Annotated in this window: 52 protein-coding genes (2 of these 52 cut by a window edge); 40 read left to right on the forward strand and 12 right to left on the reverse strand. The window is 74.1% G+C overall.

The annotated features are described in order from the left end of the window. The 5 genes from Ae717Ps2_RS06785 to Ae717Ps2_RS06800 all read left to right on the forward strand — a co-directional run. Positions 1-458, forward strand: partial view of an ATP-dependent Clp protease proteolytic subunit gene (locus Ae717Ps2_RS06785; RefSeq protein WP_051050275.1) — the 3' portion only. 205 nt of this gene lie to the left of the window's left edge; the window shows 458 of its 663 coding nt (coding positions 206-663); its start codon lies off the left edge, out of view; the stop codon is at positions 456-458. A 171-nt stretch (positions 459-629) separates the two neighbouring features. Continuing rightward, positions 630-1,919 carry an ATP-dependent Clp protease ATP-binding subunit ClpX gene (gene clpX / locus Ae717Ps2_RS06790; RefSeq protein ID WP_075311281.1) on the forward strand — a complete coding sequence of 430 codons (1,290 nt, stop codon included), beginning with the start codon at positions 630-632 and terminating at the stop codon, positions 1,917-1,919. A 135-nt stretch (positions 1,920-2,054) separates the two neighbouring features. Next, a complete protein-coding gene (locus Ae717Ps2_RS06795) occupies positions 2,055-3,440 on the forward strand; it encodes an OFA family MFS transporter (RefSeq protein ID WP_075333143.1) in 1,386 nt (461 codons plus the stop codon). After that, positions 3,437-3,583, forward strand: a complete 147-nt coding sequence (locus Ae717Ps2_RS37235) for a hypothetical protein (RefSeq protein WP_020625699.1) — start codon at positions 3,437-3,439, stop codon at positions 3,581-3,583. The genes Ae717Ps2_RS06795 and Ae717Ps2_RS37235 overlap by 4 nt, the downstream gene beginning before the upstream one ends. A 66-nt stretch (positions 3,584-3,649) precedes the next feature. Next, entirely contained in the window at positions 3,650-5,194 is a 1,545-nt protein-coding gene (locus Ae717Ps2_RS06800; protein WP_075311285.1) for an alkaline phosphatase, read from the forward strand. Between the two features lie 577 nt (positions 5,195-5,771). On the opposite strand, the gene Ae717Ps2_RS06805 is transcribed toward Ae717Ps2_RS06800, so the two are convergent. Further along, complete coding sequence (locus Ae717Ps2_RS06805) at positions 5,772-7,286, reverse strand: MFS transporter (protein WP_075311287.1); 1,515 nt, start codon at positions 7,284-7,286, stop codon at positions 5,772-5,774. A gap of 95 nt (positions 7,287-7,381) precedes the next feature. Further along, entirely contained in the window at positions 7,382-7,804 is a 423-nt protein-coding gene (locus Ae717Ps2_RS06810) for a PPOX class F420-dependent oxidoreductase (protein WP_075311289.1), read from the reverse strand. Positions 7,805-7,867: 63 nt separating this feature from the next. Here Ae717Ps2_RS06810 and Ae717Ps2_RS06815 point away from each other — a divergent pair, with 63 nt between their 5' ends. From Ae717Ps2_RS06815 to dapA, 12 genes are all read left to right on the forward strand, one after another. Then, a complete protein-coding gene (locus Ae717Ps2_RS06815; protein WP_075333144.1) occupies positions 7,868-9,064 on the forward strand; it encodes an MFS transporter in 1,197 nt (398 codons plus the stop codon). After that, positions 9,064-9,636, forward strand: coding sequence for a hypothetical protein (locus Ae717Ps2_RS06820; protein ID WP_139318970.1), 573 nt, complete (start codon positions 9,064-9,066; stop codon positions 9,634-9,636). Before Ae717Ps2_RS06815 ends, Ae717Ps2_RS06820 begins: the two co-directional genes overlap by 1 nt. A 45-nt stretch (positions 9,637-9,681) precedes the next feature. Continuing rightward, a complete protein-coding gene (locus tag Ae717Ps2_RS06825) occupies positions 9,682-11,025 on the forward strand; it encodes an acetamidase/formamidase family protein (protein WP_051050458.1) in 1,344 nt (447 codons plus the stop codon). Between the two features lie 55 nt (positions 11,026-11,080). Then, positions 11,081-13,717 carry a valine--tRNA ligase gene (locus tag Ae717Ps2_RS06830; protein WP_075311293.1) on the forward strand — a complete coding sequence of 879 codons (2,637 nt, stop codon included), beginning with the start codon at positions 11,081-11,083 and terminating at the stop codon, positions 13,715-13,717. A gap of 259 nt (positions 13,718-13,976) precedes the next feature. Continuing rightward, positions 13,977-15,416, forward strand: coding sequence for a folylpolyglutamate synthase/dihydrofolate synthase family protein (locus tag Ae717Ps2_RS06835; RefSeq protein WP_369804869.1), 1,440 nt, complete (start codon positions 13,977-13,979; stop codon positions 15,414-15,416). After that, entirely contained in the window at positions 15,413-15,823 is a 411-nt protein-coding gene (locus Ae717Ps2_RS06840; RefSeq protein ID WP_020627666.1) for a DUF4233 domain-containing protein, read from the forward strand. Before Ae717Ps2_RS06835 ends, Ae717Ps2_RS06840 begins: the two co-directional genes overlap by 4 nt. A gap of 34 nt (positions 15,824-15,857) precedes the next feature. Continuing rightward, complete coding sequence (locus Ae717Ps2_RS06845) at positions 15,858-16,064, forward strand: ribbon-helix-helix protein, CopG family (protein WP_051050452.1); 207 nt, start codon at positions 15,858-15,860, stop codon at positions 16,062-16,064. Further along, positions 16,061-16,453 (forward strand): type II toxin-antitoxin system death-on-curing family toxin, encoded by a 393-nt coding sequence (locus Ae717Ps2_RS06850; protein ID WP_075311297.1) that lies wholly within the window; start codon positions 16,061-16,063, stop codon positions 16,451-16,453. The genes Ae717Ps2_RS06845 and Ae717Ps2_RS06850 overlap by 4 nt, the downstream gene beginning before the upstream one ends. A 45-nt stretch (positions 16,454-16,498) precedes the next feature. Then, a complete protein-coding gene (gene ndk / locus Ae717Ps2_RS06855; RefSeq protein WP_043281923.1) occupies positions 16,499-16,909 on the forward strand; it encodes a nucleoside-diphosphate kinase in 411 nt (136 codons plus the stop codon). After that, entirely contained in the window at positions 16,906-17,430 is a 525-nt protein-coding gene (locus tag Ae717Ps2_RS06860) for an N-acetyltransferase (protein ID WP_075333145.1), read from the forward strand. Before ndk ends, Ae717Ps2_RS06860 begins: the two co-directional genes overlap by 4 nt. 75 nt (positions 17,431-17,505) lie before the next feature. Continuing rightward, positions 17,506-18,282 carry a hypothetical protein gene (locus Ae717Ps2_RS06865; RefSeq protein ID WP_075329676.1) on the forward strand — a complete coding sequence of 259 codons (777 nt, stop codon included), beginning with the start codon at positions 17,506-17,508 and terminating at the stop codon, positions 18,280-18,282. A gap of 78 nt (positions 18,283-18,360) precedes the next feature. Further along, on the forward strand, positions 18,361-19,239 hold the full coding sequence (dapA, locus tag Ae717Ps2_RS06870; protein WP_020627660.1) for a 4-hydroxy-tetrahydrodipicolinate synthase: 879 nt from the start codon (positions 18,361-18,363) through the stop codon (positions 19,237-19,239). Positions 19,240-19,309: 70 nt separating this feature from the next. On the opposite strand, the gene Ae717Ps2_RS06875 is transcribed toward dapA, so the two are convergent. Continuing rightward, on the reverse strand, positions 19,310-20,110 hold the full coding sequence (locus tag Ae717Ps2_RS06875) for a MerR family transcriptional regulator (RefSeq protein ID WP_075311301.1): 801 nt from the start codon (positions 20,108-20,110) through the stop codon (positions 19,310-19,312). 87 nt (positions 20,111-20,197) lie between these two features. Here Ae717Ps2_RS06875 and Ae717Ps2_RS06880 point away from each other — a divergent pair, with 87 nt between their 5' ends. Both Ae717Ps2_RS06880 and Ae717Ps2_RS06885 read left to right on the forward strand, forming a co-directional pair. Then, positions 20,198-21,256 carry a ferredoxin reductase gene (locus Ae717Ps2_RS06880; RefSeq protein WP_083695107.1) on the forward strand — a complete coding sequence of 353 codons (1,059 nt, stop codon included), beginning with the start codon at positions 20,198-20,200 and terminating at the stop codon, positions 21,254-21,256. A 43-nt stretch (positions 21,257-21,299) separates the two neighbouring features. Further along, on the forward strand, positions 21,300-22,481 hold the full coding sequence (locus tag Ae717Ps2_RS06885; RefSeq protein WP_083702284.1) for an acyl-CoA desaturase: 1,182 nt from the start codon (positions 21,300-21,302) through the stop codon (positions 22,479-22,481). 74 nt (positions 22,482-22,555) lie between these two features. Here the strand turns inward: Ae717Ps2_RS06885 and Ae717Ps2_RS06890 are convergent, their stop codons facing one another. Continuing rightward, entirely contained in the window at positions 22,556-22,936 is a 381-nt protein-coding gene (locus Ae717Ps2_RS06890; protein ID WP_075333146.1) for a nuclear transport factor 2 family protein, read from the reverse strand. Between the two features lie 189 nt (positions 22,937-23,125). Here Ae717Ps2_RS06890 and Ae717Ps2_RS06895 point away from each other — a divergent pair, with 189 nt between their 5' ends. After that, positions 23,126-23,884: a helix-turn-helix domain-containing protein gene (locus tag Ae717Ps2_RS06895; protein WP_075313031.1), complete on the forward strand. Its 759-nt coding sequence runs from the start codon at positions 23,126-23,128 to the stop codon at positions 23,882-23,884. Between the two features lie 7 nt (positions 23,885-23,891). Here the strand turns inward: Ae717Ps2_RS06895 and Ae717Ps2_RS06900 are convergent, their stop codons facing one another. Then, positions 23,892-25,067 (reverse strand): acyl-CoA dehydrogenase, encoded by a 1,176-nt coding sequence (locus tag Ae717Ps2_RS06900; protein WP_233147473.1) that lies wholly within the window; start codon positions 25,065-25,067, stop codon positions 23,892-23,894. 186 nt (positions 25,068-25,253) lie between these two features. Between Ae717Ps2_RS06900 and Ae717Ps2_RS06905 the strand changes: the two genes are divergently transcribed. From Ae717Ps2_RS06905 to Ae717Ps2_RS06950, 10 genes are all read left to right on the forward strand, one after another. Further along, positions 25,254-27,227 carry a TIGR03960 family B12-binding radical SAM protein gene (locus Ae717Ps2_RS06905; protein WP_020627653.1) on the forward strand — a complete coding sequence of 658 codons (1,974 nt, stop codon included), beginning with the start codon at positions 25,254-25,256 and terminating at the stop codon, positions 27,225-27,227. Beyond that, positions 27,220-27,768 (forward strand): GNAT family N-acetyltransferase, encoded by a 549-nt coding sequence (locus Ae717Ps2_RS06910; protein ID WP_020627652.1) that lies wholly within the window; start codon positions 27,220-27,222, stop codon positions 27,766-27,768. Before Ae717Ps2_RS06905 ends, Ae717Ps2_RS06910 begins: the two co-directional genes overlap by 8 nt. A gap of 162 nt (positions 27,769-27,930) precedes the next feature. Next, complete coding sequence (locus tag Ae717Ps2_RS06915; RefSeq protein WP_020627651.1) at positions 27,931-29,418, forward strand: amino acid permease; 1,488 nt, start codon at positions 27,931-27,933, stop codon at positions 29,416-29,418. Positions 29,419-29,459: 41 nt separating this feature from the next. Beyond that, positions 29,460-30,269, forward strand: a complete 810-nt coding sequence (locus tag Ae717Ps2_RS06920) for a TIGR03936 family radical SAM-associated protein (RefSeq protein WP_170917159.1) — start codon at positions 29,460-29,462, stop codon at positions 30,267-30,269. A 172-nt stretch (positions 30,270-30,441) separates the two neighbouring features. After that, entirely contained in the window at positions 30,442-33,939 is a 3,498-nt protein-coding gene (locus tag Ae717Ps2_RS06925; protein ID WP_369804826.1) for a translation initiation factor IF-2 N-terminal domain-containing protein, read from the forward strand. A gap of 180 nt (positions 33,940-34,119) precedes the next feature. Beyond that, positions 34,120-34,425 carry a 50S ribosomal protein L21 gene (gene rplU, locus Ae717Ps2_RS06930; RefSeq protein ID WP_020624746.1) on the forward strand — a complete coding sequence of 102 codons (306 nt, stop codon included), beginning with the start codon at positions 34,120-34,122 and terminating at the stop codon, positions 34,423-34,425. Positions 34,426-34,437: 12 nt separating this feature from the next. Further along, complete coding sequence (gene rpmA, locus Ae717Ps2_RS06935) at positions 34,438-34,695, forward strand: 50S ribosomal protein L27 (protein ID WP_020624745.1); 258 nt, start codon at positions 34,438-34,440, stop codon at positions 34,693-34,695. Positions 34,696-34,814: 119 nt separating this feature from the next. Further along, a complete protein-coding gene (obgE, locus tag Ae717Ps2_RS06940) occupies positions 34,815-36,314 on the forward strand; it encodes a GTPase ObgE (RefSeq protein WP_075311309.1) in 1,500 nt (499 codons plus the stop codon). Positions 36,315-36,321: 7 nt separating this feature from the next. After that, positions 36,322-37,434 carry a glutamate 5-kinase gene (proB, locus tag Ae717Ps2_RS06945; RefSeq protein ID WP_075311311.1) on the forward strand — a complete coding sequence of 371 codons (1,113 nt, stop codon included), beginning with the start codon at positions 36,322-36,324 and terminating at the stop codon, positions 37,432-37,434. Between the two features lie 25 nt (positions 37,435-37,459). Beyond that, positions 37,460-38,713: a methyltransferase domain-containing protein gene (locus Ae717Ps2_RS06950; protein ID WP_075311313.1), complete on the forward strand. Its 1,254-nt coding sequence runs from the start codon at positions 37,460-37,462 to the stop codon at positions 38,711-38,713. 101 nt (positions 38,714-38,814) lie between these two features. Here the strand turns inward: Ae717Ps2_RS06950 and Ae717Ps2_RS06955 are convergent, their stop codons facing one another. After that, positions 38,815-39,249, reverse strand: a complete 435-nt coding sequence (locus Ae717Ps2_RS06955; protein WP_075311315.1) for a nitroreductase/quinone reductase family protein — start codon at positions 39,247-39,249, stop codon at positions 38,815-38,817. A 59-nt stretch (positions 39,250-39,308) separates the two neighbouring features. Beyond that, positions 39,309-41,411 carry an ATP-dependent DNA helicase RecQ gene (locus Ae717Ps2_RS06960; protein WP_233147474.1) on the reverse strand — a complete coding sequence of 701 codons (2,103 nt, stop codon included), beginning with the start codon at positions 41,409-41,411 and terminating at the stop codon, positions 39,309-39,311. 108 nt (positions 41,412-41,519) lie between these two features. Here Ae717Ps2_RS06960 and Ae717Ps2_RS06965 point away from each other — a divergent pair, with 108 nt between their 5' ends. Together Ae717Ps2_RS06965 and Ae717Ps2_RS06970 are read left to right on the forward strand one after the other, a co-directional pair. Then, the gene (locus Ae717Ps2_RS06965) at positions 41,520-42,413 is read left to right on the forward strand and encodes a MoxR family ATPase (protein ID WP_075333148.1); all 894 of its coding nucleotides are present in this window, start codon (positions 41,520-41,522) and stop codon (positions 42,411-42,413) included. A gap of 164 nt (positions 42,414-42,577) precedes the next feature. Continuing rightward, complete coding sequence (locus tag Ae717Ps2_RS06970; protein WP_083695105.1) at positions 42,578-43,447, forward strand: hypothetical protein; 870 nt, start codon at positions 42,578-42,580, stop codon at positions 43,445-43,447. An 18-nt stretch (positions 43,448-43,465) separates the two neighbouring features. Here Ae717Ps2_RS06970 and Ae717Ps2_RS38125 read toward each other — a convergent pair whose 3' ends face one another. Together Ae717Ps2_RS38125 and Ae717Ps2_RS06975 are read right to left on the reverse strand one after the other, a co-directional pair. Then, positions 43,466-43,633, reverse strand: a complete 168-nt coding sequence (locus Ae717Ps2_RS38125) for a hypothetical protein (RefSeq protein ID WP_170917006.1) — start codon at positions 43,631-43,633, stop codon at positions 43,466-43,468. Continuing rightward, entirely contained in the window at positions 43,630-44,829 is a 1,200-nt protein-coding gene (locus Ae717Ps2_RS06975; RefSeq protein WP_075332982.1) for an IS701 family transposase, read from the reverse strand. The genes Ae717Ps2_RS38125 and Ae717Ps2_RS06975 overlap by 4 nt, the downstream gene beginning before the upstream one ends. Positions 44,830-45,046: 217 nt before the next feature. On the opposite strand from Ae717Ps2_RS06975, the gene Ae717Ps2_RS06980 reads away from it, so the two are divergent. Beyond that, entirely contained in the window at positions 45,047-46,489 is a 1,443-nt protein-coding gene (locus Ae717Ps2_RS06980; protein ID WP_075311321.1) for a VWA domain-containing protein, read from the forward strand. A gap of 53 nt (positions 46,490-46,542) precedes the next feature. Further along, entirely contained in the window at positions 46,543-49,890 is a 3,348-nt protein-coding gene (locus tag Ae717Ps2_RS06985) for a BTAD domain-containing putative transcriptional regulator (protein WP_198932144.1), read from the forward strand. Here Ae717Ps2_RS06985 and Ae717Ps2_RS06990 read toward each other — a convergent pair. Next, the gene (locus Ae717Ps2_RS06990; protein ID WP_083702285.1) at positions 49,851-50,525 is read right to left on the reverse strand and encodes a hemerythrin domain-containing protein; all 675 of its coding nucleotides are present in this window, start codon (positions 50,523-50,525) and stop codon (positions 49,851-49,853) included. The genes Ae717Ps2_RS06985 and Ae717Ps2_RS06990 overlap by 40 nt on opposite strands. Positions 50,526-50,706: 181 nt before the next feature. Between Ae717Ps2_RS06990 and Ae717Ps2_RS06995 the strand changes: the two genes are divergently transcribed. Both Ae717Ps2_RS06995 and Ae717Ps2_RS07000 read left to right on the forward strand, forming a co-directional pair. Next, positions 50,707-51,075 (forward strand): SPW repeat protein, encoded by a 369-nt coding sequence (locus Ae717Ps2_RS06995; RefSeq protein WP_043281558.1) that lies wholly within the window; start codon positions 50,707-50,709, stop codon positions 51,073-51,075. Between the two features lie 137 nt (positions 51,076-51,212). Next, positions 51,213-51,764 carry a TetR/AcrR family transcriptional regulator gene (locus tag Ae717Ps2_RS07000; RefSeq protein ID WP_075333150.1) on the forward strand — a complete coding sequence of 184 codons (552 nt, stop codon included), beginning with the start codon at positions 51,213-51,215 and terminating at the stop codon, positions 51,762-51,764. An 18-nt stretch (positions 51,765-51,782) separates the two neighbouring features. Here Ae717Ps2_RS07000 and Ae717Ps2_RS07005 read toward each other — a convergent pair whose 3' ends face one another. Next, positions 51,783-52,673 (reverse strand): hypothetical protein, encoded by an 891-nt coding sequence (locus Ae717Ps2_RS07005; RefSeq protein WP_075311327.1) that lies wholly within the window; start codon positions 52,671-52,673, stop codon positions 51,783-51,785. A 254-nt stretch (positions 52,674-52,927) separates the two neighbouring features. On the opposite strand from Ae717Ps2_RS07005, the gene Ae717Ps2_RS07010 reads away from it, so the two are divergent. Beyond that, entirely contained in the window at positions 52,928-53,980 is a 1,053-nt protein-coding gene (locus Ae717Ps2_RS07010; protein WP_158071466.1) for an ABC transporter substrate-binding protein, read from the forward strand. Between the two features lie 154 nt (positions 53,981-54,134). Continuing rightward, positions 54,135-54,431 (forward strand): hypothetical protein, encoded by a 297-nt coding sequence (locus tag Ae717Ps2_RS07015; RefSeq protein WP_020627074.1) that lies wholly within the window; start codon positions 54,135-54,137, stop codon positions 54,429-54,431. Between the two features lie 79 nt (positions 54,432-54,510). Here Ae717Ps2_RS07015 and Ae717Ps2_RS07020 read toward each other — a convergent pair whose 3' ends face one another. Then, positions 54,511-55,164, reverse strand: coding sequence for a hypothetical protein (locus Ae717Ps2_RS07020; RefSeq protein ID WP_075311329.1), 654 nt, complete (start codon positions 55,162-55,164; stop codon positions 54,511-54,513). A gap of 62 nt (positions 55,165-55,226) precedes the next feature. Here Ae717Ps2_RS07020 and Ae717Ps2_RS07025 point away from each other — a divergent pair, with 62 nt between their 5' ends. Both Ae717Ps2_RS07025 and nadD read left to right on the forward strand, forming a co-directional pair. Further along, positions 55,227-55,841, forward strand: coding sequence for an alpha-ketoglutarate-dependent dioxygenase AlkB (locus tag Ae717Ps2_RS07025; RefSeq protein WP_075311331.1), 615 nt, complete (start codon positions 55,227-55,229; stop codon positions 55,839-55,841). 9 nt (positions 55,842-55,850) lie between these two features. Further along, positions 55,851-56,262: the 5' portion of a nicotinate-nucleotide adenylyltransferase gene (nadD, locus tag Ae717Ps2_RS07030; protein WP_075311333.1), read on the forward strand. 182 nt of this gene lie beyond the right edge of the window; only the first 412 of its 594 coding nucleotides appear in the window; it begins with the start codon at positions 55,851-55,853; the stop codon falls past the right edge of the window.

Below are 56,262 nucleotides of genomic sequence, written 5' to 3' on the forward strand. Positions count from 1 at the left end.
AGTCGCTCGACCCGGACCGCGAGATCTCGCTGTACATCAACTCGCCGGGCGGGTCGTTCACGTCGCTGATGGCGATCTACGACACGATGCAGTTCATCCGGCCCGACATCCAGACCGTCTGCCTCGGGCAGGCGGCGTCGGCGGCGGCCGTGCTGCTGTGCGCCGGTACCCCGGGCCGCCGCATGGCGGTCGAGAACGCCCGCATCCTGATCCACCAGCCGGCCACCCAGGGCGTGTACGGCCAGGTGTCGGACCTGGAGATCCAGGCGGCGGAGATCTCCCGCATCCGCAAGCGGATGGAGGAGGTCATCGCGCGGCACTCCAACCGGACCGCGGAGCAGGTGCGCGAGGACATCGACCGGGACAAGATCCTCACGGCCGAGGAGGCCAAGGACTACGGCCTGGTCGACGAGATCGTGCAGAGCCGCAAGCTGTCCGGTACCGCCGGCGGCAAGTGACACCCGGGTCACCGGCGGCCGGATCCGGCCGCCGGTGACCGCCCGGCGACCCGCCGGGGAACCGGACACCGCTTCCGGTCCCCGTACGGGCCGCGGGCAGGTACCGTCAACCCGGCACGGGGCGACGGGCGCGACGCGAGAACGCCGGACCAGGACTGGGGATCGACACCTATGGCACGCATCGGCGACGGCGGGGACCTGCTCAAGTGCTCGTTCTGCGGGAAGAGCCAGAAGCAGGTCAAGAAGCTCATCGCCGGCCCCGGCGTCTACATCTGCGACGAGTGCATCGATCTCTGCAACGAGATCATCGAGGAGGAGCTGGCCGAGGCCGGTGAGGTCAAGCTCGACGAGCTGCCCAAGCCCACCGAGATCCACGAGTTCCTCGACCAGTACGTCGTCGGTCAGGCCACCACCAAGCGCACGCTGTCGGTGGCGGTCTACAACCACTACAAGCGCATCCAGGCCGGCGAGCGCAGCCGTGCCGCGGGCGGCGACGCCTCCGACGGCATCGAGATCGCCAAGTCGAACATCCTGATGCTCGGCCCCACCGGCTGCGGCAAGACCTACCTGGCGCAGACGCTGGCCAAGATGCTCAACGTCCCGTTCGCCATCGCCGACGCGACCGCCCTCACCGAGGCCGGCTACGTGGGCGAGGACGTCGAGAACATCCTGCTCAAGCTCATCCAGGCCGCCGACTACGACGTGAAGCGCGCCGAGACCGGCATCATCTACATCGACGAGGTCGACAAGATCGCGCGGAAGTCGGAGAACCCGTCGATCACCCGTGACGTGTCCGGCGAGGGCGTGCAGCAGGCGCTGCTGAAGATCATCGAGGGCACCACCGCGAGCGTCCCGCCGCAGGGCGGTCGCAAGCACCCGCACCAGGAGTTCATCCAGATCGACACGACGAACGTCCTGTTCATCGTGGCCGGCGCCTTCGCCGGGCTGGAGCGGATCATCGGCGAGCGGGTCGGGCAGTCCGGCATCGGCTTCGGCGCCGACATCCGCTCGAAGAAGGACCTGGACTCCGCGGAGCGCTTCGCGGAGACCCTCCCCGAGGACCTGATCAAGTTCGGCCTGATCCCCGAGTTCATCGGCCGGCTCCCGATCGTCGCCTCGGTGACCTCGCTCGACAAGGACGCCCTGGTCAAGATCCTGACCGAGCCGCGGAACGCCCTGGTGAAGCAGTACCGCAAGCTGTTCGAGATGGACGGCGTGGAGCTGGAGTTCGCCGAGGACGCCCTCGACGCCGTGGCCGACCAGGCGATCCTGCGTGGTACCGGCGCCCGTGGCCTGCGGGCGATCATGGAGGAGGTCCTCCTCCCGGTGATGTACGACATCCCCAGCCGCGACGACGTGGCGAAGGTCGTCGTGACCGCCCAGACGGTGAAGGACAACGTCAACCCGACGATCGTCCCGCGCCAGCCGCAGCGCCGGGAGCGCCGCGACCGCTCGGCCTGAGCCGCCGCACGCACCGACCCGACGCCGGTCCCACCAGCAGGTGGGACCGGCGTTGTCGTATCGAGACCGGCTCGGGTTGCCGCACCCTTCCGCACTACTTAGCGTTGCTCCGTCAACAGTCGACGGAGGGGCGAGATGTCCGGATTTCTCACGCGTGAGCGCATCGTCGCTCCACCCGGATGGAGCCGTTGGCTCGTCCCACCGGCGGCGCTGTCCATCCACCTGGCGATCGGCCAGGTCTACGCCTGGAGCGTCTTCAAGACCCCGCTGGCGACCGCGCTCAACCTGTCGGGCGTCGCCACGGCGCTGCCCTTCACCCTCGGCATCATCATGCTGGGGCTGTCCTCGGCGCTGTTCGGCACGAAGGTCGACAGCAACGGCCCGCGCTGGGCGATGGTCGTCGCGTCGAGCTGCTTCGTCGCCGGGTTCCTCATCTCGGGTCTCGGCCTCTACGCCGAGCAGTACTGGCTGGTCGTGCTGGGCTACGGCTTCGTCGGCGGCATCGGCCTGGGCATCGGCTACATCTCGCCGGTCTCCACGCTGATCAAGTGGTTCCCGGACCGCCCCGGCCTGTCCACCGGCCTGGCGATCATGGGTTTCGGCGGTGGCGCGCTCATCGCGACCCCGCTCACCAACTCGCTGCTGTCGGCGTTCGGCGGCTCCGGTGACGACGCCACGTCCTCCGGCATCGGGTCCACGTTCCTCACGATGGGCCTGATCTACCTGGTCTTCATGTCGGTCGGCTGGATCCTCATCCGGGTGCCCGCCGAGGGCTGGACGCCGCCGGGCTGGGACCCGTCGACGGCCAGGAAGAGCGGGATGATCTCGACCGGGAACGTCTCGGCGAACAACGCGATCCGCACGCCGCAGTTCTGGCTGCTGTGGGTGGTGCTGTGCTTCAACGTCACCGCGGGCATCGGCATCCTGGAACGGGCCTCACCGATCTTCCAGGACTTCTTCGCCGAGAACGGCGCCACGGCCACCCTCGCCGCGGCGGCCGGCGGGTTCGTCGCGATCCTGTCGCTGGCGAACTCGGCCGGGCGCATCGCCTGGTCGTCGCTGTCGGACGTGCTGGGCCGCAAGAACATGTACCGCATCTACCTGGGCGTCGGCGCGCTGCTGTACCTGCTGATCACGCTGATCCCGAACCAGTCGCGGGCGCTGTTCATCGTCGCCGCGGTGCTGATCCTGTCGTTCTACGGCGCCGGGTTCGCCACCGTCCCGGCGTACCTGCGGGACCTGTTCGGCACCTACCAGGTCGGCGCGATCCACGGCCGGCTGCTGACGGCGTGGTCCACCGCGGGCGTCCTCGGGCCGCTGATCGTCAACGCGATCGCCGACGCGCGGATCGACGCCGGCGTCGAGGGCCCCGCCCGGTACACGACCGCGTTCGTCATCATGATCGTCCTGCTGGTCATCGCGTTCGTCTGCAACGAGCTGATCAAGCCGGTCGACGGGAAGTTCCACGAGCCCACGGCGGCGGCCGCCCAGGGCCCCACACAGCAGAAGGAGACCGCGTGAGCAGCGTTGCCGAGACCGGCGGGTCGTCGACCTGGGGGCCGGTGCAGTGGGTCGGCGCCGTCCTGGCCTGGTTGTGGGTCGGCGTGCCGTTCGCCTACGGGCTCTACGAGCTCGTGCTGAAGATCCCCGCGCTGTTCGGCTGAGACTTCGCTTCCCGTTCACCCGGACGGTCCGGATCGTCCTCACCCGTCCGGGTTAGAACGGCGGGCGTGGCTCTTTCCCGACGCTCCCTGTTCCGCACCGCGGCCGCCGGTGGTCTCGCCGGCGCCGCGGCCCTCGTCCTGCCGGGCACGGGTGCCGCCGCCCCCGCGCTGGTCCGCTCCGGCCGGCCGCTGCTGACCCACGGTGTCGCGGCCGGTGACGTCCGGCCCGGCTCCGGGCTCGTCTGGACGCGGGCCGACCGGCCGTCGCGGATGGTCGTCGAGGTCGCGGGCTCGCCGGACTTCCGGCGGGCACTGCGCATCCCCGGCCCGGTGCTGACCCCGGCCACCGACCTCACCGGCAAGCTGCGGGTCCCGGCGACGCGGGGGCGGGTGCACTACCGCGTCGTCGCCGAGCCGCTCGACGGCGGCCCCGCGAGCGCCCCGCTGGCCGGCTCCTTCCGGGCGGTCCCCGGCCGCGGCGAGCCGGTGCGCATCCAGTGGTCCGGCGACGTCGTCGGGCAGGGCTGGGGCATCGACCGCGCCACCGGCGGCATGCGGATCTTCTCCGCCATGGCCGACCGCGAGCCCGACCTGTTCCTGCACTCCGGCGACACCGTCTACGCCGACGGCCCGCTCACCGAGACCGTCACGCTCCCCGACGGCCGGGTGTGGCGCAACGAGATGACCGAGGCGAAGGCGAAGGTCGCCGAGACCCTCGCCGAGTTCCGCGGCCAGTTCGCCTACAACCTGCGCGACGACAACCTGCGCCGCTTCGCCGCCTCGGTCGGCCAGATCGTGCAGTGGGACGACCACGAGGTCACCAACAACTGGTACCCCGGCGAGATCCTCACCGGTGAGGTGGGGGAGCGCTACACCGAGAAGCGGGTGGACGTGCTCGCGGCCCGCGGGTTCCGCGCGTTCCACGAGTGGCAGCCGGTCGACCCGCGCACCGCCGTCGACGGACGGGTGTACCGGCGGATGCCGTTCGGCCCGCACGTCGAGGTGTTCGTGCTGGACATGCGCACCTACCGCAGCGCGAACTCCGCCAACACCGGCCGTGGCGAGCGGATCCTCGGGCAGGCCCAGGCCCGCTGGCTCGTCGACGCGCTCGCGTCGTCCCGGGCGACCTGGAAGATCGTCGCCTCGGACATGCCGATCGGGGTCCTGGTGCCCGACGGCGACACCGCCTGGGAGGCCGTCGCCAACGGCGTGCCCGGACCGCCGAGCGGGCGCGAGTCGGAGATCGCCGGGGTGCTCGCCGGGATCCGCCGGCGGCGGGTCCGCAACGTCGTGTGGGTGACCGCCGACGTGCACTACACCGCCGCCCACCACTACGCCCCCGAGCGCGCCGCGTTCACCGACTTCGACCCGTTCTGGGAGTTCGTGTCGGGCCCGCTGCACGCCGGGGCCTTCGGCCCGAACGAGCTCGACCCGACGTTCGGCCCGCGGGCGGAGTTCGTGCGCGGACCGTCCCGGCAGGGCGCGAGCCCGCTGGAGGGGTTCCAGCACTTCGGGGAGCTCGACGTCGCCCCGGACGGCGCGACCCTGGAGGTCCACCTGCGCGACCAGACCGGTGTCTCCCTCTGGACGACCACGCTCCGCCGGACCTGACGCTGTCGCCGGGGGACCGGTGACCGGTGGTCGGCCGGTGTCGGAGGGGTGGGCGGGACGGGCCGGGGCAGCCGGAGGGGCGGGACGGCCGGAGGGGCGAGAACGGGCCTGGGCGGTCGCCGTCGTGGCCCGGTCGCTGTGGTGCCCCGGGTCCCCGCCGTCCCCGGGGGCCTGCCGCGGCCTGATGACCGGCCGCCCACCGCTGGACGGCGCCGCACCCCGACCCGAGAGCCCCGCACCCCACCCGAGGTCGCCGCACCCCAGCCGAGGTCGCCGCACCCCACCCGAGGTCGCCGCACCCGTCGCGGGGGGTGCGTCAGCCACTCGCGGGGTGCGCGAGGCCCCTCCGGCCGCCTCGGCGGCGCCCGGCACCCCGGCGCGCCCGACGATGCTCGCCACCCCGGGGTGCCGTCGCGGTCCGGTACTCCGCCGCGCCCGGCGGCCTCCGGCCCTCGACCGGCAGCGACCGCCGCATCCCCGGCCGGTCGGCCGCGTTCACACCCCCTGGCCGGCGTCCACACCCGGTGCAACGGGTGTGGACGCCGGCCAGGGGGTGTGGTTGCGGGGCGGCGGCGGGTCACGCCGGAGGGGCGGCGTCCGGGTCCGTGGGCCGCCGGTCCGCGACGGCGGGTGCGGGGGCGGTGGACGTCGCGGCCAAGACGGCCGGGGGCGTCGGGACCGCGACGGGGGTGGCCGGGGCCCCGGCCGTGCGCGCACCGGTGTCGGAGGTGGTGTCCGGGTCCGTGGCGGGCGCGGCGGAGTAGGCGGCGGAGAGCCGCCGGTAGGGGCGGCTCGCCAGGGCGGCGAGGGTCAGGACCACGCCGAGGGCGCCGCAGACGACGAACACCAGGGCGATCGCACGCGCGGTGCCGGTGCCGAACCACGACCCGATCGCGGCCGCACCGGCGCCGTCGTCGCTCATGAACGGCACGACCACCAGCTCGGTGAACGGCGCCAGCAGGAATGCGGTCAGCGGCGACGCGGCCTGCTCCACGCTCTGCGCGAACCCGAAGACCCGGCCCTGCCACCCGTAGGGCACGACCCGCTGCAGCACGGTCTGCTCGGCGGCTTCGGCGAACGGCATGAGCAGCATGAACACCGCCATGCCCAGGGCCAGCAGGACGATCGAGGCGTGCAGCGGGAACAGCATCGTCGCGGCCCACAGCACGGTGTTGACCAGCAGCAGGGTCCGGACCGGGCGGCTGCCCAGCCCGATCCGGGCGACGAGCAGCCCGCCGACGATCACCCCGGCGGACAGCACGCCCCACAGCAGCCCCCAGGCCGCGACCGACATCATGGACAGGCCGTAGGGGTCCATCAGCGCCATGAACGCCCCGCCGAGCAGGTTGTTCACGCAGGAGAACGCGATCAATGCGGGCAGCCCCGGCACGCTCGCGACGAGCCGGACGGTGCCGCGCAGGTCGAGCCCGCCCCGCTCGTCGACGGTCACGGCGACGGCCGGACCGGCCGGTGCGGGCACGGCCGGGATCCGGACCCGGGCCAGGTGCAGCAGCGACGCGACGAGCACGACGAGCGCGGCGACGAGCACCGTGCGCATCCCGTCGACCGCGACGAGCAGCCCGGACGCGACCGAGGTGACCAGGAAGGACACCCCGGTCGCGGTGCCGACCAGCCCGTTGGCTCGGTCCCGGACCGGGGCCGGGACGAGCAGGGTGACCAGCGTCGGCAGCGCGATGGTGCGCAGGTTCCCGGCGATCACCCCCAGCATCAGCGCGACGACCAGCGTCCACAGCAGCGGGCTCGTGGGATCGCGGAAGGCGTCGGCGGGCGCGAGCAGGAGCAGCGCCAGGCACAGCGCGTAGACCACGGCCGACACCGCCGCCGAGACCTGCATGACCGCGCGCGTGCCGAACCGGTCGACGACCCCGCCGAACGGGATGCCGGTCAGCGCCGTCGCCACCAGGAAGATCCCGGCGATGATGCCGGTCGCCGCGACCGACCCCGTCTCCAGGAACACCCAGAACGTCACGGCGAACCACACCGTGAAGTTCACGACCGACACCACCAGGGTGCTCACCAGCAGGTGTGCGAAGACCCGTTGGGTGCCGTGCCGGAGGTCGAGCTGCGTCATGGTCCACCGTCCTCTCGGGGGACGGACCGGTGCGGTTCCCGGAAGTCATCGTCCGGAGGTGGACCCTGCGGGCTGAACCCGGCTTCAGGTCAAACTCAGGCGGTCATGTCGAGGTGCGCGATCACCTTCGTCGGGCGGATCCGGACGAGGAGCTCGCCCGGCACGCCGTTGCGCCGGCCGAACTCCTCGGCCCGGTCCGCGCCCATGTAGCGCCCGCCCAGCGCGGTGGCGGTGCGCAGGAGCTCGTCGGGGTCCCCGCTCGTCTCGGCCACACCCTGCACCTGCACGAAGGCGTACGGCGGCTCGGGCAGGTCAGCGGTGAGCACGACGCGCGGGTCGCGGACGATCGCCCTGCCCTTCGCGGAGTCGGCGCCGGTGTTGAACACGATCGCGTCGTCCTCGACGAGGAACCAGACCGGCGCGACGAGCGGACGCCCGTCCTTCGCCGTCCAGCCGAGCATGCCGGTGCGGGTGCCGTGGGTGAGGAACTCGACGACCTCGGGGGTCAGAACGGTCATGCGGGCGAGCCTAGGCCCGGAAACCGGATGACGGTGGCGTCGTCACCGTGCTGGGGTGCGGACATGGCGAGCACGACGACCGCCGGTGTCCACCGCCGCCCCGTACCGCGGGTGGTCACGGTCCTCGCGCTCTGCGTGTTCGTCCTCGGGACCAGCGAGTTCGTCCTCACCGGCCTGCTGCCCGAGGTGGCCGCGGACCTCGGCGTCGACATCCCCGCGGCCGGGTACCTGATCTCCGGGTTCGCGGTCGGGATGGTCGTCGGGGCCCCGGCCGCGGCGGTGGCGACGCTGCGGCTGCCCCGGCGCACGACGCTCGTCGCGATGCTGCTCGCCGTGGCCGTGCTGCACGTCGTGGGGGCACTGTGCACCGGCTACCCCCTGCTCATGGCGGTCCGGGTGCTGACGGCGGTGGCCACCGGCGGGTTCTGGGCGGTCGCGGCGGTGGTGACCGTGTCCTCGGTCGGGCCGGGTGACCGCGCGCGGGCGCTGTCCCGGCTGCTGGCGGGGGTGACGGTGTCGAACGTCGTCGGCATCCCGCTGGGCACCGTGCTCGGTCAGCAGTTCGGCTGGCGCGCGACGTTCTGGGCGATCGCGTCGCTGGCCCTGCTCGGGGTGGCCGGGGTGGGGGCCCTGGTGTCGCGCAGCGGGGGCGGGGAGCCGCCGCGACGACTGTCCGCCGAGCTCGTCGCCTTCCGCAGGCTCCGGCTGTGGGTCGCGCTGGGCACGACCGCGCTCTACCAGGCGGGCATGATCGCGATGCTCGCCTACCTCGCGGCGCTGCTCGTGTTCGTGGCCGGGCTCGCCCCGGGGTGGGTGCCCGTCGTGCAGTTCGGCGCCGGGCTGGGCTCGATCGGGGGGATCCTGCTCGGGGGTCGCCTGGCCGACCGTCATCCGTGGCCGACGCTGTTCGGGGCGCTGTGCGGTGCCGCGACCCTGCTCGCACTGCTGGGGACCACGGCGACGCTGCCCGGAGCAGCACCGGCGATCGCGGTCGGGCTCGGGTTCGTCGCCTTCGTCGCGTCGGCCCCGCTGAACGCCCGGGTCTTCGCGCTGGCCGGGGCGGCGCCGACGCTGGCGAGCGCGACCAACACCTCGGCGTTCAACGTCGGCAACGCGCTCGGCCCGGCGCTGGGCGGGCTCGCCATCGCCGGGGGCCTCGGACTGACCGCCCCGCCGCTGGTCGGCGCGGTGTTGGTGGTCGGTGCGGTCGTCCTGGCCCTGGTCTCGGTGCGGCTGGACCGCCGCCACGGTGCGCCGTGATGCCGTCCGCGCCCGGGGCGGGCAGGCTCCGGGGTGTGGACGACGAGGCGTCGCGGTACCCGGCCGTCGGAACCCTGCTCGGCGGCCAGGTCGACGGCGTCACCTGCGGTCCGTCGGTGCTGGTCGTGACCGCGGCGCTGACCGGCTCGGGGTGGCCCGGCGCGGTGGCGGGCCGGTTCGCCGCCGCGCAGCGGACGGCGCACCGCCAGGCCAACCGGCTCTGGCCGCGTGCGCTGGGGACGACGCCGTGGGGGATGCGGGCGTGGCTGCGCCGGCACGCGCCCGCCGCCGGACCGTTCCGGATCCGCCCGGCGACCCGCGACGCGCTCGCCGCGGTGCCCGCCGCCGTCGGCCCGGTCCCGCTGCTGGTCGGGTCCCGGTGGCTGCCGCGGCACTGGGTTCTGGTCCTGGGCATCGACGACGACGGCCGGTGGCGCGTCTACGAGCCCGGCTCCGGCCGGGTGCGGGCCCTCGATCCGGGCCTGCTCCGCCGGGCGGACCCGACGGCCGTCGCGGCGGTGCTGGGATGGCCGCGGCCCTGGTGCCTGCTGCTGCCCACGGGTCGGGCGTAAACGCGCGGTGATCCGGACGTAACGGACGCGGGTGAGGGTGTGGACATGGCTCCCCCCGATCCCCGCCCGCTGCTCGCCGCACTCGGCCGGCGCGACTTCCTCCGTGCGGCCGCGGCCGTGACCGCTGCCGGGGGACTGGTCGGCTGCAGTGCCTCCGTGGCCCCCGCCCCGGTGGCCGCGACCCTGCCGGACGGGCCGCTGCAGCCCGGCGTGGGCGACATCCCCGGCGACCACTACCTCGGGTCCGACCCGGCGGACGTGCGCTGGGGCTACGTCCCGGCGATCGGGGCCGCCCCGGTGCTCACGATGCGGTCGGGGCAGACGGTCACCATCGACACCGTCTCCCACGAGGGCATCCTGGAGGACCAGGGCCGGGACCCGGTCGCCTGGTTCGGGCGCCACGGGGTCGCGGCCGACGGCGTGCTGTCCGACGCCGTCGCGGTCGCCAGGGACTACCGCCGCACCCCGCGCGACTTCGACGCCGACGGCCCGCACGTCATCACCGGCCCGGTGTTCGTCGAGGGCGCGCGCCCCGGCGACGTCCTCAAGGTCGAGACCCTGTCCGCGGTGCCCCGGGTGCCCTACGGCGTGGTCTCCAGCAGACACGGGAAGGGGGCGCTCGGCCGCACCGCGTCCGGCGCGCCGCCCGCCGGGATCACCCTCGACGAGGTGATGCCGCCACCGGCCGCCGACGGACGTGCGACCGGCGACCCCGCGCGCTACGGCAACGTCTCGGTCTTCACCGCCGTCCGCGACGGCGCGGACGGCCCGGAGGCCTACCTGCCCTTCGGCGAGGGCCAGGAGGTGTCGTTCGGGCTGCGCCCGTTCATGGGCACCATGGGGGTGGCCCACGCCGCGGCGGACGCCGAGAACGCCCCCGAGCTGAACTCGATCCCGCCGACCCTGGGCGGCGGCAACATCGACATCCGGCTGCTCGGCCCGGACTCGGCGTTCTACCTGCCGGTCCGCGCGGAGGGGGCGCTGTTCCACGTCGGCGACCCGCACCTCGCGATGGGCGACGGGGAGGTCGCGCTGACCGCGCTGGAGGGCTCACTGCGTGCCACGTTCCGGCTCACCGTCTGCCGGCCGGGGGAGGGCACGGCCCCCTCGGTGGCCTTCGGCTACCCGTTCGGCGAGACCCCGGACGCCTGGGTGCCCATCGGGCTCTCCGACCCGGACGGGAGCACCGGCGGCCAGGGGACCGACCTCGACGTCGCGATGCGCCGGGCCGTGGTCAACGCACTCGACTTCCTGCAGGACGACCGGGGCATGGACCGGGCGACGGCGTACGCCTACCTCTCCGCGGCCGCCGACTTCGCGGTCTCGCAGGTGGTGGACCGGACGGTCGGGGTGCACGGGGTCATCCCCAAGGCGCACTTCCGGTCCTGAGCGCGGCGGTCCGGGGGCCGGGAACCGGGTCGCCGTCGACTCGTAGACTTGACATGTGACCGAGACCCTGCCAGCGCGTACCGCCGACCTGCCCGCCAAGTGGACCCCGGGCGAGGTAGAGGGCGACATGTACCGCCGCTGGGTCGACGCCGGGTACTTCCGGGCCGACCCGTCGTCGGACGCCGACCCGTTCTGCATCGTCATCCCGCCGCCGAACGTCACCGGCAGCCTGCACCTGGGCCACGCGATGGACCACACGCTCATCGACGTCCTGACCCGGCGCGCCCGGATGCAGGGGCGCGACGCGCTGTGGCTGCCCGGCATGGACCACGCCGGGATCGCGACCCAGTCGGTCGTCGAGCGCCGGATGGCCGCCGCGGGGGAGCCGGACCGGCACGCGATCGGCCGTGCGGCGTTCGTCGAGAAGGTCTGGCAGTGGAAGGCCGAGTCCGGCGGCTCGATCCTCGGGCAGATGGAGCGCCTGGGCGACGGCGTCGACTGGTCCCGCGAGCGCTTCACCCTCGACGAGGGCCTGTCCCGCGCGGTCGCCACCGTCTTCAAGAAGATGTTCGACGACGGGCTGATCTACCGGGCCGAGCGCCTGGTCAACTGGTCCCCGGCGCTGCGCTCGGCGATCTCCGACATCGAGGTCGACCACATCGAGACCGAGGGCGAGCTCGTCTCGATGCGCTACGGCGACGGCGACGCTTCGGTCGTCGTCGCGACCACCCGGATCGAGACGATGCTGGGTGACACCGCGGTCGCCGTCCACCCCGACGACGAGCGCTACGCGCACCTGGTCGGCACCGAGATCGAGATGCCGATCACCGGGCGGATGATCCCGGTCGTCGCCGACGACTACGTCGACCCGGAGTTCGGCTCCGGAGCCGTCAAGATCACCCCGGCGCACGACCCGAACGACTTCGAGGTCGGCCGCCGCCACGACCTGCCGATGCCGACGATCATGGACGAGACCGGCACCATCGCCGGGACCGGCACCCGCTTCGACGGCATGGACCGGTTCGAGGCGCGCGCCGCGATCCGCGAGGAGCTGCGCGCGCAGGGGCGCATCGTCGCCGAGAAGCGGCCGTACCTGCACTCGGTCGGGCACTGCTCGCGCACCGGCGTCCCGATCGAGCCGCGGCTGAGCCTGCAGTGGTTCGTCAAGGTCGAGCCGCTCGCCCGCTCGGCGGGGGACGCCGTCCGCTCCGGCGAGACCGTCCTGCACCCGAAGGAGCAGGCCAAGCGGTACTTCGACTGGGTCGACAACATGCACGACTGGACGATCAGCCGGCAGCTGTGGTGGGGACACCGCATCCCGGTCTGGTACGGCCCGGCCGGCGAGGTCGTCTGCGTCGGGCCGGACGAGCAGCCGCCGTCCGGCGAGGGCTGGCGCCAGGACCCCGACGTCCTCGACACCTGGTTCTCCTCCGGGCTGTGGCCGTTCTCCACGCTCGGCTGGCCGGAGCAGACCCCGGACCTGGCGAAGTACTACCCGAACTCGGTCCTGGTCACCGGCTACGACATCCTGTTCTTCTGGGTCGTCCGGATGATGATGTTCGGCACCTACGTGATGGGGAAGGCCCCGTTCCGCGACGTCTACCTGCACGGGCTCATCCGCGACGAGCACGGCAAGAAGATGTCGAAGTCCAAGGGCAACGTCATCGACCCGCTCGCGCTGATCGACACCTACGGCGCGGACGCGCTGCGCTTCACCATCGCCCGCGGCTCCAACCCGGGCACCGACATGTCGCTGTCGGAGGAGTGGGTCGCCGGGTCCCGGAACTTCACGACCAAGCTCTGGAACATCACCCGGTTCGCCCTGTCCAAGGGGGCGGACCCGGCCCTGCCGCTGCCCGCCGAGGCCGACCGCACCGACGCCGACCGCTGGATCCTGGGCCGCCTGGCCGAGGTCCGCGCGCAGACCGACGAGCTGCTCGACGGCTACCAGTTCGCGAAGGCGACCGAGGGGCTCTACCACTTCGCGTGGGACGAGCTGGCCGACTGGTACGTCGAGCTGTGCAAGACCCAGCTCGACGACCCGGCCACCGAGCCGGGCACCCGGGCGATCCTCGGGCACGTCCTCGACGCGCTGCTGCGGATGCTGCACCCGATCGCGCCGTTCGTCACCGAGGCGCTGTGGACCGCGCTGACCGGCGGCGAGACCGTCGTGACCGCGGCCTGGCCGACGGCCGGGGACACCGGTGCGCCGGTCGACCCGGCCGCCACGGCCCGGGTCACCGACGCGCAGAAGGTCATCACCGAGGTCCGCCGGTTCCGCACCGAGCAGGGGCTGCCCGACCGCAAGGCCGTCGCCGCCCGCCTGACCGGTCTCGGCGACGCCGGGCTGGCCGCGCACGAGCGCGCGCTGCGGTTCCTCACCCGCCTCGACCCGGCCGGTGACGGCTTCTCCACCACCGCGAGCCTGGAGATCGCCACCTCGGGCGGCCCGGTCACCGTCGAGCTGGACACCTCGGGGGCGATCGACGTCGCCGCCGAGCGGGCCCGGCTCGGCCGCGACCTCGCCGCCGCGGAGAAGGAGCGTGACCAGGCGGACAAGAAGCTGGGCAACCCGAAGTTCACCGAGAAGGCGCCGGCCGAGGTCGTCGACGGGATCCGTGCCCGGCACGCGACCGCCGTCGCCGACATCGACCGCATCACCGCGCGGCTCGCCGCGCTCCCGGAGGCCTGATCCCGCCGTGGCGAGGGAGAACGACGACTACGGCCACGACCTCGGGAACGACTTCACCGAGGAGGACTCGCCGACCTACGGCGGGGACCGGTGGGCCGAGGGCGGCTTCGGCCGCGACACCGAGGACGACCGCGACCCGGACGGCGACACCGACCGGGCCGCCGACACCGACGACGCGAACGACGGGGACGAGGCCGACGACGGCGAGGACCGGTCGGACGCCGCCGCACGGGGCGCGGACGACGAGCGCGACGCCCCGGTGGACGCCCAGGAGGCGGTGATCGCGGCCGTCCTCGACGAGATCCGCGGCAGCGGGGACCCCGACGTCGTCCCGGCCCAGTCCACCGTCGCCGGCTACGCCGAGTTCCTCGCCGTCGACGCGGCGCTCGACCGGCGCTGGCCCGAGTCGGTGATGGAGCCGTCGCTGGACCGGATGCAGGCCCTGTGCGACGCCCTCGGTGACCCGCAGCGCGGCTACCCGATCGTGCATCTGACCGGCACCAACGGCAAGACCTCCACCTCCCGGATGGTCGACGCGCTGCTCACCGAGATCGGGCTGCGGACCGGGCGCTACACCAGCCCGCACCTGCAGCGCGCCACCGAGCGGATCAACCTCGACAACCGGCCGGTCACCCCCGAGCGCTACGTCGCCGCCTACCGCGAGGTGGAGCCGCTGGTCGAGCTCGTCGACGCCAAGCGCGGCGACGGGCCCGCGCTCAGCAAGTTCGAGGTGCTCACCGGGATGGCCTTCGCCGCCTTCTCCGACGCCCCGGTCGAGGCCGCGGTGATCGAGGTCGGGCTCGGCGGGCGCTGGGACGCCACCAACGTCGCCGACGCGCACGTCGCCGTCGTCCTGCCGGTGGGGCTCGACCACGCCGAGTACCTCGGCGACGACATCACCGACATCGCCCGCGAGAAGGCCGGGATCATCAAGGAGGGCTCGGTCGCCGTCCTCGCCGCCCAGGACCGGAAGGTCGCCGAGATCCTGCTGGAGCGCTGCGCCGAGGTCGGCGCGCAGGTCGCGCGGGAGGGCGCCGAGTTCGGCGTGGTCGAGCGGGAGATCGCCGTCGGCGGGCAGCGTCTGGAGCTGCAGGGTCTGTCCGGCCGCTACGACGAGATCTTCCTGCCGCTGCACGGTGAGCACCAGGCGTCGAACGCGGCGGTCGCGCTGGCCGCGGCCGAGGCGCTCGTCGGCGCCGGCACCGCGCAGCCCCTCGACCCCGACGCGGTCCGCGCCGCGTTCGCCTCCGTCCGCTCACCCGGGCGGCTCGAACCCGTCGAGGGCGGGCCGGACCGGCCGACCGTGCTGCTCGACGCCGCGCACAACCCCGCCGGGGCGCAGGCGCTGGCCGGCGCGCTCGGCACCGAGTTCCGCTTCACCCGGCTGGTCGGCGTGATCGGGGTGCTGGAGGGCAAGGACGCCCGCGGCATCCTGGAGGGCCTGCAGCCCGCGCTGCACGAGGTCGTCGTCACCACCAACTCCTCGCCGCGCGCGATGGACCCCGACGCGCTGGGCGCGCTCGCGGCCGAGGTGTTCGGCTCCGAGCGGGTCAGCGTCGAGCCGTCGCTGGCCGAGGCGCTCGAGCAGGCCCGGGAGATCGCCGAGGAGGCGGGCGGGTCGGGGGTCGGCGTCGTCGTCACCGGGTCGGTCGTCACCGTCGGCGAGGCGCGGGCACTGTTCGGGAAGGAGCCGGAGTGAGCGACGTCCCGGGCGTGCCCGAGGGTGTGCGGCCGCCGCCCACCGACCCGATGAAGGGCGCCCGCGGGGTGTTCGCCGCGACGCTGATCCTGGAGGCGATCGTCGTCCTCCTGGCGCTGCTGGTGCTCCCGCGCTTCGGCACCGGATCGACCGCGCTCGGCTTCGGTGTCGTGGCGGGCATCGCCGTCGCGATGATCCTGGCGTCGGGGGTGCAGCGACGGCCGTGGGGTCTCACCGCCGCGCTGGTGCTGCAGGCGGCCCTGCTCGTCGCGGCGCTGGTGTTCCTGCCGTCGCTGGTGGTGATCGCGGCGGTGTTCATCGTCGTCTGGGCGGTGCTGGTGTGGATGCGGCGCGAGGTGGCCCGGCGGATGGCGGCGGGGACGTTGCCGTCGCAGCAGCAGGACTGAGCCGCGGCGGTATCACATCCGGTATCGTCGGGACATGGCCATGACGTTGCGCCTGACCGACGCCGAGTCCGAGTCGCTGCGCGCTCGCGCGGAGGCCGAGGGGCGTTCCATGCAGGAGGTCGCCCGAGCGGCGGTCCGGGAGTACGTGGCCCGTCACGACCACGATGCCGAGGTCGACCGCGCGGCTGCCTGGGTCACCGACAACTTCCGAGAGGCCCTGGACCGGCTCGGCCGGGCGTGACCCGCTACCTGTCCCTGGCCGACGTGCTGCGCTTCGCCGCGGAGGCACTCGGGCAGGAGCCGGTGGTCCGCGACTTCGGGCTCCTGGAGTCGGCGCTCGCCCGGCCCGCGACCGTCCTGTTCGGCCAGGACGCGTACCCGACCCTGCACCTCAAGGCAGCGGCCCTGGTGCAGAGCATCTGCGGCATTCACGCCCTGGTGGACGGGAACAAGCGACTCGCATGGGCGTCCACCGCCGTGTTCCTGGTGCTGAACGGGTGCCCGCCGCGGCCCGACCAGGATGCCGTGTTCGACCTGGTGGTCGCGGTGTCGGAGGGCAGCCTGCGGGACCTGCCCGCGATCGCCGCCGCGCTGACGGAGCTCACCGGGAGCCAGGAGGCGGGCGAGTGACGGTGGGTGACGGACCCCGGTCGGGTCGTCGCTACCCTGTCGCACGTGACTGAACGCACTCTCGTCCTGGTCAAGCCCGACGGCGTCGCGCGCAAGCTCGTCGGCGAGGTCGTCTCGCGCATCGAGCGCAAGGGCCTCGATCTGGTCGCCCTCGACCTGCGCACGGTGGACCGTGAGCTGGCCGCCCAGCACTACGCCGAGCACGACGGCAAGCCCTTCTTCGAGGAGCTGCTGTCGTTCATCACCTCCGGCCCGGTCCTGGCCGCGGTCGTCGAGGGCCCCCGCGCCATCGCCGCCTGGCGGCAGATCGCCGGCGGCACCGACCCGGTGGAGAAGGCCACCCCCGGCAGCATCCGTGGCGACCTCGCCCTGGAGACCGGTTCCAACCTCGTGCACGGCTCGGACTCCCCGGAGTCGGCCGACCGGGAGATCAAGCTCTGGTTCCCGAACCTGTGACCGCAGGCGTCCCGGCCGTCCGCCGGGTCGTCGAGCCCCACCCCGGCGCCGCCGCCGCGCTCGGTGATCTCTGGATCGCCGTGACCGAGGCCGGCGGCGCCGTGGACTTCGTGCCCGGCGCCGACCCGGACGAGATCCGCGCACTGGCGGTGCAGACCATCGACGCCGTCCGCTCCGGCGCCTCCCGGATGTTAGTACTGGGGGAGGAGACCGCCCCGATGGGCACGGTCCTCCTGGTCCCGAACACCGGCATCGCCGCGCACCGCGCCGACGTGCAACGCCTCATGGTCCGCCCGGACCTGCAGGGACGTGGTCTCGGCACGGTCCTGCTCGGAGCGGCCGTCGCCCACGCCCGTGGGACGGGCCTGGCGATGCTGACCCTCGGCGCCCGCGGCGGCACCCCGCTGCCCGCGTTCTACGCCGCACGCGGCTTCGTCGAGTACGGCAGGCTGCCGAACGGGGTGCGGCTCTCCCCGGAGGACGCGCGCGACGTGCACCTGTTCTTCCTCCCGCTCGCCTGACCCGGCCCGCGGGAGTGATCGATTCCCCCCGACAGCCGGATGGCAGAGGCCCCCGCCGCGGTCCACCATGTGGGCATGACCGTGCTGACCCCCCGCCCGACGACCGCGGATCTGGTCCGTGGGGTGGTCGTGGCGGTCCTGGCGATCCTGCAGGTGCTCGTGTCGGCGTTCGGGGGGTCGGCGATCGGCGCCGTCGCGCGCGACTACGACACCCCGCTGCTGGCCGCGGGCTGGGCGTTCGCCATCTGGGGCCCGATCTACCTGGGCGTGCTGGTCTACGCCGGCTACGCCCTGCTGCCCGGCCAGCGCGGCCGCGAGGTGCACCGCCGCATCGGCTGGTGGGTCGCGGCGACCGCGGTGCTCAACCCGCTGTGGATCGCGGCCTTCTCGAACCGGTGGGTGGTCACCGCCGAGGTGCTGCTGGTCCTGCTCGTCCTCGCGCTCGCCGTCGTGTACGGACGACTGTCCCGCAGCGTCGCCGACGGGTGGCCGGAACGGTTGGCGACACGGCTGCCGCTGGCGATCTACCTCGGCTGGTCCTCGGCCGCGCTCGTGCTGGGCCTGATGGCGGCCGGCGTCGCGGTCGGGCTGCCGTCGGACGGGGTGCTCCCGCAGGTCGCGGCGATCCTGCTGCTGGTGATCCTCACCGCGGTCGCGCTGTCGGTCGTCGGCTCCACCACCGGGTTCGCCGGCTTCGCCGGGGCGCTGTGCTGGGCGCTGCTCGGCATCGTGGCAGGCGACCGGCCGATCGCCGTGACCGTCGTGGCGGCGGTCGCCGCGGGGGTGATCGCGGTGCAGGCGGTGCGCCGGATCACGCGATCGGTCCAGCCCGCCCGGCTCGCCCTGGGCTGAGAGGAAAGCCGCACCGGGTCACCGGTCCCGCTTGCTACCGTCGCACCGGCAGGAGCAGCGGTACCAGGGAGGCCCGTCTTGATCACCGGAAGCATCGTCGCGATCGTGACCCCGATGCACGACAGCGGCGAGGTCGACCACACGGCCCTCGGCGAGCTCGTCGAGCGGCAGATCGACGCGGGCACCGCCGCGATCGTCTCGGTCGGCACGACCGGTGAGTCGTCGACGCTGTCGGTGCTCGAACACACCGAGGTCATGCGGCGCACCATCGAGGTCGCGAACGGCCGCGTCCCGGTCATCGCCGGCACCGGCGCGAACTCCACCGACGAGGCCATCCACCTGACCCGCGCCGCGCGGGCGGCGGGCGCCGACGGGGCGCTGCTCGTGACGCCGTACTACAACAAGCCTCCGCAGGAGGGTCTCTACCAGCACTTCAAGCGGATCGCCGAGACCGTCGACATCCCGCAGTACCTCTACAACGTCCCGGGCCGCACGGCCTGCGACATGCTGCCGTCGACGGTGGCCCGGCTCGCGGAGATCCCGAACATCGTCGGCCTCAAGGAGGCCAAGGGCGACCTGGACCGGGTCCGTGAGCTCGTCGCGCTGGGCCTGGACGACTTCGCGCTGTACTCCGGCGACGACGGCACCGCCCGCGCGTCGATGCTCGCCGGGTTCCACGGCGACATCTCGGTCACCGCGAACGTCGCCCCGGAGACGATGGCCCGCATGTGCAAGGCCGCCGTCGCCGGCGACGCCGAGACCGCCTCCGCGCTCGACGCCGACCTCGCGGGTCTGCACGCGGCGCTGTTCTCCGAGCCGAACCCCATCCCGGTGAAGTGGGCGCTGACCGAGCTGGGGCTCATCCCCGGCGGGATCCGGCTGCCGCTGGTGCCGCTGGACGAGTGGCACCACGAGGACGTCCGCGCCGCGCTGCGGGCCGCGGGCCTGCTGTCCTGAGCTCCGGGCGCCCCGGGGCGCTCCGGGGCGCTGTGTGCGCTCCGCGGTTGCCGACCGGTGCCGCCGGTCCTCAGGAGTCGCCCGACCCGCCGGTGTCCTCGGACGTCGCCGTCGTCGGCCCCGCGCTGGTGGTCTTCACGTTGCGCACGATGTCGCGGCCGAAGGTGACGTCGACCCGCTCGGCCACGGCCAGCTCCAGCACGGCGATCATCACCTCGCCGGAGATGCGGCGCATCCGCTCGATCGTCTCGTAGACGCGCGGCCACTGGTCGTCCGGGCGGCCCTCGGCGTCGAAGGGCTGCCAGATCTCGCCGAGGAACAGGTCGACGTAGAGCTTCGCGACGGCGTCGGCGTGCTTGCGCAGCTGCTCCACGACGTCGAGCGAGCGGGTGATCGGGATGCCGAGCCCGGTCAGCTCGGCCGCGGCGTTCATCAGCCGCGGGCTGATCTCCTCGTAGGTGTCGTCGCCCAGCTCGCGCAGCAGGCCCATCTTGACCCCGCGCTTGGCGACGGCGACGTCGGTGCTCTGGTACCGCTCGGCGAGCTCGGCGAGCTGCACGATCTGCCGGTCCTCGGGCGCGAACAGCGCACGCACGGTCCGGATGAACTGCACCACCTGCTCGGTGGAGCCGCCGGTGGTGTCGAGCAGCTTCTTGATCGTGTCGAGCTTGACGCCCTCGTCCTGCAGGTCCTGGATCAGCTCCAGACGTGCCGCGTGCCCGGGGCCGTAGTAGCCCGTGCGGGCCTTGACCTGCGGCGGAGGCAGCAGCCCCCGGGACTGGTAGGCACGGATGTTGCGCACCGTGACACCGCTGGACCGCGCCAGCTCGTCGATGGTGCGCCAGTCCGCCGTCTCCGGGTCCTCGACCATGACACGGAGATTAACAGCCGAGCATGTGACACGGGAATCAGAGGGGGGCGATTGCTATGTGACATCAGATGGTGCAGAGTTCATGTCATGTTCCGATCCGCTCCTGGCACGACCTCGCGGGGCCGGGGCCTGCTGGCCGCCGCGAGCGCTCTCACGACTCCGCTGCTGCCCGAGGACTTCCTGACCCTGGTCGACCCGCTCTGGTCGACGACGTCGCTGCGCGGCCGGGTCGTCGCCCGTCGCCGCGAGACCGGGCGGGCGGTCTCGGTGACCATCGAACCCGGGTGGGCCTGGGCCGGGCACCGCGCCGGCCAGTACGTCGGCATCGGCGTCGACGTCGACGGCGTCCGGTTCACCCGGAGCTACTCGCTCACCTCCCCGGAGGGCGCCGAGCACCTCACGGTGACCGTGCAGGAGGTCGACGGCGGCGCCGTGTCGCCCACCCTGGTCCGCGACCTGCCGATCGGCACGATCGTCGAGCTGGAGCAGGCCGCCGGCGAGTTCACCCTGCCCGACCCGCTCCCGGAGAAGCTGCTGTTCGTCACCGCGGGCAGCGGCATCACGCCGGTGATGGGCATGCTCCGCACGCTCGACCGCGCCGGGACGATGCCCGACGTGGTGCTGGTGCACGGTGCCCGCACGCCGGAGGACACGATCTTCCGCGCCGAGCTCGCCGGACTGGCCGCGCGGCACCCGTCGCTGCGGGTCGTGCTGCGCCACAGCGCCGTCTCCGGGCGGCTCGACCCCGCGACGATCGACACCGTCGTCGCCGACCGGGCGGACCGCACCGTCTACGCCTGCGGCCCCGACGGCCTGCTCGACGCCCTGGAGGGCGCCTGGGACGGCATCGTGGCCGAGCGCTTCACCCCGCCGGCCCGCGCCACCGAGGGCACCGGCGGCACCGTCGACCTCGGCGGCGGCGACGTCGTCGTCGAGCCGGGGCAGAGCCTCCTCGAAGCCGGTGAGGCGGCCGGGAAGCTCATGCCCAGCGGCTGCCGGATGGGCATCTGCTTCGGGTGCGTGCTGCCGCTGCGCGAGGGCAAGGTACGCGACCTGCGCACCGGCGAGGCGCACGGCGAGCCCGGCGACCTCGTCCAGACCTGCATCAACTCCGCGTGCGGGCCCGCCCGCATCGACCTTCCCTGATCCTTCCGCCCTTGATCTTCCGCTCCGACCGAAGGAGGTCCTCATGACCGCCGTCCTGGAGAACCCCGCGCACCTCGAGCCCGGCCCGGAGGAGACCGGCCGCGAGCAGCACCCGCAGCGCCCGGTGCTGGAGCTCGTGCCCTCCTCGCGTCGCGAGGACGTGCAGGCCACGACCGAGCTGACCGCCGAGCAGATCGAGGAGCTCGGCCGCCGGCTCGACGCCATCCGCGACCGTGTCCTCGCCGAGCGCGGCGCGTCCGACGCCGAGTACATCCGCGGCGTCATCCGCAAGCAGCGGGCGCTGGAGATCGGCGGCCGCGCGCTGCTGTTCGCCGGGGTCCTGCCGCCGGCCTGGATCGCCGGTACCGCCATGCTCTCGATCGCCAAGATCCTCGAGAACATGGAGATCGGGCACAACGTCATGCACGGCCAGTGGGACTGGATGCGTGACCCGAAGATCCACTCGTCGACCTGGGAGTGGGACAACGTCTCGTCCTCGGCGGAGTGGAAGCACTCGCACAACTACATGCACCACACCTACACCAACGTCGTCGGCAAGGACCGCGACGTGGGCTACGGGATCCTGCGCCTGTCCGAGGAGCAGCGGTGGACGCCGTACTACCTCGGGAACCCGCTCTACAACTTCCTGCTCAGCCTGTTCTTCGAGTACGGCGTCGCGCTGCACGACATCGAGGTCGAGAAGGTCGTGGCGGGGCAGAAGCCGCTGAGCCGGGTGTGGGAGCAGGTCAAGTCGATCGGCCGCAAGACCGGGCGCCAGATCCTGAAGGACTACGTCGCGTTCCCCGCGCTGGCCGGGCCGTTCTTCCTGCCGGTGCTCGCGGGCAACGTGACCGCGAACCTGGTGCGCAACGTGTGGTCGCACGCGGTGATCTTCTGCGGGCACTTCCCGACCGGGGCGGTGCAGTTCACCGAGGAGCAGCTCGAGGACGAGAGCCGCGGCGAGTGGTACGTCCGTCAGCTGCTGGGCTCGGCCAACCTCGACGGCGGCCGGTTCTTCCACCTGATGACCGGGCAGCTGAGCTTCCAGATCGAGCACCACCTGTTCCCCGACCTGCCCAGCAACCGCTACGCCGAGATCGCCCCCGAGGTACGGGAGCTGTGCCGGGAGTACGGGCTGGAGTACACGACCGGGCCGCTGTGGAAGCAGTACATGCAGGTGCTCGGCACGATCAACCGACTGGCCCTGCCGAACGGCAAGCGCTGACCGCGGCCGCGCTGCTCGTCCCGCGGCGGCGGACCGGATCCCGGCCCGCCGCCGTCGTGGGCGCAGGGCGGGCCCTACAGGTCCGGGACGACGTCGAGGAAGCCGTGCACCTGCGCGATCCGGCCGTCGCCGTTGGTCACGACGACGTCGAACCCGACCACCGGGGGCTCGGCACCCGAGGCGAAGACCTCCGGCGGCGCCGCCTGCCAGCGGAACCGCGCGTGGTCGTGGTGCGCGTCGACCTCGCCGTCCAGCCGGAACTCGAACCCGGCCAGCTTCTCCCGGGCCGCGCCCAGGAACCCGGCGACGCCGTCGTGCCCGGTGACGTCGGCGAGCGGGTCGGTGTAGCGGACGTCGGTGGTGAACAGCTCGGCGACGCGGGCCTTCCGCGCCGCCGGGTCGGCCTCGTTGAACGTCGCGACGTAGCGCTCGGCGAGGGTGGTGAAGTCGGTCATCCCTACCTCCTGGGTGGTGTGGTCCGGTCGGCACCGAGCCTGCTGCCGCCGGCGCCGCGGCGCGATGACCTGCGGGGTAATCGGATCCACCTACCCCGCAGGTAGTCGTCGCGGCGTCCGGGCCGGGCTAGCGTCGGGCCGGTGAGCGACACCGACGCGCGCCCCGCCCGCACCGCCGGACCGGGGGAGATGCTGCGGTTCTGGCGGGGCCGCCGCCGGCGCAGTCAGCTCGACCTGGCACTGGCGGCGGGGGTCTCGGCGCGGCACCTCAGCTTCGTCGAGACCGGGCGTTCGGGCGCGAGCCGGGAGCTGCTGGGCGCACTCGCCGAGGCGTTGGAGATCCCGCTGCGGGAGCGGAACGCGCTGCTGCTGGCCGCCGGCTACGCGCCCGCCTACGCCGAGCGGTCGCTCGACGACCCGGATCTCGCGCCCGTGCGGGACGCGCTGGCGCGGCTCGTCGCCGGGCACGATCCGTACCCGGCCCTCGTCGTGGACCGGTGGGGCGACGTCCGGCTCGCCAACGCCGCGGCCTCGGCGCTGCTCACCGGCCTCGACCCGGCGGTGCTCGGGCCGCCGCCGAACGTGCACCGGGTCTGCCTGCACCCCGCCGGGCTCGCGCCGCGCATCCGCAACCTGGCCCAGTGGCGGGAGCACCTGCTGCACCGGCTCGAACGGCAGGTGCGGATGACCGCGGACCGGCGGCTCGTCGCGCTGCTCGCCGAGTGCCGGGGCTACCCCGGACCGGGGGAGACCGCGCTGCCGTCGCCGGGCTCGGACGTGCTGCTGCCGCTGGTCCTCGACACCGACGACGGCACGTTGACGTTCCACTCGGTGATCTCGACCTTCGGCGCACCGCACGACGTCACCCTCGCCGAGCTGGCGTTGGAGACCTTCCTGCCCGCGGACGACGCGACGCGCGCCGCCCTCACCCGCCGCGCCGGCCGCTGAGCCCCGCTCAGCCCGCGACACCCGAGGACAGCGACAGCACCGGCACCGTCCCGTTCAGCACCGAGTCCCCGATCACCTGCTGCTTGTAGACGATCGGGTTGTGCACCGCGAGGGTGCGGGCGTTGCGCCAGTGCCGGTCCAGCGCCCGGTCGACGTCGACCGTGGAGGCGCCACCCACCTCGAACAGCTCCGAGGTCGCGTCCAGGACCAGCTGGGGCACGGTCGACTGGGCCCGGTACACGTCGAGCTCGGCCGTCGGGCCGTGTCCGGGATCGGTGAGCGCCCGCTCCAGCGAGGCCGCCGCGGCGTCGACCACGGCGGCGACGGTGAACGCGGCTGCGTCGACCCTGCCGACGACCTGCTGCACCAGCGGGTCGTCCTTGGGCAGGTCGGCGTTGCCGTAGGGCCAGTTGCGGCGCCGGTCGCGCACGTAGCCGGCGGCGTCGTCGGCGGCGCGCCGGGCGATCCCGGCCAGTGCCGCGAGCTGGACGAGCTGCAGGAACGCCTGCCGGACCGGCTGGTGCACGTCGGTCGGCGCGGGCCGCACCTGGACCGGGTCGACCTCCACCGCGATGAACCGGGTGGTGCCGCTGGCCGTGAGCTTCTGCCCGAAGCCGCGCCAGTCGTCGACCCGCTCGACACCCGGGGCGGTCGTCTCGACCAGCACGGTCACCCGCTCGCCGTTCTCGTCGAGGGCGACGACGTCGACCAGGTCGGCGTAGAGGGTCCCGGTGCAGTAGAACTTCTCGCCGTCGAGCAGGAGCCTGTCCCCGTCGCGGCGGAGCACCGTGGTGGCGGAGTTGCGCACCACCCCGCCGCGCTCGGAGATGGCGTTGCCGACCAGCCGTCCGGCCGCGATCTGCTCCACCCGCCCGCGCAGCACCGGGTCGTCCGCGGCGCCTGCCGACCACAGCTCGGTGAACAGGAGGTGGGTCCGCAGAGCCTGCGGGATGTTCGAGTCCGCCGCACCCAGCTCGACGAGCAGCCCGAACAGCTGGCGCAGCGAGGCGCCCGCGCCGCCGGCCTCCACCGGCAGCCGGACGGCGCCGAACCCGGCGTCGCGCAGGGCGGCGATCTCCGCCACGGGCAGGCGCCGGTTCAGCTCGCGTTCGACCGCACCGGCGGCGATCCGGTCGAACAGCGGGCGGAACCGGGCGTGCAGCTCGGCGTCGGTCACGGACACGGGGGTCTCCTGGGAGCTCGGGGACGACACACGTGGGGAACAGGGTCGGGAGGCGAGCGTAGGTCTCCCGCCCCGTGGGCCGCCGTGACCCGCGCCTCAGCCGGTGTGCGGGCGGCCGACGGTCCGTGTCCGGTCGGACACGACCCGCCGGTTCGCCCCGAACGGAGGTGGCTACCCTGGTGCAGCGTGGCACCCACCTCCGTCTTCCCCGCCCTGGAGCCGATCCTGCCCCGCGTCGCCAAGCCGGTGCAGTACGTCGGCGGTGAGGGGAACTCGCAGGTCAAGCCGTGGGACTCCGCGGCCGTCCGCTGGGCACTGCTCTATCCGGACGCCTACGAGGTCGGCCTGCCCAACCAGGGCGTCCAGATCCTGTACGAGGTCCTCAACGAGCGCGCCGACGCGCTGGCCGAGCGCTGCTACGCGGTCTGGCCCGATCTCGAGGCCCTGATGCGCGAGTCGGGGGTGCCGTCGTTCACCGTCGACGCCCACCACGCGGTCGGTGACTTCGACGTCCTCGGCGTCTCCTTCTCCACCGAGCTCGGCTACACCAACCTGCTCACCACGCTCGACCTGGCGGCGATCCCGCTGCACGCCCGCGACCGCGACGAGACCCACCCGGTCGTCGTCGCCGGCGGGCACGCGGCGTTCAACCCGGAGCCGGTCGCGGACTTCGTCGACGTCGCCGCGCTCGGTGACGGCGAGGAGGTCGTCGGCGACATCACCGACGTCGTGCGCGACTGGAAGGCGCAGGGACGCCCGGGTGGGCGCCGGGAGCTGCTGCTGCGGCTGTCGTCGACGCCGGGCTGCTACGTGCCCTCCCTCTACGACGTGACCTACGCCGAGGACGGCCACATCGCCGCGGTCACCCCGGTCGACGAGCGGGTCCCCGCCACCGTCCAGAAGCGCACCACCATCGAGCTCGACGAGTGGCCGTACCCGAAGAAGCCGCTGGTCCCGCTGGCCGAGACCGTCCACGAGCGGGCCAGCGTCGAGATCTTCCGCGGCTGCACCCGCGGCTGCCGGTTCTGCCAGGCGGGGATGATCACCCGCCCGGTGCGGGAGCGGTCGCTGCAGGGCGTCGGGGAGATGGTCGACGCCGCCGTGCGGGCCTCGGGCTTCGACGAGGTCGGTCTGCTGTCGCTGTCGAGCGCCGACCACTCCGAGATCGCCGAGATCACCAAGGGCCTCGCCGACCGCTACGAGGGCACCAACACCTCGCTGTCGCTGCCGAGCACCCGGGTCGACGCGTTCAACATCGACCTGGCCAACGAGATCTCCCGCAACGGCCGCCGCTCCGGGCTGACCTTCGCCCCCGAGGGCGGCTCCGAGCGGATCCGCCGCGTGATCAACAAGATGGTCTCCGAGGACGACCTGATCCGCACCTGCGCCGAGGCGTTCTCCCAGGGCTGGCGGCAGGTGAAGCTGTACTTCATGTGCGGGCTGCCCACCGAGACCGACGAGGACGTCCTGGAGATCGCGGGCATGGCGCACCGCGTGATCAAGGCGGGCCGCGAGGCGTCCGGGCGCAACGACGTCCGCTGCACCATCTCCATCGGCGGGTTCGTGCCCAAGCCGCACACCCCGTTCCAGTGGGCCGCCCAGTGCGCCCCGGAGGTCGTCGACGCCCGGCTGCGCAAGCTGCGCGAGGCCGTCAACTCCGACCGGCGGATCGGGCGCAACATCGGCATGCGCTACCACGACGGCGAGCCATCGCTGATCGAGGGACTGCTCGCCCGCGGCGACCGCCGGGTCGGCGCCGTCATCGAGAAGGTCTGGCGCGACGGCGGCCGGTTCGACGGCTGGTCCGAGCACTTCTCCTACCGCCGCTGGGTCGACTCCGCCGCCGAGGCGCTGGAGCCGCAGGGTGTGTCGCTGGACTGGTACACCGTCCGCGAGCGCGGGGCCGACGAGATCCTGCCCTGGGACCACCTCGACTCCGGCCTGGAGCGGGACTGGCTGTGGGAGGACTGGCAGGACGCGCTGGCCGGCCGCGAGCAGGACGACTGTCGGTGGACGCCGTGCTTCGACTGCGGCGTGTGCCCGTCCACCGGGACCGACATCGAGGTCGGCCCCAGCGGGACCACCCTGCTGCCGCTGACCGTGGTCAACCCGACGGCCTCGGCCGCGGGGTCGCTCGGGGACGCACGCCCGGGTGACTGAGAACGGCTTGTCCTCGATCCCGGACCCGGCCCTCGCCGGCGCCGACGGGTCGTCCTGGGAGTACGGCGGCAGACGCCTGCGGGTCCGGGTCGCCGACGAGCGCGACGTCGCCGCGCTCGGCAGGCTGCGTCGGCTCTGGCTGGAGGAGCGCGCCGGGCGGCCGGTCGAGGACCCCTCGTTCGCCGAGTCCTTCGCCGCCTGGTGGCGGGTCGAGCAGCCGCGGCGCGCGTTCTGGGTGGCCGAGGCGGGCAGCGACCGTGCCGGCTGGACACCGGTCGGGTCGATCAACGTGCTGGAGACCGTCCAGATGCCCCGCCCCGGGGCCCGCGGCACGCGCAGCGGGCAGGTCGGCAACGCCTTCGTCCTGGCCGCGTTCACCGAGGCCGGCGTGCCGCGGGCGCTGCTCGCCGCGGTCGTCGCCCACGCCAGGGCCCGTGGGTACCGGCGGCTGATGCTGGCCCCGACCGCGGGCAGCGCCGCGTTCTACCGACGTGCCGGGTTCCGGCCGGCCGGTGACACCCTGCTGGTCCTGGGCGACTGAGGGGGCCGCCCTCGCGTTCGCGTCCGTCCGGTCGGCTCCGTCCCGTGGTGTCCGGATCGGATACGCGACGGTCACAGGGGCACGTGATCTCACGGGAAACGTCGAACTAGGGTCTGGCCGCACCGGGCGCGACGGCGTCCGGATCCGGCGTGGGGGGACCACATGGCGACGACGCACGACCCGGCGGGCAGCAACCGCCCGGACTTCTCCCACGAGGAGGAGGGCTACCACAAGGGTCTGGGGAAACGGCAGCTCCAGATGATCGCCATCGGAGGTGCGATCGGAACCGGACTGTTCCTCGGTGCGGGCGGCCGGCTCGCCTCGGCGGGCCCCGCGCTGGCGCTGGTCTACGCGGTCTGCGGCGTGTTCGTGTTCCTGATCCTGCGGGCGCTCGGTGAGCTCGTGCTGCACCGGCCGTCGTCGGGGTCGTTCGTCTCCTACGCCCGCGAGTTCTACGGCGAGAAGGCGGCCTACGTGGCCGGCTGGCTGTACTTCCTCAACTGGGCCTTCACCTCCATCGTCGACGTGACGGCGATCGCGCTCTACATGAAGTTCTGGGGCGCCTTCTCCGACGCCCCGCAGTGGCTGATCGCCCTGATCGCCCTGGTCGTGGTGCTGGCGGCGAACCTGGTCTCGGTGAAGCTGTTCGGCGAGCTGGAGTTCTGGTTCGCGCTGGTCAAGGTGATCGCACTGGTGGCCTTCCTGGTGGTGGGCACGGTGTTCCTCGCGGGACGGTTCCCGATCCAGGGCGCCGAGACCGGCATCTCGGTGATCACCGACAACGGCGGTCTGCTGCCCAACGGCCTGCTCGCCGCGGTGGTCATCACCCAGGGCGTGGTGTTCGCCTACGCCGCGACCGAGCTGGTCGGCACCGCGGCGGGGGAGACCGAGAACCCGGAGAAGGTGATGCCCCGAGCGATCAACTCCGTGATCGCGCGCATCGCGCTCTTCTACGTCGGCTCGCTGGTGCTGCTCGGCCTGCTCCTGCCCTACACCGCCTACCGCGAGGGCGTCAGCCCGTTCGTCACGTTCTTCGACTCGATCGGCGTGCCCGGTGCCGGCACCGTGATGAACCTGGTGGTTCTGACCGCCGCGCTGTCCAGCCTCAACGCGGGGCTGTACTCGACCGGTCGCATCCTGCGCTCGATGGCGATGAACGGGTCGGCGCCGGGCTTCACCGGCCGGATGAACAAGTCGGGCGTGCCCTACGGCGGCATCGGCCTGACCGCGGTGATCACCCTGCTCGGCGTCGGGCTGAACGCGGTGGTCCCCGAGCAGGCCTTCGAGATCGTGCTGAACATCGCCTCGCTGGGCATCCTCGCCAGCTGGGCCACGATCGTGCTCTGCCAGATCCGGTTCGTGCGGATGACCGAGTCCGGCATCCTCACCCGGCCCTCGTTCCGGCTGCCCGGCTCGCCGTGGACCGGCTACGCGGTCCTGGTCTTCCTGCTCGGGGTGCTGGTGCTGATGGGCTTCGACTACCCGGTCGGGACCTTCACCGTCGCCTCCATCCCGGTGCTGGCGGTGCTGCTGACGATCGGCTGGTTCCGGGTGCGGACCCGGGTCCGCGAGGCCGCACAGGAGCGGATGGGCTACACCGGCGCCTTCCCGGTCCGCGCCGACCGGCCGCACCCGCCGCACCGCGGCTGACCGGACCGGGCCCGGTCTCTAGACTCCGAGCCGTGGCACGCGTGAAGGCAGGAGCGGCGGCGAACCCGGCACCCCCGACGGTGCAGCGGGTCCGCCTGCGCTTCGCCAAGCGCGGCCGGCTGCGGTTCCTGTCGCACCGCGACGTCGCCCGCAGCTTCGAGCGCGCCGTCCGCCGGGCCGGCGTCCCGGTCGCGCACTCGCACGGCTTCAGCCCGCATCCGCGGCTGTCCTGGGTCGGGGCCGCCCCGACCGGTGCGGCCAGCGAGGCCGAGTACGTCGAGATGGGCCTGACCCGCGAGGTCGACCCGGAGCTGGTCCGCGCGGCGATGGACCAGGCGCTGCCCGACGGGCTCGACGTCGTCGCGGCCGCGACCGCGGTCCCGCCGGCGCTGGCCGACCGGATCGACGCCGCCCGCTGGCGGCTGGAGGTCCGCGGCATCGCCGTCGAGGAGGTGCGGGCCGCGGTCGAGGCGTTCACCGCGCAGGAGTCGGTCGTGGTGACCCGGCTGACCCCGTCCGGCCGCAAGGAGATCGACGTGCGTGCGGCCGTCGTCACTCTGCTCGTCGAACCGCAGGTGAACGACCCGGAGGGCGATCGTGACCCGTCCGGGTCGGCGGGTTCGCCGTCCCCGGTCACCGACTGTGCGATACTGACGGCGGTCGTACGGCTGACGACACCGACCGTTCGACCCGATGACGTACTGGGCGCGCTCACCGTCGTCGCAGACCTGGCGCCGCCGGTACCGGTGACGGCCACCCGGTTGGCGCAGGGCCTGCTCGACGACGCGGGCGACCTGGTGGATCCGCTCGGTGCGGTCCCGGTGACCCGGGCCCGGCCGGACGCTTCCTGACCCGGACGGCGCACCGCCTCCGGTCCGGCGTCGAGCACCATCCCCGGAGATCGGGGAGCGACACCAGATGTGCCGCACCGCGCAACCCGCGCGTGCTGCAGAACGTACGCGCAAGGTCCCTGCGTGGCCGCCTCCGACGCGAGGCGCCCGGGGGCGAAGGAGCTGAATGTCCGTGAACGACACGCCCGCCGGTGACACCGGCGGGCTCTCCGAGCTGCCGGAGAAGATGCGGGTCCACGCCCTGGCCAAGCTGCTGGGGACCGCGAGCCGAGACGTCCTCGCCGCCCTGTCCGGGCTCGGCCAGGAGGTCCGCAGCGTCCAGTCCAGCATCACCCGGGCGACGGCCGAGCAGGTCGTCGCCGCCCTGCGTCCGGGCACCGAGCCCGCCGCGGCGTCGGCCGACCGGGCCCCCGAGCCGGCCGTCACCGACGCGCCCGACCCGGTGGTCACCGAGGTGCTCGCCGCACTCGACCTCGGTGCCGGCACCGACAGCAACACCGACACCGGCACCGGCACCGCCGCCGGCCCGGATGCCGCCGCGGCCCCCGCCGACCCGTTCACGACCGGCTCCGCCCGGGCCCGTGGCGCGGCCGCACCGGCGCTCGCCCCGGTCTTCGCGGTCCCGATGTTCCAGGCCCCGGCCGCCCCGGGTGCCGCTCCCGCCGCGACCCCGGAGCCCGTGGGCCGCGACACCGCGGCCGAGCAGGCCGAGGACGGCCCCGGCGACGGCGCCCCCCGCAAGGGACGGAAGGGCCGTCGCCGCAAGGACCGCGACGCCGCCGCGACCGACGCCGCCGCGACCGACGCCGCCGTGACCGACGGCACTGCCGGCACCGACAGTGCTGACGGTGCCGGCAGTGCTGCCAGTGCCGACAGCACCGGCGACGCCGGCGACCCGGACCGTGTGGACGTCCCGGCCGGGGACTCCGCCGACGACCGGGCCGAGGACCGGCCCGATTCCGACGACGACGGTGACGACGAGAACGGCAACCGCCGTCGTCGCCGCCGGGGCCGCCGTGGCCGTGGCCGCGGCAAGGGCGGCGAGGACTTCGGCGAGGACGGCGGCGACGACTCCGACGACTCCGAGGACCCCGGCTCCGAGGACTCCGGGGCGGACTCCGGGTCCACCGGGGCCGGCTCCGAGGACTCCGACTCCTCGGACGACTCCGACGACTCCGAGGACCAGTCCTCGGGCGGCTCGCGCCGGCGGCGGCGCCGTCGTCGTCGCGGGGGGTCCGAGGTCGAGGACCGTTCCGAGGACGACCCGCCCAACACCGTCACCCGGGTCCGCGAGGCCCGCAGCGAGTCCCGCCAGGACTCCGGATCGTCCTCCGACGACCAGGTCCAGGGCGTGCGCGGCTCCACCCGGCTCGAGGCCAAGCGCCAGCGCCGCCGGGACGGCCGCGACGCGGGCCGTCGCCGCCCGCCGATCCTGTCCGAGTCGGAGTTCCTGGCCCGGCGCGAGTCGGTCGACCGCCAGATGGTGATCCGCCAGCGCGCCGACCGCACCGAGATCGGCGTGCTCGAGGACGGCATCCTGGTCGAGCACTTCATCACCGGTGGCAACTCCGGCAGCTCGATGGTCGGCAACGTCTACCTCGGCCGCGTGCAGAACGTGCTGCCGTCGATGGAGGCGGCGTTCGTCGACATCGGGCGCGGCCGCAACGCCGTGCTCTACGCCGGTGAGGTCGACTGGGACGCCGCCGGACTCAACGGCAAGGCGCGCAAGATCGAGCAGGCGCTCTCCTCGGGCGACCAGGTCCTGGTGCAGGTCACCAAGGACCCGGTCGGTCACAAGGGTGCCCGGTTGACCACGCAGATCTCCCTCGCCGGTCGCTTCCTGGTCTACGTCCCCTCCGGTGGCGCAGCGGGGATCTCCCGCAAGCTGCCCGACACCGAGCGTAAGCGCCTCAAGGAGATGCTGAAGGAGATCGTCCCGGCCGACGCCGGCGTGATCATCCGGACCGCCTCCGAGGGCGTCTCGCACGAGGCACTGGAACGCGACGTCCGCCGGCTGCAGGCGCAGTGGGAGGTCGTCAAGGAGAAGGCGAACAAGACCGGCCCCGGCGCGCCCAAGGCGCCGACGCTCCTCTACGAGGAGCCGGACATGCTGGTCAAGGTCGTGCGCGACCAGTTCAACGAGGACTTCTCGAAGCTGATCGTGTCCGGCGCCGACGCCTGGGACACCGTGTCCGGCTACGTCGAGCACGTCGCGCCCGAGCTCGCCGACCGGATGCACCGCCACACCGGCCCGTCCGACGTCTTCACCGAGTACCGGATCGACGAGCAGCTGCTCAAGGCGCTGGACCGCAAGGTCTGGCTGCCCTCGGGCGGCACGCTGGTGATCGACCGGACCGAGGCGATGACCGTCGTCGACGTCAACACCGGCAAGTTCACCGGCTCCGGCGGCAACCTCGAGGAGACCGTCACCCGCAACAACCTGGAGGCGGCCGAGGAGGTCGTCCGCCAGCTGCGGCTGCGCGACATCGGCGGGATCATCGTCGTCGACTTCATCGACATGGTGCTCGAGGCGAACCGGGACCTGGTCCTGCGCCGCCTCACCGAGTGCCTCGCCCGGGACCGCACCCGTCACCAGGTCGCCGAGGTGACCTCGCTCGGCCTGGTCCAGATGACCCGCAAGCGGGTCGGCGGCGGGCTGCTGGAGCACTTCTCCACCACCTGCGAGCACTGCCGCGGGCGGGGCGTCATCGTCTCGACCGACACCGGGCCGGACCACCAGCACGGCCGCTCCGGCAACGGCGCCCAGCACGGCAACGGTTCCGGGAACGGGCACGGCTCCGGGAACGGGAACGGGAACGGCTCGGGCAACGGGCACGGCAGCGGCTCCGGGAACGGTGGCCACGCCGACTCCGAGGGCGGCGGCCGCCGCAAGCGGCGTCGGGGCGGCAACGGCAACGGGGACTCCGGCCAGGGCGAACCGGGTGACGGTGGCTCCGGCCGCCAGGACCCGGGTCGCCAGGACACCGCGCGCCACGACACCGCGCGCCAGGAGGCCGACCGCAACGGCTCCGGCCACCGCAACGGCTCCGACCGTCCGGACGGGCGCGTCGGGGACCGGGACCGTGCCCGGGACGACTCCGGCGACACCGAGCGCGTCGACGCCGCCGCGGCGGTCGCGGCCGTCGCCGCGGGCAGCACCCCGAAGGGCGACGACGGCGCGGCCGCCGGAGCCACCGGGGTCTCCGTGCCGGCCACGGCCGACACCACCACCGTCGACGCCGCCCCCGCACCCGCACCGGCCGACGACGAGACCGTCGTCGCCGAGCCGCGCGGGGAGCTGACCGGTTCCGCGGCCCCCGTGGTCGCCGAGCCCACCGGTGCCCCGCAGGCCGCGGCCCCGGCCCGGGACGCGGCCCCGGAGCCGACGGCGACGGGGTCCGCCCCGGAGCCCGAGGCACCCGCACCGCGCCGCCGCCGGGCCAGCCGTTCCGCCGGCCCGGTCCGCGGTGGTGAGCCGGTGGTCATCACGACCGCCTCCACGCCGGAGGAGTCCACTCCGCCGGCCGCCACGGCGACACCGGCCGACGCGGGACCGGCGGCCGTCCCGGCCGTCGCCGCGCAGCCGGAGCCCGCCGCGGTCGTCACCCGTACCCGCCGTTCGCGCCGGGCGGCCTCCCGCCCGGCGGGTCCGCCCCAGGACGGAGGGTGACAGTGACCCCGCCGGAGAGCACTCCGACGGGGTCGCGTAACGTTGACCGACAGAAGCCACGCCTCTGCACACGACAGTGTTCGGCACGGGGGCCGTGGTGTGCGCGCCGGGACCGGCGCGAGCTGTCACAGCCCGAGCGCACCAGATGCGCCCCCGATGTTCAGGAGTCGTGCGTCAGCGATGTACGCGATCGTCAAGACCGGCGGCAAGCAGTACAAGGTGGCCGTCGACGACGTGGTCACCGTCGAGAAGCTCGACGGTGAGCCCGGCGCCGAGATCATTCTGCCCGCCGTGCTGCTCGTCGACGGCGACCAGGTGACCACCGACGCCAGCGGCCTCACCTCCGCGGTGACGGCCACCGTCGTCGAGCACACCAAGGGTCCGAAGATCCGGATCCACAAGTTCAAGAACAAGACCGGGTACCACAAGCGTCAGGGGCACCGTCAGCCCCTGACGAAGGTCCAGGTCACCGCGATCGGCAAGTAAGGAGCCCGCGTCATGGCACACAAGAAGGGTGCGTCCAGCTCCCGTAACGGTCGCGACTCCAACGCCCAGTACCTGGGTGTGAAGCGTTTCGGCGGCCAGTCGGTCAAGGCTGGCGAGATCCTCATCCGTCAGCGCGGCACCGCCACCCACCCGGGTGTCAACGTCGGGCGCGGTAAGGACGACACGCTGTTCGCCCTCGCCGCCGGGACCGTCGAGTTCGGTTCCAAGCGCGGCCGCAAGACCGTGAACATCGTGCCGGCCGAGGTCTGAGCGACCCGCCAGCACAGCGACGCCGACGGCGGGTCACCCCGGTAACGGGGGGCCCGCCGTTCGTCGTGTCACCACCCACCGCGGCCCCGCCGCGGTACGACACCGACAGGAGCACCGTCATGTCCCGGTTCGTGGACCGCGTCGTGCTGCACGCGACCGCGGGTGCCGGGGGCAACGGCTGCGCCTCGGTACACCGCGAGAAGTTCAAGCCGCTCGGCGGCCCCGACGGCGGCAACGGCGGCCGGGGCGGCTCGGTCGTGCTCGTCGTCGACGCGGGCGTGCACACGCTGCTCGACTACCACCACCGCCCCCGCGCGGAGGCGAAGAACGGCACCCAGGGGCAGGGGGCGTTCAAACAAGGCGCCAACGCCCCGGACCTGGAGCTGCGGGTGCCCGACGGCACCGTCGTGCTCGACGCCGATGGCGAGGTCGTCGCCGACCTGGTCGGCGTCGGCACCCGGTTCGTCGCCGCCGAGGGCGGACGGGGCGGGCTCGGCAACGCCGCGCTGGCCTCCGCCGCCCGCAAGGCCCCCGGGTTCGCGCTGCTCGGCGAGCCCGGCGACGAGGTCGAACTGACCCTGGAGCTGCGCAGCCTCGCCGACGTCGGCCTCGTCGGGTTCCCCAGCGCGGGCAAGTCCTCGCTGGTCGCGGCGCTGTCCGCGGCCCGTCCGAAGATCGCCGACTACCCGTTCACCACCCTCGTGCCGCAGCTCGGCGTGGTCAGCGCCGGCGACGACACCTTCACCGTCGCCGACGTCCCTGGCCTCATCCCCGGCGCCGCCGAGGGCCGTGGCCTCGGCCTGGAGTTCCTGCGCCACATCGAGCGCTGCTCGGTGCTGGTGCACGTCGTGGACTGCGCGACCTTCGAGACCGAGCGCGACCCGGTGTCCGACATCGAGGCGCTGGAGACCGAGCTGGCGCACTACGCCGAGGCGCTCGGCACCAGCGCGCTGGGGGAGCGGATCGACCAGCGGCCGCGTCTGGTCGCGCTCAACAAGATCGACGTCCCGGACGCCGCCGACCTGGTCGACATGGTCCGCGACGACCTGACCGAGCGCTTCGGCTGGCCGGTGTACGCGATCTCCACCGCGTCCCGCGCCGGCCTGCGGGAGCTGAGCTTCGCGATGGCCGAGCGGGTCGCCGCGGCCCGCGCCGCGCGCCCGGAGGCCGAGCCGAGCCGGATCGTGCTGCGCCCGCGCGCCGTCGACGACACCGGCTTCACCATCACACCCGACCCGGAGCTCGACGGCGGGTTCATCGTGCGCGGGGAACGCCCCGAGCGGTGGATCCGCCAGACCGCGTTCGAGAACGACGAGGCCGTCGGCTACCTCGCCGACCGGCTCGCCCGGCTCGGCGTGGAGGAGGCGCTGGCCAAGGCCGGAGCCGTTCCCGGCTGCCCGGTCACCATCGGCCAGGTCACCTTCGACTGGGAGCCGTCCACCCCGGCCGGCGTCGCCGCCCTGCTCACCGGGCGCGGCACCGACATCCGGCTGGAGGGCAACGAGCGGGTCGGCGCCGCCGAGCGCAAGCGCGCCCGGGTGGCGCGCCGGGCGCACCTGTCCGACGCCGAGCTCGCCGCGGGCGCCCGCTACTCGTCGGACCACGAGATCGAGGAGTGAGACCGGCGTGAGCACGCGCGCCACGCTGGGTGCCGCGAAGCGGATCGTGGTGAAGGTCGGGTCGTCGTCGCTGACGAGCCTGACCGGCGGGCTCGACCCGGCCCGGCTCGACGCGCTGGTCGACGCCCTGATGGGGCGCCGCGCCGCCGGCACACAGGTGGTGCTCGTCTCCTCGGGGGCGATCGCGGCCGGGCTCGCGCCGCTGCAGCTGCGCAGGCGGCCGCGGGACCTCGCGACCCAGCAGGCCGCCGCGTCGGTCGGGCAGCTGCTGCTCGCCCACGCCTACTCGGCGTCGTTCGCCCGGCACGGGCAGGGCATCGGGCAGGTCCTGCTCACCGCCGACGACATGATCCGCCGCTCGAACTACCGCAACGCCCAGCGCACGCTGGAGCGGCTGCTGCAGCTCGGGTCGCTGCCGGTGGTCAACGAGAACGACACCGTCGCCACCGCCGAGATCCGGGTGGGCGACAACGACCGGCTCGCCGCACTCGTCGCGCACATCGTCGGCGCCGACGCGCTCGTGCTGCTCTCCGACGTCGACGGCCTCTACGACGGCCACCCGCGCGACCCCGGCACGTCGCTGATCCCCGAGGTCGACGACCCGGCCGAGCTCGCCGGGGTCAGCGTGACTCGTCCCGGGTCCGGGCTGGGCACCGGCGGCATGGCCACCAAGGTCGAGGCGGCCGCGATGGCGTCGGCCGCCGGGATCCCGGTGCTCCTGACCGCCGCCGACCGGATCGCCGACGCCCTGGCCTGCACCGACGACGGGCCGAAGGTCGGCACCGTGTTCCGCGCCGCCGGGACCCGGATGAGCGCCCGCCGGTTCTGGCTGCGGCACGCCGCCGACGTCCGCGGGGCCCTCGACCTCGACGACGGCGCGGTCGAGGCCGTCCGGAAGCGGCGTCGCTCGCTGCTCGCGGCGGGTGTCCACGGGGTCTCCGGCGACTTCGTCGCGGGGGACGTGGTCGAGCTCCGTGCCCCGTACGGCCGCCCGATCGCCCGCGGCGTGGTGTCCTACGACGCGACCGAGCTGCCGCACATGATCGGCCGCCGGAGCCGCGAGCTGCCCCCCGAACAGCGGCGCGAACTCGTCCACGCGGACGACCTCGTTCTGCTCTAGGCGGCCGCAGGGGCACAATGCCCGCATGTCGGCCGACCGCGCCCGTTCCGCGCTGGTCGCGTCCCTGGTCAGCGCCGGCCGGGTGCGCACCCCCGCGGTCCGCGCGGCACTGGAGACGGTGCCGCGCCACCTGTTCCTGCCCGCCCTCGACCCCGGCGAGGCCTACGCCGACGTCGCCGTCCCGATCAAGGTCGACGACGGCGTGACGGTCAGCTCGGTCTCCCAGCCGTCGATGGTCGCGATCATGCTGGAACAGCTGGGGGCCGCGCCGGGGCACCGGGTGCTGGAGGTCGGTGCGGGGGCCGGCTGGAACGCGGCGCTGCTGGCGGAGCTGGTCGGCCCGGACGGAGCCGTGACCACCCTCGACATCGACGACGACCTGGTCGCCGGGGCCCGGGCGAACCTGGACACCGCCGGGTTCGACGACGTCGACGTCGTCGCCGGGGACGGGGCGCTCGGCTACCCGCCCGGAGCGCCCTACGACCGCATCGAGCTGACGGTCGGCTCCACCGGCGTCCGGCCGGAGTGGGTCGCCCAGCTCGCGCCCGGCGGCCGGCTGCTGCTGCCGCTCACGGTCCGCGGCAGCCAGCTGTCGGTGGCGTTCGTCCACACCGCCCCGGGACGGCTGCGGTCGAGCTCGGTGCGCAGCTGCGCGTTCGTCCGGCTGCGCGGGGAGGGCGCGGACCAGGGGGCCGAGGTCTCGCTGCCCGACGGACGGTGGCGGGTGCAGCCCGCCTGCGGCTCCGACGACGCCGACGACCCGGACCCGCGGGCACTGGCCCGCGCGACCACCGGCGAGGGCACCGACCGGCCCGTCGCCGCGGCGGGCACGGTGGCGGACCTGTGGGACGGGCTCGGGCTGTGGGCCGCGGTCGCCGACCCGGGGGTGGTGCGGCTGTTCGGCCCGGCCGAGGGCGGGGCCGCGCCGGCGTTGTTCGACCTCGGTGGCGTCCGCGCGACGCTGGGCCTGGTCGCCGGCGACGGCTGTGCGGTGCTGCTGGCGGCCCCGGAGGCGACGGTGCGGGCCTGCGGGCCGGACGGTGACCTCGCCGCCGAGCGGCTGGCCGGGCTGATCGCGGGGTGGGTCGACGCGGGCCGGCCGCACGCGGCGGACCTGCGCATCGAGGCGGTCGTCCCGTCGCTCGCCGATCCCCGGGACGGCGCCGACAGCGCCACCAGCGCCGCCGGAGCGCCCGGGGCCGGGCCGGGCGAGGTGCTGGTGGACGGTGCGGGTACCCGGCTGACCCTGCGCTGGGGTCCGGCCCACGCCGGGGGCTGAGCGGGCCCCGGCGTGGGCCGACCGGCACGACCGGGCATGTGCCGACCCTACGAAGGTGATCCGGATCCCCGGAATCATCTGCCCTGATGATGCGCGGCCGGTCAGCCGCGCGGCTCCAGGTGGACCAGCGGGATCTCCCGGCTGGTGCTGCGCTGGTAGCCGGCGTAGTTGCGGTACCGCTCCGTGACCTGCGGCCACAGCGTCGCCCGCTCGGCCGGGTCGGCGATCCGGGCGCGCATCGGCACCCGTGGGCCGCCCTGGACGGCGACCTCGACGTCCGGGTCGGCACGCAGGTTGAGGAACCAGGCGGGGTGGCGGTCGTCGCCGCCCCGGGAGGCGACGACGACGTACTTCCCGTCGCCGTGGAGCGGGGCCGTGAGCAGCACCGTGCGCGGCTCACCGGAGCGTCGGCCACGGGTGGTCAGCTCGACGACGGGCATCCCCATCGCCGAGTGGCCGATCTTCCCGCCGGTCAGCCGGATCAGCAGCCGATGGCCGGCGTTCATGGCCTTGAGTGCGAAGTCGGGCGGGTTCATGCCCCGAGCCTACCGACGGGTAGGGCTCGGTCGGTGGGCGTCGTCCTCCACGGGAGACCTCACCCGGCGACGGCCAGCACGAGCGGTAGCACCTCCGGCGCCCCGGCCCGCCGCAGCGCCCGCGCGGCGACGGTCATCGTCCAGCCCGAGTCGACGACGTCGTCGACCAGCAGCACCGGCCCGTCGATCCCGGACAGGTCCGGCACGGTGGCGGCGTCGAGCCCCTCCCACACCGCGGCCAGCCGCCGGGCCGAGTTCTCGGCCGCCGCGGGACGTTCGCCGACGGGGGAGAGGGTGCCGAGCAGCGGCAGCCTGCCGATCTCGGCGATCCGCCGGGCGAGGTGGTCGAGCTGGTGCGGACGGGTCCGCGAGCCGATCCCGACCACACCCACCGGTCGCTGCTCCCAGCCCCACCCGGCGAGCACCCGGACCAGCGCGTCGAGCACGTCGGCCGGCACCGGGTCGTCGCCGCCGGTGACGAGCTCGCGCAGCCGGGTGCCCCACCCGATGCCGGACAGCCGTCCGATCGCCCGGCCGGTGGCGGCCTGCTCGCCCGCGGCGATCTTCCCCGACAGCGGGACCCCGATGTCCTTCATCCCGGACGGCCACATCTTCCGTGGCGCGATCTCGATCCCGGGCCGGGCCAGGCGCTCGGTGGCGGCCTGCTCGCCGTCGGCGGACACCTCGTCGGACCAGACGGTGCCGGTGCAGGTGTCGCAGCGCCCGCACGGCGTCGGGTCCGGGTCGTCGAGCTGACGGCGCAGGAACACCAGCCGGCACTCGGTCGTCGCGATGTAGTCGAGCATCGCCTGCTGCTCGGCACGGCGGGCGGCGTTCACGCGCTCGTGGCGCTCGGTGTCGTAGACCCACTCCCGGCCGGTGGCGATCCAGCCGCCCTTGACGCGCTTCGCGGCACCGTCGGCGTCGAGGACCTTGAGCAGCATCTCCAGCCGGGTGCGGGACAGGTCGACGCGGGTCTCGATCGACGCGGTGGACTGGGGCCGGTCCGACAGCACGGCGAGGGTCTGGCGGACCAGGGGCTCGGGCGGGAACGCCAGCGACGCGAAGTAGGCCCAGATGTCGCGGTCCTCGCGGCCGGGCAGGAGCACCACCTCGGCCCGGTCCAGCGCGCGACCGGCGCGGCCGATCTGCTGGTAGTAGGCGACCGGCGAGGCGGGCGCCCCGAGGTGCACGACGAACCCCAGGTCGGGCTTGTCGAAGCCCATGCCCAGGGCCGAGGTCGCGACCAGGGCCTTCACCCGGTTCTCCATCAGGTCGGACTCGGCGGCCAGGCGGTCCTCGGGATCGGTGCGCCCGGAGTAGGAGCGCACCGCGACCCCGCGCTCGCGCAGGAACTCGGCCACGTCGTCCGCGGCCTGGACGGTGAGGGTGTAGATGATGCCGGCGCCGGGCATCTCGTCGAGCTTCGCCGCGAGCCACGCCAGCCGTCGCGCCGGGGTCGGCAGCCGGACCACGGCCAGGCGCAGCGACTCGCGGTCCAGCGACCCCCGCAGCACCAGCGTGTCCTGCTGGCCGTGCCCCATCCCCAGCTGCTCGGACACGTCGGTGACGACCCGGTCGTTCGCCGTCGCCGTCGTCGCCAGCACCGGGATCCCCGACGGCAGCTCGGCGATCAGCGTGCGCAGCCGCCGGTAGTCCGGCCGGAAGTCGTGGCCCCAGTCGGACACGCAGTGCGCCTCGTCGACCACCAGCATCCCGGCGCTCGCCGCCAGCTTCGGCAGCACCCGGTCGCGGAAGTCGGGGTTGTTGAGCCGCTCGGGGGACACGAGCAGCACGTCGACGTCCCCGTTCGCGATGTCGGCGTAGACCGCGTCCCACTCGTCGGCGTTCGCCGAGTTCACCGTGACCGCCACGATCCCGGAGCGGATCGCGGCGTCGATCTGGTTGCGCATGAGCGCCAGCAGCGGCGACACGATCACCGTCGGGCCGGCGCCGTGGGCACGCAGCAGCGCAGTGGCCACGAAGTAGACCGCGGACTTGCCCCAGCCGGTGCGCTGCACGACCAGGGCCCGGCGGTGCTGGGCGACCAGCGCCTCGATCGCGGTCCACTGGTCCTCGCGCAGCCGGGCCTGCGGCCCGGCCAGCTGCTGCAGGACGGTCTCCGCGCGCTCGCGCAGGTCGGTGCTCGATGCGGTGGTCACGGCACCCATGGTGGACCCGACCCCCGACAACGATCCGACGCGGGCCGCCGGGGTGTGAGCCGGGCCACCCGTCCGACGCGTGGCGGTCCGGGCGTGCAGGATGATCGCGTGTCGTCCGACAGTCCTGCCCACCGCCCGGTCTTCGGCTCCGTGGCGGACGTGACCGCCCGGCTCGCCGACGCCGGCTACCTGGCCTCGACCGCCGTCGCGACGACGGTGTTCCTCGCCGACCGGCTCGGCAAGCCGCTGTTGGTCGAGGGCCCCGCCGGGGTCGGGAAGACCGAGCTGGCCAAGGCCGTCGCCGCGGCGACGGGGTCCGGACTCGTGCGCCTGCAGTGCTACGAGGGCATCGACGAGGCCCGGGCGCTCTACGAGTGGAACCACGCCAAGCAGCTGCTGCGGATCACCGCCGGGCAGCGCGGCGAGGACGGCGCGGACTGGGACGCCACCCGCGACGACGTGTTCTCCGAGGAGTTCCTGCTCCCGCGTCCGCTGCTCACCGCGATCCGGCGCACCGACCCGACCGTGCTGCTGATCGACGAGATCGACAAGGCCGACGTCGAGGTCGAGGGCCTCCTGCTGGAGGTCCTGTCCGACTTCCAGGTCTCCATCCCCGAGCTGGGCACCGTCACCGCGAACCGGCGCCCGTTCGTGCTGCTGACCTCGAACTCCACCCGTGAGCTGTCCGAGGCGCTCAAGCGCCGCTGCCTGTTCCTGCCCCTGGACTTCCCCGACGCCGACCTGGAGCGCCGGATCGTGCTCACCCGCGTCCCGGAGCTCACAGAGCAGCTCACCGACGCCCTGGTGCGCACCGTGCGGGTGCTGCGGGCGATGGAGCTGCGCAAGGCCCCGAGCGTCGCCGAGACGATCGACTGGGGCCGGACCCTGCTCGCGCTCGGCCTCGACACCCTCGACGACGACGCCGTCCGCGCCACCCTCGGTGTCGTCCTGAAGCACCGCTCCGACGCCGACAAGGCCGCCGCCGAGCTCCGGCTGAACTGAACGGCGCACCTGTGCCGAACGGGCCAATGCCGTACCGCTGATCGGCCGTCAAGGTCTTCGCCCCTATGGAGTGAAGATCGGATCGATCGGCCTGCCGGGCGTAACCGGGACGGGTGGCGCGAGTTGTGCCGGTTACACGCTCCCCAGCGACCGGAGGCCCACCGATGACCGCCCTCCCGGAACTGTCCCTCACCGCCCGCCGTCTGCTGCGCGCCGGACTGGCCGCCGGTGCCGCGCTCGCGGTCGGGCTCGCCACCGCCGGCACCGCGTCGGCGCAGGACGGGGCACCGGACATCGACGTGCACCCGGGTGTCATGACCCGCACCGGGCCCGAGGGGGCCCAGTGCACCGCGAACTTCGTGTTCACCGACGGGTCCGCGACCTACCTCGGGCAGGCCGCACACTGTGCGGGCACCGGCAGCTCCACCGACGTGGACGGGTGCGAGGCGGACTCGTTGCCGCTCGGCACCCCGGTCGAGGTCGAGGGCGCCACGGCACCGGGCCGGCTCGCCTACTCCTCGTGGCTGAGCATGCAGGAGCGGGGCGAGACCGACCCGGACACCTGCCTGTTCAACGACTTCGCGCTGGTCGAGCTCGCCCCGGAGGACGCCGCGCGCACGAGCCCCGCGGTGCCGTTCTACGGCGGCCCGACCGGGGTGGCCGACGGCGTCGCCACCGGCGGGGTCGTCTACGGCTACGGCAACTCCTCGCTGCGCCAGGGCGTGCGTGCACTGCGGCCCAAGACCGGCACCTCCACCGGCACCGCGGGTGGCGGCTGGACGCACACCGTGGTCACCGTCCCGCCGGGCGTGCCCGGTGACTCCGGCTCGGGCTACCTGACCGCCGACGGCCGCGCCCTCGGTGTGCTCTCGACCCTGAACCTGGCCCCGGCACCCGGCACGAACGGCATCAGTGACCTGCGGAAGATGCTCGACTACGCCAACGGCCCCGGCGGTCTCGGCGGCGCACTGCGCCTGGTCGAGGGCGACCGCCCGTTCACCCCGCAGCCGGTGCCGATCGACCCCGCCTTCTAGTACTGCAACGGCAGTTGATCAGCTCGGGGGTCGTTCGCCGCGTCGGCGGTAGTGGCAGTCGCGGGCCTGTTGTTGGCGTTCACGGCGCCAGGTCGACCAGTGCATGACGTGGTCGATGCAGGTGAGCGGGGTGAAGGCGAGCGCGGCGAGGAGACGGCGGATCTCGTTGCCCGACAGCTGAATCAATGCGCGCCGGCTGGCTGAGGATCCCCCTTTTCGGCCTCGCGTGCGTGTTCGGCGGCGCGGGTGACGGCGAGGTAGGCCGCGGTGAGCATGGCCAGGGTGATGTGGGCGTGCCAGGCTCGGTAGGAGCGGACTTGGTAGTGGTCGAGGCCGGCCTCGTTCTTCGCGGTCTGGAAGCATTCCTCAATCGCCCACCGCGCCCCGGCGACTCGAACGAGGTCGCGCAGCGGCGTGTTCGCCGGGGCGGCGCAGCGGTAGAACGCCAGCTCACGGATGGTCTTGCCCTCTGCGGGCTCGGTCTGGCGGCGCACCAGCAGCCAGTGCCCCCAACCCGCCGGGAGGCCGTCGATGGCCAGCGCAACCGCGGTCCAGTCATAGACCCGCATCCCGTGCGCGCCCGGCCCGATCGCGCGGCGCTCCCACCCGTCGTGCCCGGTGTCGAGATCACGCGCCCCGGCGATCGTGGCCAGGGCCTTGGCCGGGCGACGATTCCCGTCCGGGCTGGTGAGCATGTCGTCATTGCGGGTGGCCAACACGAACGGGATCTCCCGCTCGGTGAGCCAGTCGCGAAAGCCCGGGTTCTGCCCGTAGACCTCGTCCGCGGTCACCCACGACCCGGACGTGAGTGCCCCAGCGGCGTACGTGCGGGCCAGCATCGCCGTCCCCAGCTGCGGTTTCGTGGCGAACTCGACGTCATCGGGGACATCCGCGCGCTCGCAGCGTTCGCGGTCCTCGGTCCACGAGGTCGGCAGGTAGAGCTCCCGGTCGATCAACGCCCGCCCCCGCTTCGAGGCGTAGGCCAGGAACACACCGAGCTGACAGTTGTCGATCTTCCCGCTGGTGCCGGTGTACTGGCGCTGCACCCCGGCCGAACACAGGCCCTTCTTGATGAACCCGGTCTCGTCCACGATGAACACCCCCGACGCGGTGTCGGTGAGATGTTGCAGGACGTAGCCGCGCAGGTCGTCGCGGACCCCGTCGACGTCCCAGTCCGCGGTGCGCAGCAGCCGCTGCATCCCGTCCGGCGACATCGCCCCGGCGTGTTCGGCGAGGGTCCAGCCGTTCTTCCGCTCGAGCCCCGCGAGCAGGCCTCGCAGGTAGGTTCCGACCCGCCGGCGCGGCTCGACCCTGCGGAAACGGCCAGAGATCAGCTCCACCACCGCATCCAACGAGGCCACCCACCCGGCAAGATCAACCACGCGGTGATCATCACCGCCGAACGGCCGTCAGCCTCTCACCACACGCCGAACTGCCGTTGCAGTACTAGGCGGAAGCTCCCGCGGTGTGGGACCGCGGTGCACCCCGGCGCTCCGGTCGTGGCTCGGCGGCTCGACCGGAGCGTCGGCGCATGTTCCGACAGTGGCGGGCTGGCCGACCACTCTCGCTGATCACGCGCGCGTCGCGCATGATGGACGGGTGACGATCCCGCCCGCCGCCGCGCTCGCCCCGGAGCACGGCCTGCCCGGGCACCTCGTCGACTTCGTCTCCGCACTGCGCCGCCACCACGTCGCGGTCGGCCCGGGGGAGACCGTCGACGCGGCCCGCGTGCTCGGCGCCCTGGACCTGCTGCACCGCGACCAGCTGCGGGAAGGGCTCGCCGCGGCGCTGCTGCGCCGCTCCGGGCAGCGCGACACCTTCGACGCGCTGTTCGACCTGTGGTTCCCGCCCGCGCTGGGCGCCGGGTCCTCCGACGTCGACGTCCCGCGGATCGACGACGAGTCCGGCGAGGGCACCGGCCCGGTCGACGTCGACGCGCTGCGCGAGATCCTCGCCGACCTGCTGCGCGACGGCGACGAGGAGACCCTGCGCGAGCTCGCCCGCGCCGCCGTCGACGCGATCGGGAACTCCGGCGCCGCGGGCCAGGGCGTCCGCGGGCAGACGGCCAAGCCCAACTGGTCGGCCTACCAGGCGCTGAACGCGCTGTCCCCGGACACCCTGCTCGCCCGGATCCTCGACGGGCTGCGCGAGGAGGGGGACACCGACTTCGTCTCCGAGGTCCGCCGCCGCGAGATCCGCGACCGCATCGCCCGCTTCCGCGACATCGTCCGCGAGGAGGTCCGCCGCCGCACCGCCGAGCAGCGCGGCCGCGAGCAGATCGCCCGCACCACCACCCCCACCCAGACCGACCAGGTCGACTTCCTCACCGCGAACGCCGCCCAGCTCGCCGACCTGCGCCGCACCGTGCAGCCGCTGGCCCGCCGCCTCGCGTCGCGGCTGTCGGCGCGGCGTCGCCGGTCGAACCGCGGACAGCTCGACCTGCGCCGCACGCTGCGCCGGTCGATGTCCACCGGCGGCGTGCCGATGGACCCCGCGCACAAGGTCCGGCGCCCCGGCCGCCCCGAGCTGGTGCTGCTGTGCGACGTGTCCGGGTCCGTCGCCGGGTTCAGCCACTTCACGTTGCTGCTGGTCCAGGCGCTGCGCGAACAGTTCTCGAAGGTGCGGGTGTTCGCGTTCATCGAGCGCACCGACGAGGTCACGCACCTGTTCGAGCCCGGTGCGGAGCTGTCCGGGGTGATGCAGCGGGTGCTGCGCGAGGCCACGCTCACCGCGTTCGACGGGCACTCGGACTACGGCAGCGCGTTCGGCGACTTCCTGGAGCACCACGGCGACGCACTCACCCCGAAGGCGTCGCTGCTGGTGCTCGGCGACGGCCGCACCAACTACCGCGACCCCAACCTGCGGGCCCTGGCGATGATGGCCGGGCGGGTCCGGCACGCGCACTGGCTCAACCCCGAGCCCGAGCGCAGCTGGGGCTCCGGGGACTCGGCCGCCACCCGCTACGGCGAGGTGCTCCCGATGCACGAGTGCCGTACCGCCGCCCAGCTCACCGACGTCGTCCAGGCGCTGCTGCCGGTCTGACCGCCGGGCCACGGGGGCTGACACGCGCGGCACCGTGGGCCTAGATTCCCCGCGTGCAGGAGGTCACGGTCCGGGTCCTCGGCCCGCTCCGTGTGACGGCCGACGGCACGTCGGTCGCGGTCGGCTCGGGTCGCCGCCGCGAGCTGCTGGCCCGGCTCGCCGCGGCCGGTGGTGAGGTCGTCGCCGTCGACACGCTGGTGGAGGACCTGTGGCAGGGCGCGCCGCCCGCGCAGGCGCACGGCGGGCTGCAGGTCCACGTCTCCCGGCTCCGGCGGCTGCTCGAACCCGACCGGTCCCCGCGCGCGGTCCCGACGGTGCTGGTCAGCCGCCCACCCGGCTACGCGCTGGCACTCGGTCCCGACGGGCTCGACGCGCGTGCCTTCACCGACCTCCTCGACCGTGCCGCCGCGGCCACGCCGGACCGGGCCGACGCCCTGCTCGGCGAGGCCCTGGCGCTGTGGGCGGGGCCCGCCTACGCCGAGTTCGCCGACGCCTCCTGGGCGCGTGCCGAGGCCGAACGCCTCGACGAGCTGCGTCAGGTCGCGCTGGAGCGTCGGGCCCGCGCGCGGCTGCGGCTGGGCCGGGCCGACGCCGTCGTCCCCGACCTGACGACGCTGGTGGGGGAGCACCCGCTGCGCGAGGACGCGGTCGGGCTGCTGGCCGTCGCGCTGTACCGCACCGGCAGGCAGGCCGACGCGCTGGCCGTGCTCTCCCGCACCCGGCGGCTGCTCGCCGACGAGCTCGGCGTCGACCCCGGCCCCGGGCTGCGCGCGATCGAGGCGGACGTGCTCGCCCACCGCGACCCGGCCGGCGGCACCGACGCGCCCGCGGTCCTCCCGACGGCGCGGCCACCCGGGCCGGCGCCGGCCGAGCCGCCGGCGAGGACACCGTCGCTGCTCGGGCGCGGGCCCGAGCTCGGCAGGCTCGCGGCCGCCGCGGAGCGGGCCCGCGGCGGTGCCCAGCTGGTGCTCGTCGCTGCCGACGCGGGCGCCGGCAAGTCCGCGCTGCTCGCCGCGTTCGCCGCCGCCGCGACCGCCGACGGCTGGACGGCCGTCACCGCCCGCTGCCCCGAGATCGACGGCGCCCCGCCGGCCTGGGCGTGGCGGGAGATCGTCGACGCCCTCGTCACGGCGCACGACCCGCCCGCCGACCTGGTCGAGCGGCTCGCGCCACTGCGCTCCCCGGCCGGGCCCGGCGGCGCCGAGGTCACGTTCTGGCTGGCCCGGGCGGTGGTGGAGCTGCTCGCCGTCGCCGGGCGGGAGCGACCGCTGCTGCTGGTCCTGGACGACCTGCACCGCGCCGAGTCCGAGACCCTCGCGCTGCTGCGTGCGGTCGTCACCGGCGCCGCGGAGCTGCCCGTACTCGTCGCCGCGGGCCTGCGCCCGGCCGAGGCGGGCGCCGAGCTGCAGGCCGCGCTCGCCGCCCTCGCCGAGCCCACCGTGGACCGCATCGAGCCTGCGCCGATGACGACGGACGATGTCGCCGGGATGCTGGACCGGCACGGGGTGCCCGCCGCCACTCCCGAGCTGGTCGCCCGGATCACCGAACGGACCGGCGGGAACCCGCTGTTCGTCCGCGAGCTGGCGCGCCTCGTCGCCGCCGAGGGCCCGTCCGCCGCGGCCGACGCCGTCCCGGCCGGGGTCCGCGAGGTGCTGCGCCGACGCGTGGCCCGGCTGCCCGCGAGCACCCGCACCGCGCTGGCCAGGGTCTCGGTGCTGGGCCGGGAGCTGGACACCGACGACGCCCTCGACCTCGCCGCCTCCGCCGACGGCGACGACCCGTTGGACGCCCTGGAGCCCGCGGTGCTCGGCGGGATGCTGCTCGAACCCGAGCCGGGGCGCCTGCGGTTCTCCCACGACCTGGTCCGGGACACCCTCTACGGCGACATCCCGCACCTGCGTCGTGCCCGGCTGCACGCGGCGGCCCACGCGATCCTCAGCCGCAGGTGGCCGGACGACCCGGTGCCGCTCGCCCACCACGCGCTCGCCGCCGGGTCCGCCGTCGCTCCGGACCGTGCCCTGGCCGCGGTCCGTGCCGCCGCGGCGGCCGCCGCGGGGTTCGGCTCGCACCGCGAGGCCGCCCGGTTCCACGGCCACGCCGTCGAGCTCGCCGGGCGGGTCGGGACCGGCGTCGACGACGAGCTGGCCCTGCGGTGCGCGCTGGTCGCCGAGCTCGCCCGCGGCGGCGACGGCCACACCGCCCTGACCGAACGCCGGACGGCCGTCGAGCGGGCGCGGGTGGCCGCACCGCAGTGGCTCGGCGCCGCCCTGACCAGTTACGACACCCCGGTCAGCTGGACCATCCGGCCGGGGCAGAACATCGACGCCGAGCTGATCGACCTCATCGAGACCGAGCTCGCGGCGACCCCGCCCGACGCCGTCGACCGGCGGGTACGGCTGCTGGCCGCCCTGGTGTTCGAGATCGAGGGGCACGACGACGACCGGGTCCGCTCGGCCTCGGCCGAGGCGATGGCGCTCACCGCGCGCGGGGTCGACCCGCTGCTGCGCTGCCGGGCGCTCAACGCCCGGTTCTTCGCGGTCCTCGCCCCGGACCTGTGGCACGAGCTGGCCCCGGTGGGCGAGGAGCTGGCCGAGCTCGGCGGCCGGGCCGGGCACGCCGGCTACCGCACGCAGGCCCACCACCTGCAGCTGATGGTCGCCGCCGGTCGCCACGACCTCGACGCGGCGTCGCGGCACGCGGAGGCCGCCGTCGCCGGTGCCCCCGGCGGGCAGCTGGAGTTCACTCTCGGCTGGGCGCACATCTTCGCGGCACTGCGGTCGCTCGTCGCGGGTGAGCTGGACGCCGCCGAACGGGGCTACGCCGTGCTCGCCGACCGCTTGGGCGGCTCCGGGCAGGTCAACGCCGCGCTCATGGGGCTGCTCGGACGGTTCGCCGTCCGCCACGCCCAGGGCCGCCTCGGCGAGCTCGCCCCCGAGCTGGACGCGGTCGCACCGCGCCTGCCGCCGGCCTTCGGGGACTTCCTCGCGCTCGCCCACCTGCACGCGGGTGACCCGGTCCGGGCCCGGGAGGTCTGGGTCCCGGACAGTGAGCTCGCTCGCAGCTACTACTGGCTGCTGTGGACGTGCGTGCGCGCCGAGGTGGCAGTCGGGCTGGGCGACCGCGCCGTCGCCGACCAGTGCCGCGCCCGGCTCCGCCCGTGGACGGGATCGGTGGCGGGGCTGTCGTCGGGCACGATCGCGACCGGCCCCACCGACCTGGTGCTCGCCGCGCTGGAGGAGATGCTCGACCCGGCGGGCGGCGCCCGGGTCCGCCACCTGCACGAGGCCGAACGGGTCGCGACGGAGCTCGGGGCCCCGGTGTGGCGCGACCGCGCCCGGCGGCTGCTCGGACGGGCCGCGGCTCAGGACGTGCCGAACACCAGCGCACAGCGCCTGCGGTAGCCGCCGCGCAGCAGCCGCTCCATCAGCACGACCACCGGCCCGGCCTCGCGACGCATCCCTGCCCACTCCTGCGGGGTGGTCACCGCGGCGATCCGCGGCAGCATGAACCGCAGGCCCGGCCCGGACTTCTGCACCTGCGCGACGACCGCGTCCCAGTCGGCGGCGGGCACGTGGCGTTCGATCACCGGGAACAGGTCGCGCTCCTCGGCGTCGAGGTGCTCGTCGATCTCGTCGCGGACCACGGCCAGCCGGTCCGCGAGCAGCCCCGCCGCCCCCGCCCGGCCGGGTCCCTCCGCCGCGGCGACGACTCCCGCCGCCGCCTCGCGCACGGCGGCCAGCAGCGGGTCGAGGCGGCCGTGGTCGTCGCTGAGCTCGGCCAGGTCGACGGCGTGTCCCGCGTGCCGGGCGATCACCGGCCAGGCGATCTCGTCCTCGGCGGTGTGGTGGCCGTGAATCTCGTGCTCCAGATGTGCCAGCCAGGTCTGCAGCGCGCGGGCGCGCCGGTCCGGGCAGGACGCGCCGTCGGCGATCGCGCGGGCGGCGTCGGTGAGGCGGTGCAGGTCGGCGCGCATGACGCGGTGGGCGAGGGTGATGCCGACCAGGTCGGCGGTACGGGTGTCGCGGGCGGTGGTCACCGGGGGTCTCCTACGGGTTCGGGACGGTCGGTCTCTCGACACCGCAGACCGTGCGCCCACCCGCTGGCCGGGGACTTGCACGTCACTTGCGTCACCGTTCGTCGGGTCTTGACCGGCCGGCCAATCAAGAGTAGACCGGAGGTATCCCCACAGGGACCTCACAAGGAGAAGGTGACTGACGATGGCTGGGACCACTGGTCGTACCTGGCAGCGCTGGCAGGACTGGGCAGCTCTCGTGATCGGTGTACTGACGGCCCTCTCGCCTCTCGTGACGACGACGAACGCCGCCGCTGCGTGGACGATGGTCGTACTGGGCGTGGTGCTCGCCGCCACGTCGCTCTGGTCGCTCGCGGTGCCCGGCTCGGTGGCGAGCGAGTGGGTGCACGGTGTACTCGGCGTGCTGCTGTTCCTCGCCCCCTGGGTGATGGGCTACAGCGCGCTGGCCGGGGCGTCGTGGACGTCCTGGGTGGCGGGTGTCCTCGCGGTCGTCGTGGCGGCCTCGGCGCTGCCCGCGGCGAACGCCGAGCACCGCACGCTCGCCGCGCACTGACCGCGCCGACAGGGCCGACAGGGCCGACACAACCGATCGATCCGACAGAACCGACCGTCCGACAGCCGGACGACCAGGTGAGGGGCCGCGACCCGCAGGGGTCGCGGCCCCCGCCGCGTCCGGGGGAGGATCGCACTGTGGACCACGAGCTCGACCCGGACGCACCCGCCCGGGACCGCATCCTCGACGCGGCCGAGGAGTTGTTCGCCCGGCACGGGTTCGACGCGACGCCCACCTCGCGGATCGCCGAGCGCGCCGGAGTGCCGAAGGGCCTGGTGCACTACTACTTCCGTCGCAAGCCCGACCTGCTCGAGGCGCTCGTCGAGCGGCTCCCGCACCCGGTGCGCGGGGCGGACGTCGCCGTCGCCGGGGACGCACTCGCCGGGCTGCGGGCACTGGTCGCCGCGCTGGACCGGGCGCTCGACGCGTCCTCGGTCCTGTCCCACCTGCTGTGGCGCGAGGCCGACACCCATCCCGTCGTCCGCGACGCGCTGCTGCGCCGCGCCGGTGAGCTGGAGGACGCGGTGCACGAGGTCCTCGCCGCCGGCGGCGGGGCGCCGGACCGGATCCGCGCCGCCGCGCGGCTGCTGGCCGCGGCGATCGGACACCGCTACGCCCTCGACCGGCACGGCGACGACGACCGCACCGACATGGAGGCCGAGCTGTCCTTCGTCGCCGCGGGCCTGTAGCGGCGCTCCCCGGGCGGGTCAGGGCCAGGGGCGCCAGGGGGCGCCGGACTCCTCGTAGCGCGGGACGGTGTGCCTGCGGTCGGCGAGCCGGTGCAGCGCGTGCGCCGTCCACGTCCGCCACCCCAGCAGGGCCAGCACCACCACGATCAGCCCGGCGGTCAGCGGCCCCGCCCAGCCGAGCGGCCCCGAGGCGTTGACCGCGGCCATCACCAGCGGGCCGAGCAGCGCGAACACCGCGCCCGTGACCTGCGGGAGGCGGGCGTCGGCGAGCACGTCGACGGCGATCAGCCTGCGCTGCTCGCCGTCGGGCGTGCCCCCGGACCGCAGCACCTTGCGTGCCGCGGCACGGTCGCGCACCAGCCCCATGTCCGGCCCGCGGGCCGGGGCGACCCGCACCGGGATCCGCGACGCCGACAGCCACAGCAGCACCACACCGAGCAGGCTGAGCAGCCCGCCGACGACGATCGCGGCCAGCAGGTGGTCGGCCCGGGCGTGCACGTCGGTGGTGATCGAGTAGACGACGCCGAACCACACCGCCGCGACCCCCGCCGCGACCCGGCCGAGGATGACGGCCCGCAGCGACGGCGGCCGCACGGTCGGCCACGGCCCGGCCGGTACGACGGCGGTGGCTGCGGCCGCCCGCCCGTCACGCAGTCCGTCGGCCCGGTCGTCGGCCCGGACGTCGCCGCCCCGGCCGTCGGGGCCGTCGGTGCGGACCTCGGGTGCCGGCGGGGCGGGTGGGGCCGCCACCGGGCCGGGTGTCCCCGGTGGCCGCACGGGCGGCGGGGACGCGGGCTCGTACGGCCGCCCCTGTCCGCCGGATGCGGGCGGAGGGGCCGGGGGACCGGGCGCGGGGGAGCGGGGGCCGGCGTCGCGGTCGGCCCGGTCGCCGGTGTCCGGAGCACGCATGGCCGCGACGTTACCCGCGGGTTCGGACCCTCCGGCCGGGGCGCCCGTCCCACGCGACGGATGCGGCCCCCGGCGCGCCGAGCGACCAGAACGACCGCCGACCCGAGCCCGCCCCACACGGGATCCGGCTTCCGGCACGGGGTCCGAACCCGTGTCGCAAGCCGTATCCCGTGTCGCACGTTCGGGACTTGGCGCAGGAGTCGGCATCGTGCTGGGTCAGGTTAGGCTTGCCTTTTGACCTGAGGAGGTTCGTCGTGCCGCTCGCTGCAGCACCCCTGTCCGCCCGTTCCGTGAGCCGTCGTGGCGTCCTCGCCGGCGCCGCCGGCCTGCTCGTCCTCGCCGGGTGCGGCGCCCGGCCGCAGGACGGGCAGGGGGCGGGGGATGCGGTCGCGGAGGGCTACCCGGTGACGGTGCGGCACGCGCTGGGGGAGACGGTCGTCCCGGACCGGCCGCAGCGCGTGGTCACGTTGAGCGCGGCGAACACCGACGTCGCGCTGGCGATGGGCGTCCTGCCGGTGGCGATCCCGCGCACCGTCTACGGCGGCGACGCCGAGGGCGTGCTGCCCTGGGTGCGCGACGCGATCACCGCGCACGGCGGCCCGTTCCCGCAGGTCATCGGCTCCGACGACCTGTCGGCGACGCCGATCGAGCAGGTCGCCGCGGCCCGCCCGGACCTGGTGCTGGCCACGTACTCCGGGCTGAGCCGGGCGGAGTACGACCAGCTGTCGGCGATCGCCCCGACCGTCGCCTATCCCGACGCCCCGTACTCCACCGGATGGCGGGACCAGACCCGCATCGCCGGTCAGGTGTTCGGGGACCCGGCACGGGCACAGCAGCTGATCGACTCCACCGGGCAGCGGCTGCGCACCGCGGCGCAGGGGTACCCGCAGCTGGCGGGAGCCACGTTCGTCTACACCGGAGGGATGGACGCCGGTGCGCTCGGGGTGTTCCGGGCGGGCGACGTCCGCGTCCAGCTGGTCACCGACCTGGGGCTCACCCTGGCGCCCTACGTCGAGCAGAACGCTCCGGGCGGCGGGGAGGTCTACTACACCGTGAGCGGCGAGCTGCTCTCGCGCGTCGAGTCCGACCTGGTCATCGGCTTCTTCGCGACACAGGCCGAGGAGCAGACGTTCCGCACTGCGCCCGGCGTCGAGCTGCTGCCGGCGATGGCCCGCGGCGGGTTCGCCCCGGTCGTCGGCGCCGACCGGGTGGTGGCGAGCTCGGCGCCGTCGGTCCTGTCGATCCCCTGGGTGCTCGACGCCTACCTGCCGATCCTGGCCGAGGCGGCCGCCCGCTCGCGCAGCTGAGCCGGATCCCCCGGCTGCCGTAGTCGACACCTGACTATCGGTTATTCGTGCTGGTGACGCTAACGGGTGAACGGCCGTTGCGGGCCCCGTCCGTCCTCGTTGAGCAGGCGAGACCGTGTGCGACGGTCCAACGATCAACCATGGAGGTTGTGAGATGCGGAAGTCCGTTCGCGGTGCGCTCGTCGGTGCAGCGCTGCTCCCCCTGGCCGTCGCGGCGCCCGCCGCGGCCTTCGCCGGCGGCACCGGCTACGACGAGGGTGGCAAGGACAAGGGTCACTCGAAGCACGAGGGTGACAAGGACAAGGGTCACCACAAGAAGTGGGACCACAAGAAGCACGAGGACAAGAAGCACGACCTCGCGCTGCCGGCCCCGCTGGACAGCGTCGTCGACCTGGTCACCGGTGCCACCGGTGGCGAGCTCCCGTCGCTTCCGTCGCTGCCGGTCGGCTGACCGAACCCGGTCCCGTGACGGGCCGGTCCGGACCCTCGAGGGGTGTCCGGACCGGCCCGTCCGTCGTTTGCGGGGGCGGTCAGATCACGGGCGCCGGGTCCTGCGTCGGCTGGTCCCTGAGGATCGTGTCGCCCTTGACGAACCACGCGACACCGAACGCCAGGATCGCGACGGCCTCCAGCCAGAACAGGGTGTGGAACCGCTCGGCGACGGCGTCGGGCACCAGCGCCGTGTCCAGTGCGGCCAGCACGAGGCAGGCCACGATCGTCGCGCCGCAGACCCGGTAGACGACGTTGCGTGCGGCCTTGCCCGGGGTTCCGGACTCCCCGCGGGTGAACAGGGCCAGGCAGAACCAGGCCAGGCCCGCGAAGAACACCGTCGCCGCGGCCAGGTGCAGGTACCCGACGACGGTCGCCGCCGTCGTCGTCGCGCCGTCGGGCCGGGTGGGCAGCAGGGCTACGGCGATGGCCGCCGTCCCGGTGACGTTGGCGAGCCGGTTGTCCGGCCGGTCGTAGCGGTAGCAGTAGAGGAAGATGCCGACCGCGCACAGCGAGCCGACGAACACGTCGCGCATCGGCGAGTAGTAGTAGCGGCTGATCGAGTCCCGCAGTCCGTCGCCGCCGAGGGCCAGGTCACCCCCCACCAGCACGAACGGGAGCAGGATCCCGATCACGCCGACGGCGCGCCGCAGACCCAGGTAGGACAGCACGGCACCGTCGGCACGCGAGGACATGACGACGATCGTCGCAGAGCCGCCACTCGAACTTTCGTTCGATCCAGCGTAGCGTTCCGGAGGTGGACGTCGGCGGGCAGGCTTCGCTCTTCACCGCCGGGGGTGCGGCCCCGGCGTACCGGCACGAGCTCGCCGACGGGGCGTGGGTCGACGTCGCGGTCGGCTGGGTCCCCGACCCGGACGAGCTGTTCGCGCTGCTGCGCGCGACCGTGCCGTTCCGCGGTCACCGCCGCCGCATGTACGACCGCGTGGTCGACGAACCGCGCCTCACTCACCGCTGGGTGCTGCCCGACGACACGGTGCCCCGCCGGCTGCGCGACATGGGCCGCACGCTGGGGCAGCGCTACGGCCACGCCTTCACCCAGATCGGCGTGAACCTCTACCGCGACGGTGCCGACGGCGTGGCCTGGCACGGCGACCGGGTCGCCCGTGAGCGGCCCGACGCCGTCGTCGCACTGGTCGCCCTCGGTGCGACGCGGCCGCTGCGGCTGCGCCCGACCGGCGGCGGCGCCTCGGTGTCGTTCCCGCTCGCCTCGGGGGACCTGTTGGTCATGGGCGGGACGTGCCAGCGGACCTGGCAGCACAGCGTGCCGAAGGTGGCGCGCAGCGGGCCGCGCATCAGCGTCCAGTTCCGGCACCTGTATCCGGGGATGCCGGCGGGCGGGGGGCCGACATAGTCTGCGTCGATGCAGCGCAAGATCGGCGTGATGGGCGGGACGTTCGACCCCGTCCACCACGGCCACCTCGTCGCCGCCAGTGAGGTGGCGGACCGCTTCGCCCTCGACGAGGTGATCTTCGTACCGACCGGGAGGCCGTGGCAGAAGAGCGCCCGCGACGTCTCGCCCGCCGAGGACCGCTACCTGATGACGGTCATCGCGACGGCGTCGAACCCGCGGTTCTCGGTCAGCCGCGTCGACGTCGACCGCGACGGCCCCACCTACACCGCGGACACCCTCGCCGACCTGCACGACGCCATGCCCGACGCGCAGCTGTTCTTCATCACCGGCGCCGACGCGCTCCAGCAGATCCTGTCCTGGCACAAGGTCGACGAGCTGTTCCGCTACGCGCACTTCGTCGGCGTGACCCGGCCCGGGTACG

The organism is Pseudonocardia sp. Ae717_Ps2, from assembly GCF_001932475.1.
Taxonomy (GTDB): Bacteria; Actinomycetota; Actinomycetes; order Mycobacteriales; family Pseudonocardiaceae; genus Pseudonocardia.

What these genes read in the sequence shown, in the direction of transcription:
- Ae717Ps2_RS06890 (WP_075333146.1), bottom strand. Translation starts at nt 22,936, where the DNA reads ATGACCGACTTCACCACCCTCGCCGAGCGCTACGTCGCGACGTTCAAC.
- Ae717Ps2_RS06885 (WP_083702284.1), top strand. Translation starts at nt 21,300, where the DNA reads ATGACCGCCGTCCTGGAGAACCCCGCGCACCTCGAGCCCGGCCCGGAG.
- Ae717Ps2_RS06845 (WP_051050452.1), top strand. Translation starts at nt 15,858, where the DNA reads ATGGCCATGACGTTGCGCCTGACCGACGCCGAGTCCGAGTCGCTGCGC.
- Ae717Ps2_RS06895 (WP_075313031.1), top strand. Translation starts at nt 23,126, where the DNA reads ATGCTGCGGTTCTGGCGGGGCCGCCGCCGGCGCAGTCAGCTCGACCTG.
- Ae717Ps2_RS06970 (WP_083695105.1), top strand. Translation starts at nt 42,578, where the DNA reads ATGACCGCCCTCCCGGAACTGTCCCTCACCGCCCGCCGTCTGCTGCGC.
- Ae717Ps2_RS06950 (WP_075311313.1), top strand. Translation starts at nt 37,460, where the DNA reads ATGTCGGCCGACCGCGCCCGTTCCGCGCTGGTCGCGTCCCTGGTCAGC.
- Ae717Ps2_RS06875 (WP_075311301.1), bottom strand. Translation starts at nt 20,110, where the DNA reads ATGGTCGAGGACCCGGAGACGGCGGACTGGCGCACCATCGACGAGCTG.
- Ae717Ps2_RS06825 (WP_051050458.1), top strand. Translation starts at nt 9,682, where the DNA reads ATGGCTCCCCCCGATCCCCGCCCGCTGCTCGCCGCACTCGGCCGGCGC.
- Ae717Ps2_RS07005 (WP_075311327.1), bottom strand. Translation starts at nt 52,673, where the DNA reads ATGCGTGCTCCGGACACCGGCGACCGGGCCGACCGCGACGCCGGCCCC.
- Ae717Ps2_RS06820 (WP_139318970.1), top strand. Translation starts at nt 9,064, where the DNA reads ATGCCGTCCGCGCCCGGGGCGGGCAGGCTCCGGGGTGTGGACGACGAG.
- Ae717Ps2_RS07015 (WP_020627074.1), top strand. Translation starts at nt 54,135, where the DNA reads ATGCGGAAGTCCGTTCGCGGTGCGCTCGTCGGTGCAGCGCTGCTCCCC.
- Ae717Ps2_RS06795 (WP_075333143.1), top strand. Translation starts at nt 2,055, where the DNA reads ATGTCCGGATTTCTCACGCGTGAGCGCATCGTCGCTCCACCCGGATGG.
- Ae717Ps2_RS07020 (WP_075311329.1), bottom strand. Translation starts at nt 55,164, where the DNA reads ATGTCCTCGCGTGCCGACGGTGCCGTGCTGTCCTACCTGGGTCTGCGG.
- Ae717Ps2_RS06880 (WP_083695107.1), top strand. Translation starts at nt 20,198, where the DNA reads ATGTTCCGATCCGCTCCTGGCACGACCTCGCGGGGCCGGGGCCTGCTG.
- rplU (WP_020624746.1), top strand. Translation starts at nt 34,120, where the DNA reads ATGTACGCGATCGTCAAGACCGGCGGCAAGCAGTACAAGGTGGCCGTC.
- rpmA (WP_020624745.1), top strand. Translation starts at nt 34,438, where the DNA reads ATGGCACACAAGAAGGGTGCGTCCAGCTCCCGTAACGGTCGCGACTCC.
- Ae717Ps2_RS06810 (WP_075311289.1), bottom strand. Translation starts at nt 7,804, where the DNA reads ATGACCGTTCTGACCCCCGAGGTCGTCGAGTTCCTCACCCACGGCACC.
- clpX (WP_075311281.1), top strand. Translation starts at nt 630, where the DNA reads ATGGCACGCATCGGCGACGGCGGGGACCTGCTCAAGTGCTCGTTCTGC.
- Ae717Ps2_RS06805 (WP_075311287.1), bottom strand. Translation starts at nt 7,286, where the DNA reads ATGACGCAGCTCGACCTCCGGCACGGCACCCAACGGGTCTTCGCACAC.
- Ae717Ps2_RS06865 (WP_075329676.1), top strand. Translation starts at nt 17,506, where the DNA reads ATGACCGTGCTGACCCCCCGCCCGACGACCGCGGATCTGGTCCGTGGG.
- obgE (WP_075311309.1), top strand. Translation starts at nt 34,815, where the DNA reads ATGTCCCGGTTCGTGGACCGCGTCGTGCTGCACGCGACCGCGGGTGCC.
- Ae717Ps2_RS06995 (WP_043281558.1), top strand. Translation starts at nt 50,707, where the DNA reads ATGGCTGGGACCACTGGTCGTACCTGGCAGCGCTGGCAGGACTGGGCA.
- Ae717Ps2_RS06815 (WP_075333144.1), top strand. Translation starts at nt 7,868, where the DNA reads ATGGCGAGCACGACGACCGCCGGTGTCCACCGCCGCCCCGTACCGCGG.
- Ae717Ps2_RS06915 (WP_020627651.1), top strand. Translation starts at nt 27,931, where the DNA reads ATGGCGACGACGCACGACCCGGCGGGCAGCAACCGCCCGGACTTCTCC.
- Ae717Ps2_RS06955 (WP_075311315.1), bottom strand. Translation starts at nt 39,249, where the DNA reads ATGAACCCGCCCGACTTCGCACTCAAGGCCATGAACGCCGGCCATCGG.